Origin of the sequence: Mycobacterium sp. DL440, assembly GCF_011745145.1 — a bacterium.
Taxonomy (GTDB): domain Bacteria; phylum Actinomycetota; class Actinomycetes; order Mycobacteriales; family Mycobacteriaceae; genus Mycobacterium.
On the sequence record NZ_CP050191.1, the window covers coordinates 2,782,455 to 2,838,195 of the forward strand.

Genomic DNA, 55,741 nt, shown 5'->3' on the forward strand with positions numbered 1-55,741 from the left:
AGCATCGTGGCCAGCCCCAACACCAACAGCCCCGAGGCCGACGGACCGTCACCGCCCAGCGCCACCCCGACCAGATGGGTGCCCAGGTAGCCCGCCCAGATGCCGGCGACGATCGCCACGCCGCCCATCGACGGCGTCCCGCGCTTCTTGGCGTGGCTGGCCGGGCCGTCCTCACGGATCTCGTGCCCCAGCCCGCGCTTGGTGAACAGCCGGACCAGTGCCGGGGTGAGCAGGATCGAGACCGTCAGTGCGATACCGACGGCGATGAGAATGAGCTTCATCGGTCGGCGTTCCCCATTTCCGCAACCAGCGCATCGGCCAGCGCACCCAACCCCACCGAGTTGGATGCCTTCACCAGCACCACATCCCCGGGCTCCAGCTCAGCCTGCAGCAGGGCCAGCGCGGCATCGGCGTCTTCGACCATCGTGGACTCAGATCCCCACGAACCCTCCATCACCGCGCCGTGGTGCATGGCGTTCATAGTCCTCCCGGTTCCGACGACGATTAACCGAGACACATCTAAGCGCACCGCGAACCGTCCGATGGCGTCGTGCTCGGTTATCGCGTCGTCACCGAGTTCGGCCATCTCGCCCAACACGGCCCAGCTGCGCCGCTTGCCGTGCAGGTCACCGGTGGGTTCACCGGAGCTCTGGCGGGCCATCCAGGCCAGCGCCTTGAGTCCGGCGCGCATCGAATCGGGGTTGGCGTTGTAGGCGTCATTGATCACCGTCACACCGTCGGCGCGGGTACCGACCTGCATCCGGTGCCGCGAGACGGGGCCTGCGCCCGCCAACGCCGTCGCCACCTGGTCCAGGCCGGCGCCGCACTGCAGCGCGACCGCGGCCGCACACAACGCATTGCCGACCTGGTGATCGCCGTGCACCGCGAGTGCCACCTCTGTTTCCCGACCGGCCGACCCGCTACCCGCGTGCAGGGTGAACCGCGGGCGGGCCAGTTCATCGAGGGCCACCGGGCCGGCCCACACGTCGACCTCGGAACCCGGCTCGCGTGACACCCGCACGACACGGGCGGCGGTCTTACCGGCCATGGCCGAGACCGCGGTGTCGTCGACGTTGAGGATCACCACACCCGAGGCCGGAACAGCTTGCGGCAACTCGGCTTTGGTATTCGCAATCGCCTCGCGCGAGCCGAACTCACCGAGGTGCGCGGTGCCGACGTTGAGCACCACCGCGATCTGCGGCGGGGCGATGGCCGCGAGGGCGGCGATATTCCCGGGATGCCGCGCCGACATCTCCAGGATCAGGTAATCGGTCTCGGGTGTCGCACGCAGCACGGTCCACGGATGACCGAGCTCGTTGTTGAACGAGCCCGGCGGCGCAATCACCTGCCCGAGCGGGTCCAGTACCGCGGCCAGCAGATCTTTGGTCGAGGTCTTGCCCGAGGAACCCGTCACCCCGATGATCGTCAGCCCCTCGGCGACCAGCTCGACGGCCACCGCGGCCGCGAGTTTGGCCAGCGCGGCCAGGACCGCCGCGCCGGAGCCATCAGTGTCGAATTCCAAAGCGCCAGAAGCGGTGTCGGCCGCCCCCGGGTCAGGCGAAACGATGATCGCGGGCACCCCGACTGGGCGCGCGGCCAGCACCACGGCGGCTCCGGATGCCACCGCCGCCGCCGCGAAGTCATGGCCGTCGGATCGGGCGCCCGGCAGCGCCAGGAACAATCCGCCGGGGCCGATCGCGCGGGAGTCGAATTCGACGGTGCCCGTGACGGTCGTGGCGGCCGCGTCTTCGGCGGTGATGTCGGCCAACTCACCGCCGACGATCTCGGCGATCCTGGCGATGGTCATCTCGATCACGTGCCCGGCTCCCCTTCCTTGAGTGCCTCCAACGCCGCCGCCAACTCCTCACGGTCATCGAACGGCCGGGTGTGGCCGCCACCGGTCTGGCCGCTCTCGTGCCCCTTGCCGGCGATCAGCACGATGTCGCCGGGCCCGGCCCAGGCCACCGCATGGTCGATGGCCGCCCGCCGATCGCCGACCTCCACGACCTCGGCGCCCGCCTGCGCTTCGGCGGCCCCGGCCATGATCGCCGCGCGGATCAGTGCGGGGTCCTCGTCGCGGGGATTGTCATCGGTGACGACGACGAGATCAGCCAGTTCGGCCGCGACCCGCCCCATCGGAGCTCGCTTGCCCGTATCCCGGTTGCCGCCCGCCCCGAACACCACCCCGATGCGACCCGGCCCGGAACCCCTCAATGTCTCCAGGACGGCCTGCAGAGCCCCGGGCTTGTGCGCGTAATCGACCAGTGCCAAGAACTGCTGTCCGCGGTCGATCGGCTGCAGCCGCCCCGGCACGGTCGCCGTCCGCAGTCCCGGGGCTGCCTGCTCGGGCGACACCCCGGCCCCGTCCAGCAGTGCGATCGCCAGCGACGCATTGGCGACGTTGTAGGCACCGGTCAGCCCGATCCGAAGCTCGTGGGCCACCCCGGCCGGGTCGACGAGGGTGAACTCCTGGGACCCGACGCCGACCGCCGAGACATTGCGCACCTGCCAGTCCGCCGACGCTCCCGCGGCACTCACGGTCGTCACCTTCTCGGCACGGGCCGCCATCGCCGCGCCCGCATCGTCGTCGACACAGATCACCGCGGCGGCGGCGTGGTTGCGCGACCCGGGATCGAACAGGCGGGCCTTGGCCTCGAAGTAGTCCTGCATCGTCGGATGGAAATCCAGGTGGTCGCGCGACAGGTTGGTGAACCCGCCGAGCGCGAAAACGATCCCGTCGACCCGGCCCAGTGTCAGCGCATGGCTCGACACCTCCATCACCACGGTGTCGACACCCCTTTCGACCATCACGGCCAGCAACGCCTGAAGATCCGGCGCCTCGGGCGTGGTCAGAGCGCTCGGCAGATCGCGTCCGGCGATGCGCACGCCCACGGTGCCGATCAGTCCGGCCACGCGGCCGGCAGCCCGAAGCCCCGCCTCGGCGAGATACGTCGTGGTGGTCTTACCCGAGGTTCCCGTCACCCCGATGACCGTCAACCGCTCCGACGGACGCCCGTACACCTCGGCCGCCACCTCACCGAGCACCGAGCGAGGGTCGGGATGGACCAGGACCGGGACGTCGAGGTCACCCAGATCGGCCGCGCCGGCAGCGTCGGTGAGCACCGCCGCCGCACCGGCGGCCACCGCGTCGGCCGCATAGCGCGCGCCGTGCACCGCCGATCCCGGCAGCGCGGCAAACAGGTCCCCGGACCGGGCATCCTGGCCGCGCAGCGTCACTCCTGTCACCCGAAGTTCCGGCAGGGGATTTCCGGTGGCGGATACCGCTTGGACCTGTTCGGCGAGCGGCACGAGGTATTGGCCGGCGGGACGGTTGGGACGCAGCTTCATGGCCATGCCACAGTACCCATCTGCGGTCCACCGGCCGCACCACCCACAACTATCGCGGTCAGGTCGCCTGCAGGGTCAAGCGCGGCCCCGGATCGGCCGACAACGGGACGTTGTGACGTTGCAGCAGCCACGAGGCGATGTTGTGGAACAGCGGCGCCGCCGAAGATCCCGGTGAGCCGTCCGCGGCGCGGTGCGGCGCGTCCATCATGATGCCGACGACATAGCGCGGATCATCGGCAGGCGCCATGCCGGCGAAGGTGATCCAGTAGACGTCGTCGTAGTAGCAGCCGCACGCCGGATTGATCTGCTGCGCCGTACCGGTCTTGCCGGCGATCTGGTAGCCCTCGACCGCGGCCTGCGGGCCAGTACCCTGCTGCGCACCCATGGGATCACGCTGCACGATGGCGCGGAACATGTTGCGTACCGTGCGGGCGGTCTCCGGTGTCACCACCCGAACCCCTTCCGGCCGCGGCTCATCGGTCCGGGTGCCATCGGGCGCAATCGTGGACTTGATGATCCGCGGCGGCATGCGGACCCCGTCGTTGGCGATCGTCTGATACATCCCGGTCATCTGCAGCAGAGTCATCGAAAGACCCTGTCCGATAGGGAGGTTGGAGAACGAGCTACCCGACCACTGATCGATGGGCGGAACCAGACCCGAACTCTCACCCGGTAGCCCGACGCCGGTGCGCTGACCGAGCCCGAACCGGCGGACCATGTCGTAGAACCGATCCGGACCCACACGCTGGGCCAACATCAGGGTACCGACGTTGGACGACTTCCCGAACACACCGGTCGTCGTGTACGGCATCACGCCGTGGTTCCACGCGTCGCGGACCGTGACGCCGCCCATGTCGATCGAGCCGGGCACCTGCAGCACCTCGTCGGGATTGGCCAGACCGTACTCGATCGCGGCCGACGCCGTGATGATCTTGTTCACCGAGCCGGGCTCGAACGGTGAGGACACCGGTAGGTTGCCCATCTGCCGGCTGTCCTGCCGACCGAGGTCCTGGCTCGGGTCGAACGTGTTGTCGTTCGACATCGCCAGTACCTCACCGGATTTCGCGTCGAGCACCACCGCCGAGACATTCTTGGCACCCGAGGCGTCCTTGGCCTGCTGCACCTGCTGCTGAACGTAGTACTGGATGTCGTCATCGAGGGTCAGCTGCACATTGGAGCCGTTGACCGCGTCGTGCCGGTTGCGGTAGCTGCCCGGGATCACCACACCGTCCGAACCCCGGTCGTAGGTGACCGAACCGTCGGAGCCGGCCAACACCGCGTCGAGAGAATCCTCAAGTCCCAGCAAGCCGTGACCGTCCCAGTCGATGCCGCCGACGATGTTCGCGGCCAGCGATCCTCCCGGGTACTGACGCAGGTCCTGGCGCTCGGAACCGACTTCGGGGAACTTGTCCATGATGGCGCTGGCGATCGCGGGATCCACCGCGCGGGCCAGATAGACGAAAGTCTCGTTGCTTCGGAGCTTCTTGAGCACCGTCTTGGCGTCCGGCCGGTTGTCCAGCCGGGTGGCGATCTCCTTGGCAATGTCCGAGAGCCGGCGATCCGGATCCGGCGCCTCGCTGGATTTGGCCTTGGCCTCGGCGAGCTGTTTGCGGACCCGGACCGGCTGGAATGTCAGCGCTTTGGCCTCGATGGTGAACGCCAGCTTGTCGTCATTGCGGTCGACGATGCTGCCTCGCATGGCCGGGTTCACGTCGGTGACCTTGAGCTGGCTGGCCGCCTCGGCGCGCAGCCCCGCGGCCCTGGGCACCTGGAGCGTGAACAGCTGCACTGCCGCGATCACCAACACTGCGAGCATGACCAGGTTCCCGGTGCGATGCCGGAACACGAAAGATGAGCTGCGCAAACCTGTTTCGGTGGCGGCCACCCTGGTTCGGCGGTCCCGGGCCTCATGTCCGGGCCCCGGCGAGGCCTTCTTGGCCCGCTGCGGCTTGGGCGACTGACCCTGACGGCCCGGGCGGCGGCTCATACGGCCGGCGCCTGCGCGTTGACGCCGGCAGCCGGAACATGTGCCGCGGGGGCCGCCGGTGGGCTGAATTGCTCCAGCGGAACGACGGGGCCCGGGGCGGGGGCGGCCAGCGCCTGCGCCTGCGCGGCCGGTCCCGGAGCGGCCGGTCCCGGCAGGACCGGTCCGGGCGCGGTCGGCACACCGGCGGTGGGCACGTGCGTCGGATCAGTGACCTGTTGTGGTGCGAGTTGAGCGGGATCAACCGGCGCGGGCGGCGCCAAGGGGACCGGAGCCGGAGCCGCGAGCACGTTCGGTGCCGGCGCGGGTCCCGGCAGGACCGGCCCGGGCACCGGCGGTACGGCTCCCGGCACGCCATGGGGTGCGTCGGCCTGCGGGACCGGGATGCCCGGAACGGCAGGAGAACCCGGGCGCGGCGCCCGCACCGTCAGCTCCCGCGGATCGACCACCCGCGGGGCCGGGGGCTGTCGATTATACACATCTCCGAGCCCACGACACTAAGCAGGACATCGTATGCCGTCGTCTGCTTGAAAAAACAAAAGAGAAACAAGCGACCGAGCCATCGGTGTTCAACGGGGGCGGCGGCACCCCTTCGGCCGGCTTGGGGGTCCCGACGACAGTCCAGTTGCCCGCTGCGTCCTGCACCAGGTGTGCGGTATCGCGCGACGGGATCATTCCCAGATTGCGGGCAGACTCGGCCAGCGCCGGTGCGGCCTGCGCCTCGAGCACATCGCGCTCCAGCGCCTCTTTCTGTTGCAACAGACCCTGATTGACCTGGCGGGCATGGCCCAACTGGTAGGACCGCTCGGCCGAACCGGTCGACAGCCACAGCGTGACCGCAAGTCCCAGACCCAGTGCCGCGATCACCAACACAACGAACGGCACACGGGAGACCAGGACGCGGGGGTTCAGCTCGATCGAGGCCAGCCGGACCAGCAGACGTTCCCGGAGCCGAACGCGCAGTGGCGGACGGACAACCTTGGGAGCCTTGGCTTTACGAGCCTTCGCCCGCGCTTTTGCCTGGCTGGCACTCTTGGGCCGGGCCGGCCGGGTACCCGGCCGCTGAATCGGCCCGGCACTCGGTGCCGTACGCGCGGGTCGCTGCTCGGAACCCGGCCGGCGCTTGCGCGGCGGGGCCTGATCGGTGCGCCGCCCACCACCTCGGGCCGGTTGACGCACCGGACGCCTGCGGTCTGCCTCGCGCAGCTGTTCGGGTCGCTTGACCTTCATGAGTTGCCCCCTTCCCCAACCTTTTCCAGTGCCCGCAGCCGCACCGGAGCGCTACGCGGATTGCGATCGATCTCACTTTGGCGGGCCTTCTCGGCGCCGCGGGTCAACGTGACGAATTCGGGTTCATGGCCGGGCAGTTCGATGGGTAGGCCGGGCGGGGTCCGCGATGCCGTGGCAGCAGCGAACGCCTGCTTGACGATCCGGTCCTCGAGTGACTGATACGACATCACCACGATCCGTCCGCCGTCGGTCAGCGCGGCGAGCGCGGCAGGCAACGCGGCGCGCAGCGAATCCAGTTCGCCGTTGACCGCGACCCGCAGCGCCTGGAAGGTGCGCTTACCCGGATGCCCCCCGGTACGGCGGGCCGGTGCCGGGATCGCCTCGTAGAGCAGTTCCACCAGTTCACCGGTGGTGGAAAACGGTTGCTGCGCACGCCGTTTGACGACCTTGTCGGCTATCCGGCCGGCGAAGCGCTCGTCGCCGAAATCGCGCAGAATCCGCGCGATCGACTTGGTGTCGTAGGTGTTGAGGATGTCCGCGGCCGTCAGCGGTGCATCGGGATCCATCCTCATGTCCAGCGGCGCGTCGGTGGAGTAGGAGAAGCCGCGCTCGGTCTGATCGAGCTGCATCGAGGACACCCCGAGGTCGAACAGCACACCGTCGATCTGGGTGAAGCCGGATTCCGCTATCGCCCCGGCGATTCCGTCATAACGGGTCCGCACCGGTCGCATCCGGTCGCCGAACGGCGCCAGGCGGGCACCGGCGATGCCGAGCGCATTGGGGTCACGGTCCAGGCCGATCACCCGCAGACCGGGAAACTCGGTCAGGAAGCGTTCGGAATGGCCGCCCGCGCCGAGCGTGGCGTCCACCAGCACTGCGTCGGTGCCGTCCTGGTGGTGACGGGTGAGCGCGGGGGCCAGCAGCTCGACACAGCGGTCGAGCAGAACCGGGATGTGACCGTGGCCCTGGGAGTCGGACCGATCTGGGGAATCTGGCACCGCTGAAACACCTCCGCTCGGAATGGCCCCTGCACCGGGGTCTCTGTCCGAATTAACGGACCTGGCGTTGGGGAAGTACGCCAGGGCCAATTCGGGCAGAGGCCTCGCTGCACGGGCTAAGTCCAGGCCGGCCGCCGGTTGACGGGCCGTATCAGGGGCACCATCAGAGAACGTCGCGAGTCTCATCAGTGGCCGCGGAGAAGTTTTCTTCGTGGGTCTGCTGGTACTCCTGCCACGCGTCGGCATCCCAGATCTCCAGGTAGTCGACCGACCCGATAACCACACATTCCTTGGACAGGTTTGCGTAGCGACGGTGATCCGCCGACAAGGTGATCCGACCCTGGGTGTCCGGACGCTGTTCGTCTGCGGCCGCGGCGAACACCCGCAACTGCGCACGACGTTCCGGATGCGCCTTGGCCTCTTCCACCGCTTTGCGTGCGCGTTCCTCGAACTCGTCCCGCGGGTACACGGCCAGGCTGTGATCTTGACTCTTCGTGACCATCAACCCTCCTGCCAGTACGTCGCGGAACTTGGCGGGCAGCGTGAGCCGCCCTTTGTCGTCGAGCTTGGGCGTGTAGGTACCCAGAAACATCTGGACACCTCCCGCCACCGGAGTTCGGATCCCGAGTCGCTTGTGAGATCCAGGCCAGGCCTTCTGCCCTCCGAACGGGGTTCCGTTTTCCCCGTTGGCCGCCACTTTACCCCACGATCCCCCACTTTGCTCCATTTAGTCCGCCAAGTTTGGGCGTTCTCCCCACCCAAGCCCCCCAGAACAGACCCCTCAGCGCGTCTTCGCACCCAAACCCGGGCCATAGAAACGGAGAAACCGCAGGTAGACACCTGCGGTGAAAGAGTGGGGGGTTGTGGGGTGAAATTCCCTGAGAATCTGCTGCGCTCCCCCACACAGCCCCACGGCCCCACCCGGAGACCTGATCCGGCGTGTCGCTGGACATGCCCCCGACACCCGACCCGGGCACACGACAACGCACAAAAAAAGGGGCAACCCGTTACGGGCTGCCCCCTGAATCCGTCTGACGGCTCAGTCGTCGAACCGGCGTCGGAATCGGTCTTCCATCCGAGTGGTGAAAGACCCGCCGCGCTGGCGACGCTGTCGCGGTGCATTGCCGGAACCCTGGGCCGCACGCCCCGGTCCACCGGTCACGCGCGGGCCCGTGATCGCGAACACCACGCCACCGAACATCACCACGAATCCCACCACCGACAGGATCGGGAACCCGCCGAGCATGGTGGCCTTCACGGCCACACCGATGACCAGCAGGGCCAGACCCACGATGAACAGCAACGCGCCCTGAAGCCGGCGCCGAGCCGATGGCGCGCGCAAGGTCCCACCACGAACGCTCGAGGCGAACTTGGGGTCCTCGGCATAGAGCGCGCTCTCGATCTGGTCGAGCATGCGCTGCTCATGATCGGAGAGTGGCATTCGTCCCTCCTTGCCGACGCCGCCGTCGCTTTTCAAGATTTCACGTGCCCGCAATCACGGGCACCTAACCCTAATGATACGAGGTCGATCCGAGCCGTACCACCTTGTTCGCCGTCGATTGTAGGTCGTCGCGAGATAGCTCGGGTCGACGGGACCGACCGTCTCGCAGCCGGATAATGCTGAAGATAATGAGTTAGGCAGGACACCGGGCGGGCGAAAGGCGAAGGCATTGGCGACGTATCTCATCGATCTGTCGCCGGACGACATGAAGCGCCGGCTTCCCGACGCACTGCGCGTGTACGTCGACGCCATGCATTACCCACGCGGAACCGAGGAGCAACGCGCGGCCCTGTGGCTCGAACACACCCGGCGCACGGACTGGAAATGCGTGGCCGCGGTCGAGGCGCCCGATGCCGATGCGGAATCAGGCGCGGGCCCGAACCGGGCAGATCTGGTCGACGCACCGCTGAACGGAATCGCATACGGCTACAGCGGCGCGCCGGATCAATGGTGGCAGCAGCAGGTCATCTCCGGCCTGCAGCGGATGGGCGCCAACCCGGGACAGATCGCCGACCTGATGGGCAGCTACTTCGAACTCACCGAGCTGCACATCGCGCCCCGCGCCCAGGGCCAGGGCCTCGGCGAGGCTCTGACCAGGCGACTGTTGGACGGACGGGATGAATCTCACGTGCTGTTGTCGACCCCTGAGATCAACGGCGAGGCCAATCGGGCGTGGCGGTTGTACCGGCGGCTGGGCTTCACCGACGTCATCCGCGGGTACCACTTCGCCGGGGACCCCCGGCCGTTCGCCATCCTCGGTCGCCCACTGCCGTTGTGAGATCTGGCACGATGACCAGCGTGCACGTCCGACCACCGAGCCGCCTTCCCAGACGTAGCCGACGGACCCGCCTGCTCACGTTGGTGATGTTGTTGCTGATCCTGCCCATGGCGGTGGGCTGCGTCCGGGTCCGCACTTCGATCACGGTCTCCCCCGACGACAGGGTGTCCGGTCAGATCATCGCCGCAGCCAAGCCGCGGGACGCCGATGACAGGGGCCCGCAACTGCTGAACAACCTCCCGTTCGCCACGAAGGTCTCCGTCTCGGAGTACAGCCGCGACGACTTCGTCGGTTCCCAGGCGGTGTTCTCCGACCTCACGTTCGCCGAACTGCCCCAGCTGGCCGGCATGAGCCGAGATGCCGCCGGAGTCGACATCTCCCTGCGCCGCGCCGGTGACCTGGTGATCCTGGAAGGCCGGGTGGACCTCACCTCGCTCAACGATCCGCAGGCCGACGTTCTGCTCACGGTGTCGTTCCCCGGCGAAGTGACCTCGACCAACGGCGATCAGGTCAGTTCCTCGATCGTGGAATGGAAACTGCGGCCGGGCATCGTCAGCACCATGAGCGCCCAGGCCCGCTACACCGATCCCAGTGCCCGGTCCTTCACCACCGCGACCATCTGGCTCGTCGTGGGCGCATTCCTGGTGGCCGGCGTGATCGGTGCCCTGGCCTGGATGAGCCGGGACACCTCCCCGAAACCGGGTGACCCGGTCGCCGGCAGCGACTGACCGCGCAGCCGTCCCCGACGGGCACATTGCGACACCGCCCTCACTTGGTACAAAGCGCGTGGCACGCTCTACGCTGAATGCACTCTCGGGGACATACCGTTGACGACAAGAAAGGGGCGGGCGCTGAGCGTGCAGACATCGGCTCCGTCAACCGTCGAGCTGGCCGGAGCCGTCACCGACCAATTGCGCGACTACCTGCGTGAGCGCCGCCGCGACTCCGAGTACATCGGAACCGACTACGCCGAGCTGACCGGGGCCCTCGAAGAATTCGTGCTGCGCGGCGGCAAGCGGATGCGCCCGGCTTTCGCCTACTGGGGCTGGCGCGCGGTGATCGACCCGGCCGACCGCCCCGCTGGTCCCGATGTGTTGAGGTTGTTCGCCGCGCTGGAATTGCTGCAGGCCTGTGCCCTGGTGCACGACGACGTCATCGACGATTCGGCCACCCGCCGTGGCTTGCCCACCGTGCACCGGGTCTTCGCCGACCGGCACCGCGACCGCAACTGGCACGGCTCGTCCAAGCAATTCGGCCTGTCGGCAGCCATCCTGGCCGGCGATCTGGCCCTTTCCTGGGCCGACGACGTCGTGTCCTCCGCCGACATCCCCGTCGACGCTCAGCAACGCGTCCAGCAGGTCTGGCGCCACATCCGCACCGAAGTGCTCGGCGGCCAGTACCTCGACATCGTCGCCGAGTCCAGCGGTGCCGAATCGGTGGCCTCGGCGATGAACGTCAACACCTACAAGACCGCGTCATACACCGTGGCCCGGCCGCTGCAACTGGGCGCGGCTGCGGCCGCCGACCGGCCCGACGTGCAGCAGATCTTCCACCAGGTCGGCAACGACCTGGGCGTCGCCTTTCAGCTCCGCGATGACGTGCTCGGAGTGTTCGGCGACCCGGCGGTGACCGGAAAGCCCTCCGGTGACGACCTGCGATCCGGCAAGCGAACGGTGCTGCTCGCCGAGGCACTCGAGCTCGCCGACAAATCCGACCCGGCCGCCGCAGAACTGCTGCGCACCTCGGTGGGCACCGAGCTGTCCGACACACAGGTGGGCGACCTGTGCCGGGCCATCGAATCAGTAGGCGCCCTGGCCGCGGTCGAGGCACACATCGAACTGCTGACCAACCGTGCCCTGGACACGCTGGCAGCCGCCCCCATTCACGCCCAGGCAAAGACCGGCCTGGCCGAGATCGCCCGTTTCGCGGCGAACCGGTCGGCGTAGGAGATGCCGACCGACACCCCGGGCACCGGGGTCTCGCAACACATCTCACGCCTGGCCGCATTCGCGGTGTCCGCCGATGCCCGCCCGGCCCGGCTGGGTTTCCTGGGCGCGGCCCTGCTCACCATCGGCGGGCTCGGCGCGGGCAGCACCCGATTGCACGACCCGCTCCTGGAGTCACTGCACCTGTCCTGGCTGCGATTCGGGCACGGCCTGGTGCTGTCCTCGATCCTGCTGTGGGTCGGCATCGCGGTGATGCTGATCGCCTGGCTGTGGCTGGGCCGGCGCGTGATCGACCGCACCGCAACCGAATACACCATGGTGGCCACGACAGGTTTCTGGCTCGCGCCTCTGCTGCTGAGCGTTCCGCTGTTCAGCCGGGACACCTACTCCTACCTCGCCCAGGGCGCGCTGCTGCGCGACGGCTTCGACCCCTACGTGGTGGGGCCGGTGGAGAATCCGAACGTCCTGCTGGACAACGTGAGCCCGATCTGGACGACGACCACCGCGCCCTACGGACCGGCGTTCATCCTGGTCGCGAAGTTCGTCACGTTGCTGGTGCGCGACGACGTCGTGGCCGGCACCATGTTGCTGCGGCTCTGCATGCTGCCGGGCCTGGTATTGCTGATCTGGGCGACGCAGCGCGTCGCCCGCCACATCGGCGCGAGTCCGGCCACTGCGCTGTGGGTCTGCGTGCTCAACCCGCTGGTGATCATCCACCTGATGGGCGGCGTACACAACGAGATGCTGATGGTCGGGCTCATGATGGCCGGCATCGCACTGACGTTCCGACAGCACCCCGTCTGGGGTGTCGGCCTGATCGCCATGGCCGTCGCAGTCAAAGCGACCGCGGGACTGGCACTTCCGTTCGTCGTCTGGGTGTGGACGCGGCAGCTGCGCGACCGCCACGACCACCCACCGGTACGGGCATTCGTCCTGGCGACCGCCGCTTCCATGGCGATCCTCGCCGCGGTGTTCGCGCTGATGTCATGGCTGGCCGGCGTCGGCCTCGGTTGGCTGTCCGCCCTCGCGGCGGGAAACGTGAAGATCATCAACTGGCTGACCGTGCCCACGGCCGCCGCCAACCTGATCAACGCCATCGGCGGCCTGATCTTCCCGGTCAACTTCTACGCCGTGCTCGAGGTCACCCGCGTCATCGGCATCCTCACCATCGTGATCGCCCTACCGCTGTTGTGGTGGCGCTACCGGCACACCGACCGCGAAGCCCTCACCGGCACCGCCCTGGCCATGGCGGTGGTCGTGTTGTTCGTTCCCGCTGCGCTGCCCTGGTACTACACGTGGCCGCTGGCCGTCGCGGCCGCCCTGATCCAGACCCGGCCCGCCATCGCGGTGGTGGCCGGGCTCTCCACCTGGATCATGGTGATGTGGAAACCCGATGGGGCACACGGCATGTACTCGTGGGCGCACGTGCTGCTGACCACGGCATGCGCGGTGGCGGCGTGGTACTCGCTGTACCGTGCACCCTCGAGCCCCGCGCCTGAGCCGGCGGCCGAGAACCAGCCGTCAGTAACCTAGCGCCTGCGCGCGGCGCAGCACCTCACGTGCCTGGTGGGAATGCAGGGCGTCGACCGGGCGGGCATTGGCCACCTGCTCGGTGCGGCCGTCGGCGGTGATCGTCAGCGACTCGTCCGGGGTGAACAGCCAGCGCACGATCTCGGTGTCGCGGTACCCGCCGTCGCGCAGCACGACCAGCAGGCCAGGCAGGTGCTTGACCACATGCCCGTCGCCATCGAAGAAGATCTTCGGCACCACCATGACGCGGTCGCGGCGCACGGCGATCAACTGACCGTCGCGCAACTGTTGATGGACCTTGGTGACCGGAATGCCGAGCAAACCCGACACCGTCGGTAGGTCGTACACGGGCTCGTCGGGGTCCAAGACGTCATCGGCGACCGGAATGCTGCTCACCGCACTGATTCTAAGACCACGGCCGCAACTCGTAACATGTGTCCGGTGGAGCAGCAATCGGATCCACTCGTCGGCACCATGCTCGACGGGCGCTATCGCGTTGACACCGTCATCGCCACCGGCGGCATGTCCACGGTCTATCGCGGGCTCGATGTCCGCCTGGACCGTCCCGTCGCGCTGAAGGTGATGGACTCCCGCTACAGCGGCGACAACCACTTCCTGACCAGGTTCGGGCGCGAGGCCAAGGCGGTGGCCCGGTTGAAGGATCCCGGGTTGGTCGCCGTCTACGACCAGGGGATCGACCACCAACACCCGTTCCTCGTGATGGAGCTGATCGAGGGCGGCACACTCCGCGAACTGCTGGCCGAACGCGGCCCGATGCCCCCGCACGCGGTCGCCGCGGTGCTGGCTCCGGTACTCGGTGGGCTCGCGGTGGCACACCGCGCCGGCCTGGTGCACCGCGACATCAAGCCCGAGAACGTCCTGATCTCCGACGACGGCGAGGTCAAGATCGCCGACTTCGGCCTGGTGCGCGCCGTCGCCGAGGCCAAGATCACCTCGACCAGCGTGATCCTGGGCACCGCGGCCTACCTGTCCCCCGAGCAGGTGAGCACCGGCGACGCCGACCCGCGCAGCGACGTGTACGCCGTCGGCATCCTCACCTACGAACTGCTCACGGGCGTCACGCCATTCACCGGAGACTCGGCGCTCACCGTGGCCTATCAGCGCATGGACAACGATGTGCCCGCACCGAGCGGGATAATCGCCGGGGTGCCAAAGCAATTCGACCAGTTCGTGCGCCGCGCCACCGCACGCGATCCGGGACAACGCTTCGCCGACGCCGACGACATGCGGGCCGAACTGGCCGAGATCGTCGACGACCTCGGCCTGCCGGCGTTCCGCGTACCCGCACCGCGGCATTCGGCGCAGCACCTGGCCGCCACCCGTGTGCACGACCTCGGCGCCCCCGACGACCGCCATGCAGAGACGACCGTCGTAACTGCCGCGCCGCCGTCCCCGCCGGTGGCGCCCCCGGTTGCTCCCGCACCGCGGCAGCCCACCCGCGAGATCACCCGCGACCAGCACGACTGGGCACCGATCCCGGCCGATCCCCAAGCGGCCGAATACTCGCTCGGGGCAGGGCAATTCGCCGGTATCGAAATGAGCGAGTTCCACTGGGCCCGCCAACGCGCCCAACGGGCGCTGGCGTTCTGGGTGATCGCGGTACTCACCCTGACGGGCCTGGTCGCCGCCGCAGCGTGGACGCTGGGCAGCAACATCGGCGCGTTGCTCTAGCCGACAGTCTTAGCCGCGCAGCATCTCGGCGACCAGGAAGGCCAACTCCAGGCTCTGCTGGGTGTTGAGCCGCGGATCGCATGCAGTCTCGTAGCGGCCGCCCAGATCCGAATCCGAGATGTCCTGCGCCCCACCGAGACATTCGGTGACGTTCTCTCCGGTGATCTCGACGTGGATGCCGCCGGGGTGGGTTCCCAGGGTGTTGTGCACCTCGAAGAACCCCTGCACCTCGTCGACGATGCGGTCGAAATGGCGGGTCTTGTAGCCGGTTGACGACTCGTGGGTGTTGCCGTGCATCGGATCGCACTGCCAGATCACCTGGTGTCCGGTCGCCTGGACCTTCTCGATGAGCGGCGGCAGCAGATCACGCACCTTGTTGTTGCCCATCCGCGTCACCAGCGTCAGCCGGCCGGGCTCGTTGTTCGCATCCAACCGCTCGACGTATTCGACGGCCATCTCCGGCGTCGTGGTCGGCCCCAGCTTGATCCCGATCGGGTTGGCGATCACCTCGGCCAGCGCCACATGGGCCCCGTCGAGCTGACGCGTACGCTCACCGATCCACAGGTAGTGCGCGGACTGGTTGTACAGCTTGCGCGGCCCGTCCGGGTTCTCGGCAGGGTCGGCCAGCCGCAACATCGCGCGCTCGTAGTCGATCACCAGCGCCTCGTGGCTGGCGAAGATATCGGCGGTCTGCAGGTTACGGTCGGCCACCCCGCAGGCGGACATGAACTTCAGGCCCCGGTCGATCTCCCCGGCCAACGCCTCGTACCGGGCGCCTGCGGGCGAAGTCCGGACGAACTCGCGGTTCCAGTTGTGCACCAGGTCCAACGACGCCAGTCCCGACGAGGTGAGCGCGCGCACCAGGTTCATCGCGGCGCTGGCATTGGCGTAGGCCCGCACCAACCGCGACGGATCGTGCTCACGCACTGCGGCATCCGGGGCGAAGCCGTTGACCATGTCACCGCGATAGGACCTCAGGCCCAGCGCATCCAGATCAGCCGAGCGCGGCTTGGCGTACTGACCCGCGATGCGGGCCACCTTCACCACCGGCATGCTGGCGCCATAGGTCAGCACCACAGCCATCTGCAGCAGGGTGCGGATGTTGGCCCGGATGTGCGGCTCGGTGTTGTCGACGAACGTCTCGGCGCAGTCGCCGCCCTGGAGCAGGAAGGCCTCGCCACGGGCGACGTCGGCCAGCAGACCCTTGAGCTTCTCGATCTCCGACGGCACGGTGACCGGCGGCACGCTCTCCAGCACGGTACGCATGGCCTTCGCCGCGTCGGGGTCCCAGCTGGGCTGCTGCACGGCCGGCTTGGCCAGCGCCGCATCAAGCCGTTGACGCAGCTCGTCGGTCAGCGGAGGCAGCGGTGGCAGCTGGTCGATGGGGATGTCGACGGTCCAGTTCACCCGTTCATGGTAGCCGCCGGTGAATGGCTGTTTTCAGGGTTGTGTGGTGCCGGATTCCCGCGCCGGGGTGAGCCCGATCCCCGTCATCAACTGGAACCGGTGCAGATTGTGCCTGGCATCGACGAGTGCGTCGTGCGCATCGGTCGGTCGCGCGGGCATTCGCGGTGATCCACGGTCCTCCCAGAACTGGCGCAGTTCGCGGGTGAACCGCGGCATCGCCGGAGGCAGATCGGTCATCGGGCCCCACAGCTGGCACAACACCACGTGGTCATAGGCACCCACCCACGCCCACAACTCGATCGGTTCGTCACCGTCGACGTTGAAGAAATCCTCCAGCTCCGACCGGATCTGCCGCCGTGACCGCCACAGCTTCGACGCCGGGGACGGCAGCTTGGGCAGCACATGCTTGCGCACCCACCGGCCGGCCCGGTCCGGATTGAATTCCGTCGAGATCGCGTAGTACTCGCGGCCGTCCTCGGCGGCGACGCCGATCGAGATCAGCTCGATGGTGCGACCGTCGTCGATGAACTCGGTGTCATAGAAGTAGCGCATCACCCGATCCGTCCGGTCCGCTCGGCGGAGGCTCCCGGTGACTGCGCCGGGGCGGGGGCCGCGTGGATCTCACGATCCAGCTGCGCGTCGACGGTGGCGTCGTCGGGGAACTTCGGCATGCCGGTGATCGCGTCCTGCAACCACAACTTGGCCTGCACCACAGGCCGGCGCAGCCAGCGCTCTCGCTCCAGAGCGCGGTGCATCTTGCCTGGATGGCCGGTGTAGCGCCAACGCGCCCACGGCGCATGCGGCCGCGACAGCCGAACTGCCCCGACGAACAACAACGGGGTTATGAACATGCCCACCAATCCAGTCCACACCTTGCCTTTGAGCAGCACCACCACCGCCAGGAGCAGGGTCAGTACCGCAACTATGACCACGAGCGCCCGCATGGCCGCCGACTGGTCCTCGCGCCAGATACCGATATCAAAGAATGACAGCGGATTGAAACCCAGGATCAACAACCCCGCCACCGCCACTGCGGCGAACACCGCATCCACCGAGGTACGGCCGTCCTCGGCCCAGTACACGTCCGACAGATGCAGGATCAGTGCGAACTCGTCGAGCACCAGGGCCGCGCCGATGCCGAAGAACACCGCGGCCACCGTGAACTCCGGTACACCGCCGTTGACCGCGAGCGTCACCATCGTCACACCCGAAGCCATCACCAGCACGACGCCGATCACCATGTGATGGATGTGCACGGATCCGTGCCCCATGTTGCGAGGCTGCCACCACTTCGGCGGCCGTTCGCGGCCGGCATTCCTGCGGATGTAACGCACCACGAGACGCGTCACGAAGAACGTGAGAATGAACGCCACCAGGCAGCACAGCAACGGCAGGCGATCGCGGGTGAGGAAATCGAGGTGAACGGTCGCATGCACGCACAGAACTTACGCCGACCTGCGCGCGTCGCGAGTGCGGATGCGCCGTCGGAGTGTGGCCCCCGATAGTCTGTTGAGGACATGAGTAAGCGGCAGTCGCCCGGCGGGGCTGGTTGGGCACCGACGATCGGGTGGCGGCTTTTTCAGTTGCTCACAGCGGCCGGGTTGATCCTGGTCGGCTGGAGGCTTCTGGGGCACGTGCCCTATCGCATCGACATCGACGTGTATCGGATGGGCGGGCGGGCGTGGCTGGACAACCAGTCGCTGTACGCCGACGGCGCCATCTTCCACACCCAGGGCGGCCTGGACCTGCCGTTCACCTATCCCCCGCTCGCGGCGATCATGTTCGCCCCGTTTGCCTGGCTCTCGTTGCCTGCGGCCAGTCTGGCGATCACCGCCACCACGCTGGTGCTGCTGATCGTCTCCATGGTGATCGTGCTGACCCGGCTGAACGTTTGGCCGGACACCGCGATCAGCTCCGAGCCCGCCTGGCTGCGGCGCTGCTGGCTGGCCACCGCGCTGGTGGCACCCGCGGTCATCTGGCTGGAGCCGATCCGGTCGAACTTCGAGTTCGGGCAGATCAACGTGGTGCTGATGATGCTGGTGGTCGCCGACTGCGTTCCGCGCCGCACGCCGTGGCCGCGCGGTGTGTTGTTGGGTGTGGCGATCGCGCTCAAGCTGACCCCCGCGGTATTCCTGCTGTACTTCCTGCTGCGCCGCGATGTACGCACCCTGCTGCGGACCGCCGCGGCCGCAGTGGCAGCGACGCTGGCCGGGTTCGTCCTGGCCTGGACGGACTCGATCGAGTACTGGACCGAGACGGTGCGCAACACCGACCGGATCGGTACGGCCACGCTCAATACCAACCAGAACATTGCGGGCACTCTGGCCCGGCTCGGCCTGTCCGAGGGTCCGCGGTTCGCCTTGTGGGTCGTCGCCTGCTTCGCGGTGTTGGCGCTGACGGTGTGGGCGGCAAGGCGCGTCCTGCGCACCGGCGCCGATGAGGCCCCGGTGGTCACCCTGATCTGTGTGGCGATGTTCGGCCTGGTGGTCTCACCGGTGTCGTGGTCGCATCACTGGGTGTGGTCACTACCCACCTTGTTGGTGACCGGCGTGCTCGCCTACCGGATGCGCCAGTTCCATCTGTCCGCGCTGGCCCTGGCCCTGGTGACCCTGATCGGGTTCGCCTTGATGGTGTGGACGCCTATCGCGTTGTTGACCCCGCACCACGAAACTGCGGCATCGGTGATGCGGCAGCTGGCCGGTGACGCCTACCTGTGGTGGGCGCTCGCGGTCATCGCCGTCATCGGACTCGTGTCCACATCCAGGACGGGCCAGACCACCGCCGTCCCCGCCACCCCGCTGGTCCAACTCAGCGGGGGCGAAGCGGCCTAACCGGCCGCGGCGTGCGGCAGGCGCGACGCGGGCTTGGTCGTATCGACCGGCTGACCGTTGGTCTGCTGCGCGCTCTCCTTGATGGCAGCGGCGTAGAGGTCGACGTATTCCTGACCGGAAAGGTCCATGAGGTCGTACATCACCTCGTCGATCACCGCGCGCTCGATGAAGCGGTTGCCGGCCAGACCGTCGAACCGGCTGAAGTCCATGGGCTTGCCGAATCTGACCTCGACCCGGCCGAACCGCAGCCCCTTCGTCCCGGGCGGATTGACCACGTCGGTACCGACCATGGCCACCGGAATCACCGGAACCCCGGTCTCCAGCGCCAACCGGGCCAGTCCGGTCTTGCCCTTGTAGAGGCGCCCATCGGGCGAACGGGTGCCCTCGGGATACATGCCGAGCAGCTTGCCCTCGCCGAGGATCCGGGTGGCGGTGACCAGAGCTGCCTGCGCCGAGTCCGCGTCGGTGCGGTCGATCGGAACCTGGCCGGCCACCGTGTAGAACCACGCCAGGATCCGGCCCTTGATTCCCGTGCCGGTGAAGTACTCCTGCTTGGCCAGGAACGTGATGCGGCGGTTGACCACCAGCGGCAGGTAGAAGCTGTCCATCACCGCCAGGTGGTTACTGGCCAGGATGGCCGGACCATCACTCGGGACATGTTCCAGCCCAGTGATTTTCGGCCGGCCGAGGACGGCCAGTAAGGGGCCCAACAGGACGTACTTGAACAGCCAATACCACATGGACCCTCCACCTTGGGCGCACCGCACAATGCTCTGCGACAACTGTACCCAGGCCATGTTGTGGCTACCACATCAAGTCCTGGATGCCTGCTGAGTCTCAGCGGCAGCTCAATCCGCTGGGCCCTCCACGGTGACCGGGATGTGCTGGTAGCGGCCAGGAGGCGGCGGGGGCGGGTAATCGTCGGGCGGAGACCCCTCCGGCCCGCCGTCGGGGTCCGGGCTATCTCCGCCGGGACCGGTACCGCCACTGCCGGATCCACCGCCGGCGGACTCATCGACCCCCTCATCAAGGACCGCGCGGATCACCGTCAGCAAGGCCACGCTGTGCTCGGCGATGACCGACAGCAGCGGATGCTGCTCGCCGTTGGCCACCGCTGCCAGCGCACACACCGGGCACCACACCTGCTGACACTTGCCGGGTGTGCTGTCGGCCGACGCCGCGAAGTTGGCCGCCGCCAACCGCACCGCCGGATCCAGCCGGTCCAGGATGTCCTGTGCCAATTGCCGCAGCTCCGAACCCAGCTCGGGATGAGACCCCGTCATGCCGGCCACACCTCCGGGTTCGGACGAAAACGTACCGTCAGCTCGCCACCTCGCAATTGGGCATCCGTCACAATGCACCGACGCAGGACGGAGGCCAACCGCACGCGGCGACGCATCCCTGCGACGCCGATGATCAAGTCGTCATCGACGCGACCCAGCGTGAGGCCGGCCGAATCGATCTGCGGCAACTCTAGCCGCAACCGGTACACCGCTTCGAGTCCAGACCCCGACTCACGGTCGACGATGGGCCGCAGCGGGCCCGGCGGCGGCGACCCGTCGCGCCGTCGAGCGCCGTCGATCAGCTCCCCCAGCGCCTTGGCACCGATCGGTTCCCCCGGGACGTGCGGAACCAGCACCAGCTGCACGTCACCGATCGTGGTGTCGAGGTCGTCGAGCACGGTCCGCTGCTCGGCGATCCGCTCGGTGTACCAGTCGAATGCGGGATGCGCCGGCAGGTTCTGGTATTCGAACGAATCATCCTGCACCAAAATCTGATTGACGATGATCTCGGCCACCTCGACGCCCATCAGGGCAAGCGATCCCAGGGTCCGTGAGGCCTCCGCGGCCACCACCCGCTCCGGGGTGAGCACCAGATGTGCGCTCACCCGGGACCCGTCGGTGAGCAGGGTGCCGAGCCGGCGGATACCGGCATCCACGCGTTCGATCAGGGCGACGATCGCCGCACTGACCTCATCGGGTGAGCCCGAGAGTCGGCGGTGCCGCGGCCAGGCCCGCTCCAGATAGAGGCCGAAGGTGTCCGGCAGCGTCAGCATCCGCAGTGCATCGGCAGTCGAGGCGCAGTCCACCACCACGTGATCCCAGCGCCCGGAATCGGCGAGCTCACCCACCTCGTGCAGCCCGAGGACTTCCTGGATTCCGGGAAGTGCCGAAAGTTCTTCAGGGGCAACGTCTCCCAGATCGGACTCGGGGAACCGGGCCGCCAGCGGGCCGGCCGTCTCGGCCCAGCGCGCCCCCAGCAGCGCCAGCGTGTCGAGGGCCAGGGCGTCCAGGACACCGCCTTCGTCGGTCAGGCCGGTGTCCAGATCGCTGAGCACGCGGGTGGGGGCCCGCTGCCCCGTAGGGGCGAGCGCGATCCCGAGGACGTCTCCGGTGGAATGCGCCTGATCGGTGGACACGATCAGCACCCGCTCACCGGACGCGGCGTCCCGGACCGCGGTGGCGGTCGCCAGCGTCGACTTACCTACCCCGCCCTTGCCGACGAACAGGCTTATCCTGGCGGGGGTCGAGGGTGTCACTCAGCCTCTGCTCGTTTCTTGAGGTCTTTGAGCGCGGTATCGGTGAGCCGCCGCTCGGCCTTGCGCTTGAGCAGCCCGATCATCGGGATGACCAGATCGACCGAGAGCTCATAGGTCACCTCGGTGCCGGAACCCTTGGGCGCCAAGCGATATGCACCGTCCAGAGCGCGCAGCAACGAACTGGACACCAGCGACCACGTCACCGAGGTGCGGTCGGCAGGCCACACGTAGGCCAGCACCATGGTGTCCTTGAGTACCGCGGCATCGAGCACCAGCCTGGCGGTCTGGGGATTGCCCTGGGCGTCGGTCTCGAGGACCTCGGCCTCCTTGTATTCGGCCACCCACTGCGGGTATGAGCCGATATCGGCGATGACATCCATCACCGTCACCGGATCAGCGTCGATGTAGATGGTCTGTGTCGTCTTGTCGGCCACCGCCACACCCTTCTCCCCGCCCCGCGGGGGCCCATTGTCCCCCACCCCGCGGGGGCGCCTGGCTCTCGCCGAGAAATCTACCCTCCCGTAGAGCGACGCGGACGACACCGGTCAGGCCAGTCGGGACACTCCGACCGGGCGTGCCGACTCCAACCGCCGCTTGATCCCGAAGGCCATCGTCTTGCCCGCCACGCGGCGTTGGTGGTTCGCCTTTGCCAGATCCATGCCGGCCAAGTCCTTTGCCGTGGCGCCGGACGGTTCGGCGTGCAGGAAGTAATGCAGCACCACCCCGTCCATCACCTGCTCCAGCCAGACCTCCATGGTGCCGGTCAGCGCACCGGTTACATTCCAGCGGTGGCCCTTTTCGGCGCGATCCTCGACGACCTTGAGCACCAGGTCGGGCCACCACCGCCGCCAACTGGCGGGATCGGCGACCGCGGCGCCCACGGCGACCGGATCGGCGCAGACGAACGTCTCGTCGGCGATCTGAATGCTGTTCATCGCGGACTAGCTTCACACATGCGCGATCACCTGCCTACCGCGGCCGACTAGGCTGACCCGCAAAGCCGGTATCACAAGCCTGGAGGGCAAGATCGTGCCTGAGTCAATGCGGGAGTACAGCGTGCCCGCGTCTTTTGCCGTCGGCGAGCACGACAGCATCGTCAGCTCGGTATCCGCACACGCGGCCGACAGCCCCGACCACGTCATCTTCCGGCGCCTGGTCAACGGCGCTTGGACCGACGTGACCTGTGCCGAGGCGGCCGACCAGATCCGTTCGGTCGCCCTGGGCCTGATCGCCGAGGGCATCCAGGCCGGCGATCGCGTGGCGATCATCTCGGCCACCCGCTACGAGTGGCCGATCATCGACTTCGCGATCCTGTCAATCGGCGCGGTCACCGTGCCGATCTACGAGACCTCCTCGGCCGAGCAGGTGCAATTCGTCCTCGACAACTCCGCGGCGAAGATCATCTTCGCCGAGACCGACGCGCACGCCGAGACGGTGGAACAACTGCGCGGCCAGTTACCCGAGTTGCGCAAGGTGCTGCGGATCGACGGCACCGGCACACCTGCGCTGGAGACCATGGCCGCGGCCGGTGAGTCGACCGATGTCGCCGAACTCGACAAGCGGCTGGCCGGAATTCGCTCGGCCGATGCGGCCACCCTGATCTACACCTCCGGAACCACCGGCCAGCCCAAGGGCTGCCAGCTGACCCACTCGAACCTGCTCTACGAGATCAATGGAGCCAAGGCCTGCTTCCCCTCCGAGCTGGCCAAGGGTGAGCGGATGCTGGTGTTCCTGCCGCTGGCCCACGTGCTGGCCCGGGCCATCACCATCGCGGCCTTCGCCAACAAGGTCACCCTCGGCTTCACCAGTGACATCAAGAACCTCGTCCCTACCTTCGGCGTGTTCAAGCCGACCCTGGTGGTCTCGGTGCCCCGGGTGTTCGAGAAGGTCTACAACACCGCCGAGCAGAACGCCCGCAACGACGGCAAGGGCAAGATCTTCGCGATCGCCGCCGACACTGCGATCGAATGGAGTAAGGCCCAGGACACCGGCGGAGCCGGCCTGCTGCTCCGCGCCAAGCATGCGGTGTTCGACCGGCTCGTGTACGGCAAGCTGCGGGCTGCCCTCGGTGGTGAATGCCGGGCGGCGATCTCCGGAGGCGCACCGCTGGGCGCGCGGCTGGGCCACTTCTATCGTGGTGTGGGACTGAGCATCTACGAAGGCTACGGGCTCACCGAGACCAGCGCGGCAATCACCGTGAACCGGGTCAACGACCTCAAGGTCGGCTCGGTCGGCAAGCTGATGCCCGGCAACAGCATGCGCCTCGCCGAAGACGGCGAGCTGCTGGTCAAGGGCGGCGTGGTGTTCAGCGGCTACTGGGGCAACAAGTCCGAGACCAATGCGGTGTTCTCCGACGGCTGGTTCCACACCGGCGATCTGGGCGCCATCGATGACGACGGCTTCCTCACCATCGTCGGGCGCAAGAAGGAGATCATCGTCACCGCCGGCGGCAAGAACGTCGCACCCGCCCTGCTGGAGGACCGGCTGCGCGCCCACCCGTTGATCAGCCAGGCGATGGCAGTGGGCGATCAGCAGCCGTTCATCGCCGCGCTCATCACCATCGACCCGGAGGCGTTCGGAGGGTGGAAGCAGCGCAACAGTAAGGACGGCGACGCCTCGGTCGGCGATCTCGCCGACGACCCGGACCTGCTGGCCGAGATCAACCTGGCGGTCAAGGACGCCAATCAGGCGGTGTCCCATGCCGAATCGATCCGCAAGTTCCGGATCCTGCCCGTCGACTTCACCGAGGACACCGGTGAACTGACCCCCACACTCAAGGTCAAGCGCAAGGTCGTGGCCGAGAAGTTCGCCGCCGACATCGCGGCCCTCTACGGCTGAGCCTGGCTTCAGTCGGACAGCAGCCCGGTCAGCCGGGCACCCTGGGACCGCCACTGCCAGTTGTCGACGGCCCAGTGCCGCCCGGCCACGCCCATCGCGGCGGCGCGTCCCGGATCAGCCAGTAGGTCACCCACCGCCGTCGCCACCGCTGCGACGTCGGTTCCGTCCACGACGCTGCCGGTCTGGCCGTCCAAAACGGTTTCCGGTGCCCCGCCAGAGGTTCCGGCGACCACCGGCACGCCGCACGCCGAGGCCTCCAGGTAGACGATGCCGAGGCCTTCGACGTCCAGGCCCGCCCCGCGGGTACGGCACGGCATCGCGAACACATCGGCCATCGCATGGTGCGCGGGCAGCTCCGCGCCGGGCACCGCACCGGTGAAGATGACGTCGGCGGCCACATCGTGGGTGTGCGCGAGCTGTTGCAGGCTCTGCAGATACGGTCCGCCGCCGACGATGACCAACGCAGCGTCGGGGACGCGGCGGCGGATGGCGGGCCAGGCACGGATGAGCATGTCCTGGCCCTTGCGCGGCACCAGGCGGGACAGGCACACGACTACCGGGCGTTGCCCCAGCCCGTAGCGGGCACGCAACTCGGCCCGGGCCGCCGGGTCGGGTACGAAGCGGTCGGTGTCGACGCCGGGCGACAGCCGTTCCAGCGCCGCCCGGGGACCGAACGCCGATGCGAACCTGGCGCGGGTGTAATCGCTGATGAACGTGACGACGTCGGCATCGTCTCCGATGCGGCGCAGTGCGCCCCGTGCCACCGGCAGCATTGACCAGCCGACCTCATGGCCGTGGGTGCTGGCCACCACACGCCTGGCTCCGGCCCGCCGGGCCAGCGGGCCCAGCAGCGCCAGCGGCGCGGCTGCTCCGAACCACACCGTCTCGATGTCGTTGTCGGCGATCAACCGTTGCATGCGGGTCGCCACCATCGGCTCGGGCACCATCAGGGTGGTCGGGTGCCGCACCACCTGGTATCCGGCCGCGGCGGCCCGGCCATCGAAGTCCGGGCTGCCCTTCCACTTCGGCGCGTACACCGTGAGCTGGTGCGAGCCGTCGCGCACCAACTCGCCGACGAATGCCTCCAGGTAGGACTGGATACCGCCGCGTCGCGGTGGAAAGTCGTTGGTGACCAACAAAACCCGCGTCATCGCGCTATCCCCTGCCATCTGCTCCCCATCGGCGACAGGTTATCCGGTCAGCCAACGACGCCAACGGGCAACCACGGCGCCGAGGTCGGCGCCCAGCGTCTCTCGCACTGCGGAGGTCACATCCGGATGACCGGGTCCACATGCACGCAGATACAGCTCACGCAGCTTCGGAACCCCGTAGGCGTCGGCGACGTACCGGCTGAACCACCACGCCCGGTCGTAGGCCAGGCTGCGGGCCGCGCCGGGGGTGTCGAGATCGGCATCGGTGGGCAGCCGGGCCAGTGCCGCAGCCTGCGCCGGACCGGGTACCGCGGCAGGCGGTCGGCCGACGTAATCAGCCACTCCCTCGGTGAGCCAGCGTGGCGCATCGGCCGCGGTCCGCGACCGAGCCGCGTAATGAAACAGCTCATGGCGCAAAACAATTCGTAACGCAGCCGGGCTCATGCCGGCGGCACCGGGGGCGAACATGACCCGCTGGGCCGTAGTGGTCGCGGCGATGTCGGCGGCTCCGCCGGCCAGCACCCGGAACTGCTGATCGGAACCCGCGACCGCGATCTCGATGTCGCGCGGCCAGTCCCGACCCCAGAACGCCGTAACTGCAGCAGCCGCGTCGGGAAGCTCGGCGGCAAGCCGCTGAAGCAGGGCCGAGGACTGCGGGCCGCCGAGGGCAAGCAGCCGGGCGGTGCGCCCATCGGGCAGCACCATCGAGGTGAGGGGGTCGGGTTGCGGGACGACAGGTGCGACGGCGGTGGTCGACGGCGCGGCCGGAGGCGGGTACGGAGGTAGGGCCGGCGCGGACGTGCGTATCAGCACCACAGCCAGAAGCAGTTCCACGAGCAGCGCGCCGACCAGGACGAGCCTGCGCGCGGTCCGGGTGAAGCCGGCCCAGCTGTCAGCGCGCTCGGTACCGGCAGGCGACTCAGTACCGGCGAACGTTGTAGATCGGCGCATTGTTGACCGGGGCGACCCGAACCGGGGTGCCGTAGGTCGACGCGTGCACCATCATCCCGTCGCCGATGTAAATGCCCACATGGGAGGCATCGGAGTAATAGGTGACCACGTCACCCGGCTGCATCGAGTCAGACGAGACCGCCTGACCGCCGCGGGCCATGGCCTGGCTCGAATGTGGCAGCGAGATCCCGGCGTGCTGGAACGCCCACATCACCAGACCCGAACAGTCGAACGAGCTGGGGCCGGCCGCGCCCCAGGAGTAGGGCGAGCCGATACGGCTCAACGCCGCCTGGATGACGGTGCCGGAATGTCCGTCGCCCCCACCCGGGAGTGCGCCTTCCGGCGCAGCGACGTCGCCGGGCGGGATCCCGTTCGGTGGGTCGGCCAGTACAGCGGGGTCCTGTGGCGGCAACGCCTCGGGTGCAGGCACCGGCGGCGCCGGAGGCAGGGCGGTCATCGCGTCACGCTGGGCCGGGCTCAACGCCTGGTACTGCGATTTGACGATGGCGATCTGCACCTGCAGCTGACTTTGCTTGGATTGCAGGTCGGCGCGCACTGCGGCGGCCTGCTCGGCGGCGGTCTTGGCTTCGGCGGCCGATGTGGCCGACTCCCGCTCGGCCACTGCGGCTTTCTCGCCCACCGAGCGGAAGTTCTTCATCTGCGCCGACATCTCGGTCGCCATCACCCGCTGCACGGCGAGCTGCTCGATCAGCTGCTGCGGAGAGCTGGCGGTCAGAATCGCATCCACTCCGGAGGTGCGGCCACCCATGTACTGGGCCGCAGCTACTTTATTGACTGAAGTCTGAAAGGTTGCCAGCTGCGACTTGGCCTCATCGACCGCCGCGGTGTCATCGGTGTGCTTCTTCTCCGCAATCTCTTGTGCGGACACCTTGTTGTTCAGGTCGAGCTGGGCGGAGTGCATGGCCTCAGTGGTCTGCTCAGCCTGACGGGACAGCTCATTGAGCTTTGCCATAGCATCGTCGGCAGGATCAGCCTGCGAACTCGCGGCCAGGAATCCGGGTATCAAGATCAAGCCCGCTATGACACCTGCAATGGGTCGCTTGACACGACTTGTGGGCCGGTGCGCGCGGTCGTGCCTCAAGTTTTCGTCCTCACAACTGGCGATGGCGAGCCGCCTCGAACTGCTCTTAGGTCTCAGATAGGTTACGAAACGGCATCGGGCTTGTCCAACAGAAGGTGCAAATTTAACAGTCCACCCTGAATATTTTCCTGTGCACGAAACGTTGCGTGTCGTCAGGCGACGCCGGATCTGCCGCTCCGGTGAATTGGAACGAGCCGCAGTCGCGGCGCAAGGCCCACGTCAGCGAGTACTTCCAGCGCCTGACGCTCGTCATCCAGCAAAATTTCCGGGACTCCGAGCAGAACACTGACGACGCAGTCCTGGCATCCGGGCCCGCGTACCGCGCAATCGTCGCAGTCGATGGTCACGCTGCCGGTGTCGGCCTCGCGGAGGTACTGCTCGTCAGCGTAGAACCAGTTGTCCTGGCGTATTCCGCTCATCGTTGACCGTCCTTTCGATCGGTGTTGCGCGCACCGTATCGCCGCGCACCGACAAGGAGCGCAGCGGATTGGAGCGAAGACCCGACATAGTTGGGTCCGCGGATGGGTCCGCGGGCGACACGGGGATGCCTGGCCCCCGCTTGTCGGGGGCTGGACCTACCGTCATCTGCATGGGCCAGCGCAACACCGCCGAAGCCGAGCAGCTGGCCCTGCAATTCGATCCCGGCTCCGGCTTCGACACCGTTGCGCTCGCCGACACCACCTTCGTGGTGGTGGATCTGGAGACCACCGGGGGCCGGGCGACCGCGAAAGCACCCGGGGACGCCTACGACGCCATCACCGAGATCGGCGCGGTCAAGATTCGCGGCGGTGAGGTGCTCGGTGAGCTGGCCACCCTCGTCGATCCCGGCCGCGCCATCCCGCCGCAGATCGTCGAGCTCACCGGGATCACCACGGCGATGGTGCGCGACGCACCGCGCATCGAATCGGTGCTTCCCGCGTTCCTGGAGTTTTCCCGGGGAGCGGTGCTGGTCGCCCACAACGCCGGTTTCGACATCGGTTTCCTGCGCGCCGCGGCGCAACGGGCCGAGCTCGGCTGGCCGCGGCCCCCGGTGCTGTGCACGGTGAAACTCGCCCGCCGCGTCCTGACGCGGGACGAGGCGCCCAGCGTGAAACTGTCGGCCCTGGCCCGGCTGTTCGGTGCGTCAACCACGCCCACCCACCGCGCCCTCGACGACGCCCGCGCCACCGTCGACGTCCTGCACGCCCTGATCGAGCGGGTCGGCAACCAGGGCATCCACACCTTCGCCGACCTCCGGAACTATCTGCCCGACGTCACGCCGGCCCAGCGCCGCAACCGCTCACTGGCCGACCGGCTGCCCAACCGCCCCGGCGTCTACCTTTTTCGCGGCCCCTCCGACGAGGTGCTCTATGTCGGCACCGCGGTCGACTTGCGACGCCGGGTCCGGCAGTACTTCACCGGTGCCGACCCGCGGGCCCGCATGAAGGAGATGGCCTCACTGGCGCGCGTCGTCGACCATGTCGAATGCGCCCACGATCTGGAGGCCGGGGTCCGCGAGCTCCGATTGCTCGCGGCCCACGCGCCGCCGTACAACCGGCGCTCCAAATACCCGCAGCGATGGTGGTGGGTGGCCCTCACCGACGAGGCCTTCCCGAGACTGTCGGCGGTGCGAAACCCTGGGCACCGCACCGCTTTCGGACCGTTCTCGGCCCGGTCCGACGCCGTACAGTCGGCGGCGCTGCTGGCCCGGTTCACCGGGGTGCGCACCTGCACGGCCCGCTTCGGGGCGGCAGCCACGCACCGCTGTCCGGAGGTCGAACTTTCCCCGTGCCCCGCCCCGCAGGACGTCGCGGCCGCGCAGTACGCGGCCGCGGTGCAACGCGCTACCGCACTGATCGACGGCACCGACCACAGTGCGCTGGCGGCCACACTGACCCATATCGGCGAAGTCGCGACGGCCCGGCGGTACGAGACCGCGGCCCGGTTGCGCGACCACGCCGCGGTGGCCATCGAGGCGCTGTGGCGGGGGCAGCGGTTGCGCGCCCTGGCCGATCTGCCCGAACTGGTCGCGGCCCGCGGCGACGGCACCGGTGGTTGGCATTTCGCGGTGATCCGCCACGGCCAACTGGCCGGGGCGGGGACCGCCGGGCGCGGGGTTTCGCCGATGCCGGTGGTCGACGCGATCTGCGCGGCAGCGCAGGTGATCCTGCCCACCGCAACGCCTTTGGGCGGCGCACTCGTGGAGGAAACCGCGCTTGTCGCGCGCTGGCTGGCCGCGCCCGGGGTCCGCATCGTGCGCACCGACAGCGGCTATGCGACGCCGATCGGGGCCGCGGGCCGCTACGCGGAGTGGGCGGCCACCGCTCGCTCGGCGCGGGTGGCCGCGGCCCAGCAGCAGAACTCAGAACTGCAGGCTGAACCGCACCCAACGCGCGAGCAGCTGTTCGGCCGCACCCGAGTCGATCGCCTCGACGGCCCGCGCCAGACCGGACTCCCACGCCGGCACCCACTTGGCGTCGCTGGCTAGCCCGGCATGGGCGACCATGGCACCCGCAGCGTTGAGCACCACTGCGTCACGCACCGGCCCCTTGGCCCCGCCCAGCACGGCTCGCGCCTCCGCAGCGTTGGCCGTGGCGTCACCGCCGACCAACTCACTGATGTCGGCACGCTTGAAGCCGAAGGCCGCGGGGTCGAACTTCAACCGGTCCACCGTTCCCGCCTGTACGCGCCAGATGGTGCTGGTGGTCGTGGTGGTGAGCTCGTCGAGACCGTCGTCGCCGTGCACCACCAGCACGCTGGAACCACGGGCCGCGTACACCCCGGCCATCACCTCGGCCAGGTCGTCGAATGCGCAGCCGATCAACCCGGCCCGCGGCGCGGCCGGATTGGTGAGTGGTCCAAGCAGATTGAAGACCGTGGGCACCCCGATCTCGCGGCGCACCACCGACGCGTGCCGATACGACGGGTGGAACTGCGGGGCGAAGGCGAACCCGATACCGACCTGGGCGACACTGCGCGCCACCTCGTCCGGGCCCAGGTCGATCCGCACCCCGAGAGCCTCCAGGGTGTCGGCGCCTCCCGACAGCGAGGACGCCGCCCGATTGCCGTGTTTGATCACCGGAACGCCGCAGGCCGCCACCACGATGGCCGCCATGGTCGACAAGTTGACCGTGTTGGCCCCGTCGCCACCGGTACCGACGATGTCGACGGTCTCGTGACCGATCTGATCCGTCGGCACCCGACGTGCGTGCGACAGCATGATGTCGGCCAGTTCACCGACCTCGGCCGAGGTCGGTCGCTTCATCTTCATCGCCACCGCGAAGCCGGCGATCTGCGCCGGGGTCGCCACGCCGGTCATGATCTGGTCCATCGCCCATCCCGCATAACCGTTGGGCAGGCTCTGGTCAGTGGTCAGGCGCCCGAGAATGAGCGGCCACGACGGCGCCGCCGGGGAACGTGGGGAGGACAGGTCCGCCGGCGGGAACTGAGATGAAGATGCAGGAGCCACCGCCGAATGCTATCGCTGCGCGGGTGTGCGCCCCGAGCCCTGCCGGCCCAAAGGCGACACGTTTGAGATCAATTGCTCGACCCGGGTGGAGTTCGACAACTACAAAGCGTCATACTTGCGGATGTGACGAGCGCTGTAGGTACCTCGGGAACGGCAATAACGTCGCGCGTTCATTCGCTGAACAGACCGAACATGGTCAGTGTCGGCACCATCGTGTGGCTTTCCAGCGAACTCATGTTCTTTGCTGGACTCTTCGCGATGTACTTCACGGCGCGCGCGCAAGCCGGTGGCAACTGGCCGCCCGAGCCGACCGAACTCAATTTGGCCCTTGCCGTTCCGGTGACGCTGGTTCTGATCGCGTCATCCTTTACCTGCCAGATGGGCGTGTTCGCCGCCGAGCGCGGCGACGTGTTCGGGCTGCGCCGGTGGTATGTGATCACGTTCCTGATGGGCCTGTTCTTCGTACTGGGCCAGGGATACGAGTACATCCACCTGGTCGAGCACGGCACCACCATCCCGGGCAGCGCCTACGGTTCGGTCTTCTATCTCGCGACCGGTTTCCACGGCCTGCACGTCATCGGCGGACTGGTTGCGTTCATCTTGCTGCTGGCCCGCACCAAGATGAGTAAATTCACGCCTGCACAGGCCACCGCGGCGATCGTCGTCTCGTACTACTGGCACTTCGTCGACATCGTCTGGATTGCGCTGTTCGCCACCATCTACTTCGTCCGCTGATCGGCCGGCCGATGTTCGATTCGATGAGAAGGGGTTCGATGACCAGCAAGTCGCGCCGACGACTGCGCCGACGACTGTCAGCAGGTCTCCTGCTGTTGGTCGGCCTGTCAGTCGCAGGTGGTGTTGCGGCCACGCTGACACCCACACCGCAGGTCGCAGTCGCCGACGAATCTCAGTCGGCGCTGCTGCGCACGGGTAAGCAACTGTTCGACACGTCGTGCGTTTCATGCCACGGCGCCAACCTGCAGGGTGTGCCCGATCGCGGGCCCAGCCTGATCGGCACCGGCGAGGCCGCCGTGTACTTCCAGGTGTCGACCGGTCGCATGCCCGCGATGCGCGGTGAGGCCCAGGCACCGTCCAAGCCCGAGCACTTCGACGAGAACCAGATCGACGCCCTCGGCGCCTTCGTTCAGGCCAACGGTGGCGGCCCCACCGTGATCCGCAATGAGCACGGCGGCGTGGCCCAGGAATCGCTGATCGGGTCCAACGTGGCCCGCGGCGGCGACCTGTTCCGGCTGAACTGCGCGTCCTGCCACAACTTCACCGGCAAGGGCGGCGCGCTGTCCTCCGGTAAGTACGCTCCCGACCTCAGTGATACCGAGCCGTCACAGATCTACACCGCGATGCTGACCGGGCCGCAGAACATGCCCAAGTTCTCTGACCGGCAGCTGTCGCCGGAAGAGAAGCGCGACATCGTCGCCTACGTCCGCGAGTCGGCTCAGACCCCGAGCTACGGCGGCTACGGACTCGGTGGCTTCGGGCCCGGGCCCGAAGGCATGGCGATGTGGATTATCGGAATGGTCGCCGCTATCGGCATCGCAATGTGGATCGGGGCACGAGCATGACCGACAACACCCCGAAGATCCCCAGCGATGACGAGCTGGCCTCGATGTCGCGTGACGAGCTCGTCGAGCTCGGCGGCAAGATCGATGGCGTCGAGACCATCTTCAAGGAGCCGCGCTGGCCGGTCCCCGGGACCAAGGCCGAGAAGCGCACCGAGCGCCTCGTCGCGTACTGGCTTCTGCTCGGCGGGCTTTCGGGTCTGGCGCTGTTGGTGATCTTCCTGTTCTGGCCGTGGGAGTACCAGCCTTTCGGTTCGGAGGGTGAGTTCCTCTACTCGCTGGCCACCCCGCTGTACGGCCTCACCTTCGGCCTGTCGATCCTGGCGATCGGTATCGGCGCGGTGCTGTTCCAGAAGAAGTTCATCCCCGAGGAGATCTCGGTCCAGGACCGCCACGACGGGCGCTCCCCCGAGTTGCACCGCAAGACCATCGCGGCCAACCTGACCGACGCCCTGGAAGGCTCGACGGTCAAGCGCCGCAAGCTGATCGGTTTGTCGCTGGGCATCGGCCTCGGCGCATTCGGGGCCGGCACGCTGGTGGCCTTCATCGGCGGGTTGATCAAGAACCCGTGGAAGCCCGTGGTGCCCACTGCCGATGGCAAGAAGGCCGTGTTGTGGACCTCGGGGTGGACGCCCCGATTCCACGGCGAGACCATCTACCTGGCTCGCGCGACCGGGCGTCCCGGTTCGTCTCCGTTCGTCAAGATGCGGCCCGAGGATCTCGACGCCGGTGGCATGGAGACGGTCTTCCCCTGGCGCGCGTCTGACGGCGACGGCACCACCGTCGAGTCCGAGCACCACCTCACCGAGATCTCGATGGGTGTGCGCAACCCGGTCATGTTGATCCGCATCAAGCCGGCCGACATGCCCCGCGTGGTCAAGCGAAAGGGCCAGGAGAGCTTCAACTTTGGTGAGCTGTTCGCCTACACCAAGGTCTGCTCGCACCTGGGCTGCCCCTCGTCGCTGTACGAGCAGCAGACCTACCGCATCCTGTGCCCGTGCCACCAGTCGCAGTTCGACGCGTTGCACTTCGCCAAGCCCATATTCGGTCCGGCTGCGCGCGCGTTGGCGCAGCTGCCCATCACCATCGACAAAGACGGCTACCTGGTCGCCAACGGCGACTTCGTCGAACCCGTCGGACCGGCATTCTGGGAGCGCAAATCATGAGCCCTGACCTTGCCAAGATCGCTGGCGCACAAGGCGATGCGATCGATTCCCGTTATCATCCTTCGGCGGCGGTGCGCCGGCAGCTGAACAAGGTGTTCCCCACCCACTGGTCCTTCCTGCTGGGTGAGATCGCGTTGTACAGCTTCATCGTGCTGCTGATCACCGGTGTCTGGCTGACGCTGTTCTTCGATCCGTCGATGGCGCACGTCACCTACGACGGTGTGTATCAACCACTTCGCGGTGTCCAGATGTCGCGGGCCTACGAGTCCGCACTCGAGATCAGCTTCGAGGTGCGCGGCGGGTTGTTCGTCCGCCAGATCCACCACTGGGCCGCGCTGATGTTCGCCGCGTCGATCATGGTGCACATGGCGCGCATCTTCTTCACCGGTGCGTTCCGCCGCCCGCGTGAGGCCAACTGGGTGATCGGCTCGCTGCTGCTCATCCTCGCGATGTTCGAGGGTTACTTCGGTTACTCGCTGCCCGACGACCTGCTGTCCGGCATCGGTCTGCGCGCCGCGCTGTCCTCGATCACCCTGGGCATGCCCATCATCGGAACGTGGCTGCACTGGGCGCTGTTCGGCGGGGACTTCCCCGGCGAGATCCTGATCCCGCGCCTGTACGCACTGCACATCCTGCTGATCCCGGGCATCATCCTGGCCCTCATCGGCGCGCACATGGCGCTGGTGTGGTTCCAGAAGCACACCCAGTTCCCCGGCCCCGGCCGCACCGAGCACAACGTGGTCGGCGTGCGCGTGATGCCGGTGTTCGCGGTGAAGTCGGGCGCGTTCTTCGCCCTGATCACGGGCGTGCTGGGCCTGATGGGCGGCCTGCTGACGATCAACCCGATCTGGCAATTGGGTCCGTACAAGCCGTCGCAGATCTCGGCGGGTAGCCAGCCCGACTTCTACATGATGTGGACCGAAGGCCTGGCGCGTATCTGGCCGGCCTGGGAGTTCTACCCGTTCGGCCACACCATCCCCGCGGTGGTCTGGGTCGCGTTGATCATGGGCGGTGTCTTCGGCCTGCTGATCGCCTACCCGTTCATCGAGCGGAAGGTCACCGGCGACGACGCACACCACAACCTGCTGCAGCGTCCGCGCGATGTACCGGTGCGTACCGCGATCGGTTCCATGGCAATCGCGTTCTACATGGTGCTGACCCTGGCCGCGATGAACGACATCATCGCGTTCAAGTTCCACATCTCGCTGAACGCGACCACGTGGATCGGCCGTATCGGCATGGTGGTGCTGCCGGCCATCGTGTACTTCATCGCCTACCGCTGGGCCATCTCGTTGCAGCGCAGCGACCGTGCGGTGCTGGAGCACGGCATCGAGACCGGCATCATCAAGCGTCTGCCGCACGGTGCCTACGTGGAGCTGCACCAGCCGCTGGGACCGGTCGACGATCACGGTCACCCGATCCCGCTGGAGTACCAGGGTGCTGCGCTGCCGAAACGGATGAACAAGCTCGGTTCGGCCGGCTCGCCGGGCACCGGCAGCTTCCTGTTCGCCGATCCGGCGGTCGAGCACGACGCGCTCACCGAGGCCGAACACGCCTCCGAGCACAAGGCACTGACCGCTCTGCGCGAACAGCAGGAGCGAAACGGCAACGGGGACACCAACGGTCATCACTGACCACTCCCCTACCCCAAACAATCGCCGCAACCTCTTCGGGAGGTTGCGGCGATTGTTTTATGTGGGTGGTCTTGGGCTGAACTCGTCGCCCTCGGGGGCCCAACTTCCCCTTCACGTGTGTAGCGCTGTGGCGGAAAAGTGGTCGAGAAATCGCCGCAGCGCTACACACGTGAGCGATCAGTCCCGCAGTTGAGGCTGAAGTGACCCGGCAAGCGCAAGCGGCAGAGTCATGCGCGCCCGCAGCGCGCGCTCGCGTCCGCGGCGCCCGCCTGCGCCGGCAGAACTCGTCGCCCTCGTGGGGCCCTACCCCGACTTCGCGTGTGTAGCGCTGTGGCGGAAAAGTGGTCGAGAAATCGCCGCAGCGCTACATACGTGAGCGGTATGGTCCCGCAAAAGTTCAGAAGCGGCGATTCAGGCCGACAGGACGTCAAGCTGACGCATCGCCACAATCGGCAGTGCGATGATGCCCGCGGTGACCACACCCGCCAGGCCGTAGAGGCACCAGGCCGCCACGTCACTGCCTGTCGCCATCAGATAGGTGGCCAGCCCGATGGCCGCTGTCCCAAGTCCGATAGCGCCGACGGTCGCCAGGATGAACCGGAGCCACACCGCCTCGGCCACCGCGGTGGCGGCACCGTTGCCTGCGGTGTAGCGGCTCATCGCGACCGGTGCAGCCCGGTAGCTGCCCCCGATCGGCCGTGGTGAGCGCGCCGGCGGCTGGGGCCGCCGTCCGGGCTGCCGGCTGCCGGCCTGGGCTCGGGCGCGCAGCAGCAGCGGCACCGCACCGGCGATCACCAGCACAGACAGGCCGATCACGGTGTACAGCACCCAGGGAATGTCAGCACTCTCGGAGCCCTGCGGATGGCTTCGGCCCAGGTCCACCAGGGCCACGACGGCCGCCACCCCGGCACCCAGAGCGGCGAGCCACACCGCGGCGCACGCGCCCAGCAAAACCCGGTCGGTGTTGTCGAGTTCGCTGATGCGCCCGGACATCAGCAGGCAGTCTGTGCGGAGTTGTTGGCGTTGGACGAGAGCACCGTGCCGTCGCTGGCCGTGATCGAGCAGTTCAGCCTGCTGACCAGGAACAGGCTGGACGCCTCGACCGAGCCGACATCAGAGTTGGAGATCGGGGTCATCGTGAAGGTCCACGGGATGTAGACGTTGCGCAGGGTGCGCCGGTTTCCGTTCCCGTCGACGTAGGTGATCGTGATGATGTCACCCGGCGCCTTGGTACCCGTCACCGAATAGGTGACCTGACGCGGGCCGGCATGCGTCGTGGTGGTGGTTGGCGGCGCTGACGTACCCGGGGCCGGCGGGGGCGCCTCACCGGTCGGCGCGGGCGCGGGAGGCGGCGGCTCGGTAACCGTCACGGTCTCCGGTGGCGGCGGAGGCGGAAGCTCCTCCGAGGTCGGAGGGGGCGGCGGAGGTGGTGGCGGAGTCGTCGTCGTGATCTCGTCCTGCACCGGCGGCGCCGACGTGGTGGTGCTCGGCTGCGGGGTGGCCAGATTGGCGGTGTCGTCGTCGCGGGTAACCAGAACGGCCACCGATGCCACCAGGGCGACCGCGGCGATGATGGCGGTGACGCCGACCACCCACGGCCAGCGCGGCGGCGGGGAGGTGTCGACGAGTTCGGTCGCGGGGTCGTAGTCGTCGTAGTCGTAGAGCGCCACTTCGGCAGGCACGTAGGGCCCGCTGGTGAACTGCTCCGACTCCGGCGCGGAGTACGCCTGCGAGTAGAACTCTGTCTCGCCGCCATCCGCGTCTGCGCCCGCCCCCTGAGTCAGATCCTCGGGTGCGGAGTGTTTTCCGGGTTGATCCGGCAAATCAGAACCGGAGGCACCGGGTTCCGGGGGATTCGGCCCGCTCATCTACGCCTATCCTTCTCGACAACTTCACTGCCACGCGGAGCGAACGAAACCGTTCGCTGGTGACAGTGCCCCGGCAACATTACCGAACGAGGTGGAGCCGGCGAGTCCGGCGTTGCCGGTGGCGAATGAAGTGACGGCCCGATTGTGACCTTGATCAGGCCACAATCGGCACGTCCGGACGGGTCAGTGCTTCTCAGGACCCCAGTAGTACTCGAAGACCAGGCCGCTGACAGCCGTCAGCACGAAGCAGATGCCTGCCACGATCAGCCAGGGAAGCCACAGGGCTGCGCCCACCGCGGCGACCGAGAAGGACAGTGCGATCAGGATCGGCCACCAGCTGTGGGGTGAGTAAAAGCCCAGTTCCCCTGCACCGTCACTGATCTCGGCATCTTCGTAGTCTTCGGGGCGGGTGTCGAGACGCCGCGCCACGAAGCGGAAGAACGTGCCGGTGATCAGCGTCAGTCCGGTGGTGAGGACGAGCGCGGTCGTACCGGCCCACTCCATGCCGCCGGTGGCGAACATCGCCGTCAATACGCCGTACACCACCGCCGACAGGGCGAAGAACGCCGTGAGGATCTCGAACAGTCGAGCTTCAATATGCATTGCGTGTAGCCCCTACTTGCTCGCCTGCGGTGCCTGCTCACCGCGCCGGGTATCGAACGGGTGAGTTGTGGTGGCCAGCGGCGGCTGGTTGATCGCCGCCAACGCCTCGGCATTGGTCTTGCCGGCGTTGCGTTGGTCGATGTAAGCCTTGAAGTCATTGGGCTCGACGACCCGGACCTCGAAGTTCATCATCGAGTGGTAGGTACCGCACATCTCTGTGCAGCGCCCGACGAACGCGCCGGTCTGCTCGATCTTGCTGACCTGGAAGATGTGGTCCGAGTGGTTGGCCACCGGCTCGGGCATCACGTCACGCTTGAAGAGGAACTCCGGCACCCAGAAACCGTGGATCACGTCCGCGGAGTTGAGCTGGAACTCGACGCGCTTGCCCACCGGGAGCACCAGCACCGGAATCTCGTTGGAGGTACCCAGGGTCTCGATCTTGTCGAAGTTCAGGTAGGTGCGGTCCTCAGGGTTGAGACCGTGCACCGCGCCGACCCGCTCCTTGCCGTGCGCATCCTTGCCCTCCGGCTTCGACGCCATCGCGGCCTTGCGCGCTGCGTCGACGCCGTCGTAGTCGAATGTGCCGTCGGCGTAATCGATCTTCTGGTAGCCGAACTTCCAGTTCCACTGGAAGGCGGTCACGTCGATGACGACCTCAGGGTTCGGGTCCTTGTGCAGCATGCGCTCCTGGACTACCACGGTGAAGTAGAACAGCACCGAGATGATGAGGAACGGGATGACCGTCAGCACCAGCTCCAGCGGCATGTTGTAGCCGAACTGGCGCGGCAGCTCGGTGTCGCCCTTCTTCTTCCGGTGGAATGCACTCGACCAGAAGATCAGCGCCCACACGATGGCGCCCACCACGAAGGAGGCGATCACGGAGCCGATCCACAGCTCTCGGTTGAGTTTGCCCTCCGGGGTGATTCCGGTCGGCCAACCGAGCGCGAGTGCGTCCTGCCAGCTGCAGCCGCTCAGCAAGAGCGCTGAGCCACCCAGGACAATTGTCAACAACGCCGCTCGGGCCACCTTCTTAAGCCCGCGAGGTGTCACGTTGGCGCCTCCTAGATCGGTATTTCGCGACCGCGACCGGTCGTTGTTTTGCGAATACTACGCAGCGTAGACCACGCTGGTCCACGGGAGCGAAGCGACTCGGGAATGGGGTCGCGCCAGGACCGGAGCGTGCGGCACGACAGCCCGGGTGGTGGTCTCGGGGAGCCGCCGGATCAGACATACTGGCGCGGTGTGCGGACTGCTCGCGTTGGTAACTGACCCATCCGATACCTCCCAGGGCGACGCCTCCCCCGACGCCGGATCGCGGCTGGTCGACGCGGTGGCGGGCGCCTCTCACCTGATGCGTCATCGGGGCCCCGACGAGCCCGGCACGTGGGCGGATACGAGTGGCGACGCCACCGTGGTGCTCGGTTTCAACCGGCTGTCGATCATCGACATCGCACACAGCCACCAGCCGTTGCGCTGGGGACCCGCAGACGCGCCCGACCGGTACGCACTCGTCTTCAACGGTGAGATCTACAACTATCTGGAATTGCGTGAGGAGTTGCGCTCGGAGTTCGGTGCGGTATTTCACACCGACGGCGACGGCGAGGCCATCGTCGCGGCGTATCACCACTGGGGCGCCGGCGCTCTGAGTCGACTGCGTGGCATGTTCGCGTTCGCGGTGTGGGACACCGTCGAGCATGAATTGTTCTGCGCCAGGGACCCGTTCGGCATCAAGCCGCTGTTCATGGCCACCGGGCCGGGCGGCACCGCGGTGGGCAGCGAGAAGAAGTGCCTGCTGGACCTGGCCGATCTGCTGGGACTCGATCTGAGCATCGACGATCGGGCCGTTCAGCACTACACCGTGCTGCAGTATGTGCCCGAACCCGAGACGCTGCACCGCGGTATCCGCCGGCTGGAGTCGGGCAGCTACATGCGCCTGAAGCCGGGTGGCCGTCCCGTGGTGACCCGCTACTTCGTCCCGAAATTCAATGCGGTGCCGTTCGTCAAGGGTGCCGAGCAGTCCCGCTACGACGAGATCACCGCCGCCCTGGAAGATTCCGTCGCCAAGCACATGCGCGCCGATGTGACGGTCGGCGCCTTCCTGTCGGGCGGCATCGACTCGACGGCGACCGCGGCGCTGGCGATGCGTCACAATCCCCGGCTGATCACGTTCACCACCGGCTTCGAGCGGGAGGGCTTCTCGGAGGTGGACGTGGCCGTCGCGTCCGCGGAAGCCATCGGCGCCCGGCATGTCACCAAGGTGGTCAGCCAGGCGGAGTTCGTCGAGGCGCTGCCCGAGATCGTCTGGTATCTGGACGAACCGGTGGCCGACCCGGCGCTGGTGCCGCTGTTCTTCATCGCCCGCGAGGCCCGCAAGCACGTGAAGGTGGTGCTGTCCGGCGAGGGTGCCGATGAGTTGTTCGGCGGTTACACGATCTACCGGGAACCGTTGTCGCTCCGGCCTTTCGACTATCTGCCGCGGCCGGTGCGCAAATCGCTGGGCAAGGCGTCCAAGCCGCTGCCGGAGGGCATGCGCGGCAAAAGTCTGCTGCACCGCGGTTCGCTGACACTGGAGGAGCGCTACTACGGCAATGCCCGCAGTTTCTCCGATGAGCAGCTGCGGGCGGTGCTGCCGGGCTTCCGGCCGGAATGGACGCACACCGACGTCACCGCCCCGGTGTACGCCGAATCGCGGGGCTGGGATCCGGTGGCCCGGATGCAGCACATCGACCTGTTCACCTGGCTGCGGGGCGACATCCTGGTCAAGGCCGACAAGATCACCATGGCCAATTCACTGGAACTGCGGGTGCCGTTCCTGGACCCCGAGGTGTTCGCGGTGGCCTCTCGGCTGCCGGTCGATCAGAAGATCACGCGCTCGACGACCAAGTACGCGCTGCGCCGCGCGCTGGAGCCGATCGTCCCGGCTCACGTGCTGAACCGCCCCAAGCTGGGCTTCCCGGTGCCGATCCGGCACTGGCTACGCGCCGGTGAGCTGATGGACTGGGCGTACGCCATGACGGCGTCATCACAGGCCGGGGCCCATGTCGATCTGGTTGCGGTCCGCACCATGCTCGACGAGCACCGCAGCGGCGTCAGCGATCACAGCCGCCGGCTGTGGACCGTGCTGACCTTCATGCTGTGGCACGCCATCTTCGTCGAGCACAGCGTGACCCCGCAGATCAAGGAACCGCACTACCCGGTGCAGCTCTAGGCGGGCTCAGAGCTGCACCGGACTGTCGGCACCGTCAGGCCAGCGCCTTGCCGATCTCGGCACCTGCCTCGGCGCCGTAGGCATCGGTGAGCCGCTGCACTGCCTCGGCCGCGTCCCAGGTCCATTCCTGGGGCCCGGTCGCCTCCAGCACCAGGACCGCGACCAGGGATGCCAGCTGAGCCGAGCGCTCCAGGTTCAATCCGGCACTGCGGCCCGTCAGGAAGCCCGCCCGGAACGCGTCGCCGATACCGGTGGGGTCGGCCTGATGCTTCTCGGGCACGACGCCGACGTGCACGAACGTGCCGTCCGAGCTGACCAAGTCGACGCCCTTGGCGCCGAGTGTGGTGACGCGCATGCCGATCTGGCTCATCACCTGGGCTTCGCTCCACCCCGACTTCTGCAGCAGCAGGTCCCACTCGTAGTCGTTGGTGAACAGGTAGGCGGCGCCGTTGATGAGTTTGCGGATCTCCTCGCCGGAGAGCCGGGCCAGCTGCTGGGACGGGTCGGCGGCGAAGGCCAGGCCGAGCTTGCGGCATTCCTCGGTGTGCAGGAACATCGCCTCGGGGTCGTTGGCGCCGACGATCACCAACTCCGGCTTCCCGACGCGGTCCACCAGATCGGCCAGGGAGATGTTGCGGGCCTCCGACATGGCGCCGGGGTAGAACGAGGCGATCTGGGCCATGTCCTCATCGGTGGTGCAGACGAAGCGGGCGGTGTAGGCGCTCTCGGAGATCAGCACGCTGCCGCAGTCGACGTTGGCGCCCTCGAGCCAGGCCCGGTAGTCACCGAAATCCTGACCTGCGGCGCCGACAAGGGCGACGTCGCCACCGAGGATGCCGATCGCGAAGGCCATGTTGCCCGCGACTCCCCCGCGGTGGATCACCAGATCGTCGACGAGGAAGCTCAGCGACACCTTTTGCAGGTGGTCGGCCAGCAGTTGCTCGGAGAATTTGCCCGGGAACCGCATCAGGTGGTCGGTCGCGATGGATCCGGTAACTGCGATGGTCACGTAGTGTCACCCCTCATTTCGTTAAGTCGGCTACATAACAGTACCCGCGCGGGCCTTTCGGCGATCTGCGCGCACGGTCGCACGTCGCGGGTTGCGCTAACCTGCGTATAACCGTATTCCCGGTCACCGTAGACGGCTGACCCACCTCCAGATCACGCGGGGAGCGTCATTTGATGACTGGTTCCTACCAGTACCCCGAGCACATTCCGCCGCAGCCGTATCCCGAGCCGGTGCCGACCGCACCGTCGGCGTACCCCGGGACTCTGCCGCCGCCGGTGCCCTACCCGACGCGGCGGCGCTGGCCGAAGATTCTGGCGGCCCTGCTGGTGGTGGCGGCGCTGGGAGGTGTGCTGACCGCGGTACTGGTCACCGGCCGCCGCGGGGCGGCGGCACCGGTGGTGGTCTCCGACGAGCGGGCTCAGGCCGCGATCCAGGAATACCTCGACGCGCTGACCGACGGGGATGAAGAAGCGATCGCGCGGCACACCCTGTGCGGGTTGTACGACGGAGTCAAGGATCGCAAGGCCGATCTCGCGGTGGCCGGTCTGGCCAGCGACGCATTCCGCAAGCAGTTCAGCCAGGTCGAGGTGACCCACGTCGACGCGAACGTGCCGTGGTCCACTACGCAGGCTCAGGTGCTCTTCACCATGCGGGTCGCGCCGGCCGCAGGCTCGGCACGCGGACGACGCCCCGCCAGTGACGAGCAGCAGGGCGTGGCACAGCTACTGGTGCAGAAGGACGGGAAGAACGAGCAGGTTCTGGTGTGCTCGTATGTGCTGCGCACCGGCGGCCAGTACTGACCGCCGGCTGCCAGCTGACGTCAGTTGAAGGAGTCGCCGCAGGCGCAGGAGCCGGTGGCGTTCGGGTTGTCGATCGTGAAGCCCTGCTTCTCGATGGAGTCGACGAAGTCGATGGTGGCTCCCTGGATATACGGCGCGCTCATCCGGTCCACGACGAGCTTCACGCCGCCGAACTCGGAGGTGAGGTCACCGTCGAGGGTGCGGTCGTCGAAGAACAGGTTGTAGCGCAGGCCGGCGCAGCCGCCCGGCTGCACCGCGATACGCAGCGCGAGGTCGTCGCGGCCTTCCTGGTCCAGCAGCGCCTTCGCCTTCGTCGCCGCAGCGTCGGACAGGGTTGCACCGTGAGTTTCGGTGGTGGTGGCGTCCTGAACAGTCATAGCTCTCCCTAAGGATCCCGGGGCATCAAGGAAACGCGTGGATGTACCGCGCGTCTACTACCTCAACGGTACCTTGTTCCGACGCTATTCCCGACTTATCCACAGGCTGGGGCATGTGGCCGGGCCACCTGCGGCGGGCAGTAACCTGGCAGTCGTGAAGCTGCTGGGCCGCAAGAAGGACAACGAAGGCGAACCCGCCGGGACCGACCAGGTCACGAGCGTCGACGGGTCGGGCGGATCAACCGCCGCAGGATCGGCGGCGGGCACCGCCCCCAAGGGCAGGCCGACGCCCAAACGCAACGACGCCGCCAAGCGCCGCGGCCCGGTCGCACCCGCGCCGCTGACCTCCGCCGAGGCGCGGCAACGGCGCAAGGAGCTGCGCGGGCCCAAGCTGTCCAAGGAAGAGCGCAAGATCGAGCGGCTCACCCGCCGCGCCGACATGTCCGACCGCCGCGAGAAGATGATGGCCGGCGATGAGTCCTACCTGCTTCCCCGCGACAAGGGTCCGGTGCGCCGCTACGTCCGCGACATCGTCGACTCCCGGCGCAATGTGCTGGGCCTCTTCATGCCCGCCGCCCTGGCGATGATCTTCTTCATGCTCGCGCTGCCGTCGCTGAAGTTCCAGCAGATCCTGTCCTACGCGATGCTGATCCTGGTGGTCATCATGCTGATCGACGGGTTGATCGTCGGCCGCAAGGTGAACCACATGGTGGACGAGAAGTTCCCGGACAACACCGAAAGCGGTTGGAAGCTAGGACTTTACGCGGCCAGCCGAGCGTCGCAGCTGCGCCGCATGCGGGCGCCGCGGCCGGCGGTCAACCGCGGCGACAAGATCTCTTGATGCCACTCCAGGCGGTCTGAGGAGTGCGCACGCTGGTGCTCGGCGGTATCCGCTCGGGTAAATCGCACTGGGCCGAAACGGCGATCGCCCGCACCGCCGGGGATACCGCGCCCGTGCGCTACCTGGCCACCGGGCCCGCCGCCGACAGTGATCCGGCCTGGGCTGACCGCGTGGGCGCACACCAGGCGCGCCGGCCCGCGCATTGGCACACCGTGGAGACCGCCGACCTGGCCGCCGATCTGGTGGACGGCCAGCTTGAGACACCGGGCACCGCAACGCTTGTCGACGACATCGGCGGCTGGCTGACCGCGACCATGGACCGCGTCGGTGCCTGGACCGGAGTACCCGTTGCCCCCGAGGTCGACGTACTTGTGCGGGCGGTGGACGCGTTCACCGCTCCCCTGGTCCTGGTCAGTCCCGAGGTCGGGCTGACCGTGGTGCCCGCCACCGAGGCGGGACGCCGGTTCGCCGACGAACTGGGCACGGTCAACCAACGCCTGGCCGCGGTGTGCGACCGCGTGGTGCTGGTGGTGGCCGGCCAACCGCTCACGGTGAAGGAGCCGTCATGACCGAAACCGATGCGGTCTTCGCCCCGGTCACCGCACCGGATGCCGAGGTCGCCGCGGCGGCGCGGGCCCGTCAGGCCCAGCTCACCAAACCGCCCGGCTCCCTCGGCCGACTGGAAGACCTCGCGGTCTGGGCGGCCTCGTGCCAGGGCACCTGCCCGCCGCGTGCGCTCACCCGGGCACGCGTGGTGGTCTTCGCGGCCGATCACGGGGTTACGGCCGCAGGGGTTTCGGCGTTCCCGCCCGCAGTGACCGGCCAGATGGTGGCCAACTTCGACGCGGGCGGGGCCGCGATCAATGTGCTGGCCGACGTCGCCGGAGCCACGGTGCGCGTCGCCGACATCGCCGTCGACTGTGAGGCGCCGTTGTCTACCGCGATCGGCGCCCACAAGGTCCGCCGCAGCTCGGGCAACATCGCGCTCGAGGACGCGCTCAGCGCCGAAGAGACCGTGGCGGCGGTCTTGGCGGGGCGCCAGATCGCCGACGAGGAGATCGACGCCGGGGCAGACCTGCTCATCGCCGGCGATATGGGAATCGGAAATACCACGGCGGCAACAACTTTGGTGGCAGCACTGACCGGCACCGAACCTGTCGTCGTAGTGGGCCGCGGCACCGGCATCGATGACCTCGGCTGGATGCGCAAGGCCGGCGCGGTACGCGACGCGTTGTACCGGGCCCGCGACGTGACCGGCGATCCGCTGGGCCTCTTGCGGGTGTGCGGCGGTGCCGACCTGGCCGCGATGACCGGGTTCCTGGCACAGGCCGCGGTGCGGCGCACCCCGGTTCTGCTGGATGGCATGGTGGTGACGGCGGCGGCCCTGGTGGCCGAGAACCTGGCACCGGGCGCACGGGCGTGGTGGCAGGCGGGCCATCGGTCGACCGAACCGGCCCACAGTCTGGCGCTGTCCCAGCTGGGACTGGAGCCGATCATCGACCTCGGCATGCGCCTGGGCGAAGGTACCGGCGCCGCGGTGGCCCTGCCGATCGTGCGGGCGGCGATCGCCACGCTGGCCTCGATGGCCACCTTCGCTGAAGCCGCAGTGGCCGGCGCCCCTGAATCGACACCATGATTTCCGCGCTCGGCGGGGCTTTCGCGTTCGGCACGGTGCTACCGGTGAGAACTTCGGCCGGTATCGGCCGCGGGGCGCTCACGGCCCTGCCGCTGGTCGGCCTGATGCTCGGCGCGCTGGCGGCCGCGGTGGTGGCCGGTGGCCAGTGGGCCTTCGGCACCGGCAGCGCACTGTCCGGCCTGCTGGCGGTGGCCGTACTTCTGCTGGCCACTCGCGGGCTGCACATCGACGGATTCTGCGACACCGTCGACGGTCTGGGGTGTTACGGCCCACCGGAGCGAGCCCTGGCTGTCATGCGTGACGGCTCGGCCGGGCCGTTCGGTGTCGCCGCGGTGATCGTGGTGATCGGTTGTCAGGCAATGGCATTCGCTCAACTCAATGCGGTCGCGATCGTCGTCGCCGTCACTGCGGGCCGCGTCGCGGCGGTGCTCGCCTGTCGACGTTCGGTGCCCGCCGCGGCCGGCAGCTCACTGGGCGGCGCCGTGGCGGGCACTCAGCCGGTCGCCGTGGTGGCGGCCTGGGTGATCGCCATCGCTGCGTTGGCCGCATTGGCAGGCCCGCGGATGTGGCAGGGCCCGGTCGCGGTGCTGGTCGCGGTGGGCTGTTCGGCGCTGCTGGTCGCCCACTGCGTGCGACGGTTCGGCGGCATCACCGGCGACGTGCTCGGCGCGGCCGTCGAGATGACGACGACGCTGACCGCGCTCGGGTTGGCGATCGGCTGATCTGCGGGACGCGGCCCGCACCCCCCACGTTCGGCGGCGATTGTCACGCCGGAGTGGCTCTCGGCGGCGAGTGCCACTCTGGCATGACAGCTAGCTCAGCCGGGCCATCCAGCCGTGCGTATCAGCGAAGGTGCCCCGCTGAATCCCGGTCAGGGTGTCCCGCAGGGCCATGGTGATCTCGCCTGGTTGCCCGTCGGCGATGGTGAACTCGCCATCCGCGTACTTGACGTGTGAGACCGGGGTGATCACCGCGGCGGTGCCGCAGGCGAACACCTCGGTGATCTCGCCCGCCGCGGCCTTCTTCTGCCATTCGGCGACGTCGATCTTGCGTTCTTCGACCGTGAAGCCGGCGTCGGTGGCCAACTGCAGCAAGGAATCTCGCGTGATACCCGGCAACAGCGAACCGGACAGCTCAGGTGTGACGAGCCGGGCCGAACCGCCGCTGCCGAAGACGAAGAACAGGTTCATCCCGCCCATCTCTTCGACGTAGCGACGCTCGAGCGCGTCCAGCCACACCACCTGATCGCAGCCGTTGTCGGCGGCCTGCGCCTGCGCGAGCAGCGAGGCCGCATAGTTGCCGCCGAACTTGGCCGCACCGGTGCCGCCCGGTGAGGCCCGGACGTACTCATGCGACAGCCAGACGCTGACCGGCTTGATGCCACCCTTGAAATAGGCACCGGCCGGCGAGCCGATCACCAGGTAGCGGTACTCGTTGGCCGGGCGCACGCCCAGGCCCGGCTCGGTGGCGATCACGAACGGCCGCAGGTACAGCGACTCCTCGCCGCCGGCCGCGGGCACCCACTTCTCGTCGACCGCGATGAACTGGCGAAGCGACTCGATGAACGCGTCCTCGGGTAGCTCCGGAATGGCCAGCCGCCGCGACGAGGCGCGCAACCGCGCCGCGTTGGACTCCGGCCGGAACGACACGATCGAACCGTCCGCCCAGCGGTACGCCTTGAGCCCTTCGAACACTTCCTGCGCGTAGTGCAGGACGATGGCCGAGGGATCGAGTTCGATCGGCCCGTACGGGACCACCTGCGGGTCGTGCCAGCCCTGCCCGGCGGTGTAGTCGATGGCCACCATGTGGTCGGTGTGGAACCTGCCGAAGCCGGGGTTGGCCAGAATGGATTCGCGTACCTCATCGGTCGCCGGATTCGCGTTGGCTGAAACCGTGAACTCGAGATGGCCGCTAGTCATGCAGCGATTGTATCGCCCGAGCGCTAACGTATTGCCCCGCGGGAGCGGGGCCTCAGCGGGTGTGCGGGGCCACGAACGGTGGCTTGACCACTTCGCATTCGACGGCACGGCCACGTACGTCCACGCTCACCCGCTGCCCGTCGGCTACGTCGTTGGCGGCGTCGATGAGTGCCAGCGCGATACCGACTTTCAGTGACGGCGAGAACGTCCCCGACGTCGTGATGCCGATCCGGGTGTCTCCGTCGAGCACCGCGAGATCGGCGCGCAGCACCCCGCGGCCGACGGCTTTGAGGCCACGCAGCACCCGGGCCGGGCCGGCCTCCTTCTCGGCCAGCAGCGCGTCACGCCCCCAGAACGCGTCCTTCTTCCACCCGATCGCCCAGCCGCAGCGGGCCTGCAACGGCGAGATGTCCAGCGACAACTCGTGGCCGTGCAGCGGGTAGCCCATCTCGGTGCGCAGGGTGTCGCGGGCGCCGAGTCCCGCAGGCTCTCCCCCTGCCGCACGCACGGCCGCGACCAGGGCGTCGAACACCACGCCGGCGCGGTCCCAAGCCGGCAGTAGTTCGTAGCCGTGCTCGCCGGTGTATCCGGTGCGGCACACCCGCACGAACACGCCGTCGTACTCGGCATCGGCGTACCCCATGTAGTCCATCTCCGTGGGCAGCCCCAGCGCATCGAGCACTTCGGCGGACTTCGGCCCCTGCACGGCCAACACGGCATAGGAGCGGTGCTCATCGGTGATGGTCAGCCCGTCGGGGGCGTTCTTGCGCAATTCGGCGACCACGGCCGCGGTGTTCGCGGCGTTGGGCACCAGGAAGATCTCGTCGTCGGAGACGTAGTAGGCGATCAGGTCGTCAATCACGCCACCCGACTCGGTGCAGCACAGGGTGTACTGGGCCTTGCCCGGTCCGATCCGATTCAGGTCGTTGGTGAGGGCTGAGTTGACGTATGCGGCCGCACCCGGTCCTTTGACCAGTGCCTTGCCGAGGTGGCTGACGTCGAAGAGGCCGACGGTGTCACGTGTGGCGTTGTGCTCGGAGACGGTCCCGGCGTAGGACACCGGCATCAGCCATCCGCCGAATTCGGCGAAACTGGCCCCCAGGTCGCGATGGCGGTCTTCCAGCGGTCCGTGCAGCAGGTCGTCACTCACGGGTTCACCCTAATCTCTAGGCCTAATCGGACCACCGAACTGCCACACTGACTTGGTGGTCGATTTCGATGCACTGGAATCCGCCGGGATCGCCGATGCACGCCGACGCGCCCCACTCATCGAGTACCTGGATCAGCTCGGCTTCACCGCCGAGCAGATGGTCGAGGCCGAGTCCCGCGGCCGCCTGTTCGGCCTGGCCGGTGATGTCCTGCAATGGTCGGGGCCACCGGAATACTGCCTTGCCGATGTCGCCGCGATGATCGGGGTACCGCTGACCGATGTCGAACGTGCGTGGGCAGCGCTGGGCCTGACCGTCGCCGGATGCGATGTCAAGACGCTGAGCCAGGCCGACGTGGAGGCGCTGCGCACCTGGGCCGAGATGCGGGTGCTGGTGGGTGATGTCGAGGCCACCGGGCTGCTCCGCGTGGTGGGTTCGGGGATGGCCCGGTTGTCCGAGGCCATCTCGTCGATGAGCCGGGCCGGTACCCCCGACATCCAGCTCGGGCATTCTCGTGACGAGCTCACCACCGCCAAGGCCTACCGGACCGCAGCCGGATTCATCCCCCGCATCGGCTCCATGATCGACGCCGTCCACCGTCACCACCTGATGAGCACGAGGCGTTACTTCGAGCACGTTCTGCAAGAGGGATCATCAGGGGTGTTGTGCGGCATCGGATTTGCCGATCTTTCCGGTTTCACCGCCCTCACCCAGATGCTGACCACCACCGAACTGTCGGCCCTGCTCAACGAGTTCAGCTCGACGAGTTCCGATATCGTCCACGCCCGCGGCTGCCGGGTGGTGAAGTTCATCGGCGACGCCGTCATGTGGGTGGGGTACGAACCCGAGCAGCTCACCCAGGTGGCCGTCGATCTGGTCACCCACCCACGGGCGCGTGCGACGAACCTCAGCGTGCGTGCGGGTCTGGACTTCGGCGCCGCGCTGGCGATCGGTGGCGACTACTTCGGCAACACCGTCAACCGGGCGGCGCGGTTGGTGGGCATCGCCCCACCCAGCCAGATCCTGGTATCGGAGCCCCTGCACGATCTGCTGCCGCAGCAGCAGTTCGCCGCTCCGCAGGCGCTGGCCCTGAAAGGGTTCGACGCACCGGTCACGGCGTATCCGCTCGCCGGACTCTAGGGTGAACGGGGTGAGCAGCGCACCCGGCTACCAGGCCGCCACCGTCACCGTCAGCTCGTCGTTGCCCCGCAAGGGGGCCGACGAGGCCGTCCTCGTCATCGGCGTAGTCAGCGACGATGCCGGCCCGAAGGTCCTGGCCGCAGGGCCCTACCTCGACGACGACGCAGTGGCCGCGATCGAATCCGGCCTGCAGGCAGTGGGGGCCACCGGGGGCGAGGGGCAAACGCACCGACTGGTCGTCGCGTCGCTGCCGGTCGCCAGCGTGCTGACTGTCGGCCTGGGGAAGCCTCGAGACGAGTGGCCCGCCGATACGATCCGCCGGGCCGCCGGTACCGCGGCGCGGGCGTTGGACAAGGTCGCCACGGTCGTGACCTCGCTTTCGGCGATCAACCTGGAGGCCGCCGTCGAGGGGTTGATCCTGGGCGCCTACCGATTCAGCGACTTCCGCAGCGCCAAGACCGCGCCCACCGATGCCGGGTTGACCGCGATCACCGCGCTGGCCGCCGATACCAAAGCGGCAACCAAGGCAGAAGCTCAGCGCGCGGTGGACATCGCCTCCGCCGTGGCCACTGCCCGCGACTTTGTGAACACCCCGCCCAGCCACCTGTTTCCCGACGAATTCGCCAAGCGGGCAAAGGTTTTGGGCGACGCGGTAGGACTTGAGGTCGAGGTGCTCGACGACAAGTCGCTGGCCGAGGCCGGTTACGGCGGCATCGTGGGTGTCGGCAAGGGGTCGTCGCGCCCGCCCCGCCTGGTGCGGTTGATCCATCGGGGTACCTCGAAGAACGCCAAGCGCGTGGCTCTGGTCGGCAAGGGCATCACGTTCGACACCGGCGGCATCTCGATCAAGCCGGCCGCCAACATGCATCACATGACCTCAGATATGGGCGGGGCCGCCGCGGTGATCGCGACCGTGGTGCTGGCAGCCAAGCAGAATCTGCCGATCGAGGTCATCGCGACGGTGCCGATGGCCGAGAACATGCCGTCGGCGACCGCGCAGCGCCCGGGCGATGTCCTGACCCAGTACGGCGGCATCACCGTCGAGGTCCTCAACACCGACGCCGAGGGCCGCCTGATCCTGGCCGATGCGATCGTGCGGGCCTGCGAGGACGATCCGGACTACCTGATCGAGACGTCGACCCTGACGGGCGCGCAGACCGTGGCCCTGGGTGCTCGCACGCCGGGCGTGATGGGCAGCGACGAGTTCCGCGACCGGGTGGCGGCGGTGTCGCAGTCTGTCGGCGAGAACGGCTGGGCCATGCCGCTGCCCGAGGAACTCAAGGACGACCTCAAGTCCTCGGTGGCCGACCTGGCCAACGTCAGCGGGTCGCGCTACGCCGGGATGCTGGTGGCAGGCACTTACTTGCGCGAGTTCGTCGCCGACGGGGTCCAGTGGTCGCACATCGACGTCGCCGCACCGGCATACAACACCGGAGGCCCGTGGGGTTACACCCCCAAGGGCGGCACCGGCGTGCCGACGCGCACGATGTTCGCGGTCCTGGAGGATATCGCCGCGAACGGCTGATCATGCTCCCGCCCAACGTGAACAAGATGGCGAGATTTCTTCACAGCCTCGCGATCTTGTTCACGTTGGGCGCAGTGCTTTCCGGCTGTTCGGGGTCATCGGACACCTCGGGTCTGGGCACCCAGACCACGACACCGCGGCCGCCCACCACCACGCCGGCCTCCCCCGCCGGCAAGCAACCTCGCCTGGCGGCAGACCCGGGTCGGCTGGCCGAGGATCTGATCGCCGACGAGCGTGCCCTGCGCAGTCCGGCGACGCCGGAGCCCGCGCTGACGCAGGCGGCCCGCCGTCAGCAGGTGGCCTACCGGACGATCGGTCGTCACCCCGAATGGGACGGGATGATCCGGCCGCGTATCCCGGCCGAACTCGTCGGGTTCTACGACCGCAATGTCGCCGCGCGGCGCCAACTCGCCGTGCTGGCGCACCCCAAGGACACGCTGCCCGCGTGGCGTATCAACCCGCCGCCATCCATCGATCTGCTTCTGGACGCCTACCGCGAAGCCGAGGCCGCCTCGGGTGTCGGTTGGAACTACCTTGCCGCGATCAACCTGATCGAGACGCACTTCGGCAGCGTCACGGGTGACAGCTCGGCCGGCGCGCAGGGACCGATGCAGTTCATGCCGTCCACGTTTGCGGCCTACGGTCGGGGCGGCGATATCCAGTCGCCCCGGGACAGCATCATGGCAGCCGGGAATTACCTGGCCGCCAACGGTTTTGCCCGCGACCCCGACTACGCCCTGTTCCGGTACAACAACGCCGACGAGTACGTGCGGGCGGTCACCGACTACGCCGCCGCGATGGCCGCCGATCCGGCGGCGTTCGGCGCGTTCTACCGCTGGGATGTGTACTACGTCTCCACCGCAGGTGACGTGCTGCTGCCTATCGGGTATGCCGCCGAGTCGCGGATACCGGTCGGCGAATACCTCACCGCCCACCCGCAGTAGCGGTCTACAGCGACCCCGACCGCGCCACCCGGCGCAGCGCCGAGGGCACCAGCCGTGCCACGCCGTAGGCGGCATAGGCCTCCGGGGTGACGGGGCGGATCGCCTTGTCCTTGCGGACCGCGGCGACGATGGCCTTGGCGACCTTGTCCGGCCCGTAGCGCCGCGCGGCGAAGGCCTTCTTGGTCGCCGCGCGCAACTGCTCCACCTGATCCCGCTTTTCGGCGGGGACGTCGAAGCGGGTGGTGTCGATGATGTTGGTGTCGATCATGCCCGGGCAGATCGTGGTCAAACCGATTCCCGCCGCGTCCAATTCGGCGCGCAGGCAGTCGGAGAACATGAATACCGCGGCCTTGCTGGTCGAGTAGGCGTTCATCGAAGCCGACGGCGAATAGGCGGCCATCGATGCGACGTTGACGATGTGGCCGCCGGTACCGCGGTCGACGAGGCGGCGGGCGAATGACCTGCAGCAGTTGACGACTCCCCCGAGGTTCACATCGAGCACGCGGTCGAACTGCTCGGCCGGGGTGTCGAGGAACTTGCCGCCGTGGCCGATTCCAGCGTTGTTGACCACCACGTCGGGCACCCCGTGGGTGCTGCAGACCTGCCCGACGAAATTCTCCACCGCCTCGGCGTCGGACACGTCGACAGCGTAGGCATGGGCCACGCCCCCGCGCGCCGCGATCTCATTGGCGGTGGCTTTGGCCGACGCCTCGTCGATGTCGCTGATCACGAGTTCGGCGCCCTGCGCGGCGAAGGCCAGCGCCGTGGCACGACCAATGCCGCTGCCCGCGCCGGTCACCGAAACCAGTGTGTCGCCAAAGGATTCGCGTAACCGTCCGAGCTGAGCGCGTCGCAGCGCGCGGGATGCCGGGGCGCCCTCGATGTGCTCGATCAGTTCGGCGGTCGCGTTGGCGATCGCGCGCCAGTGCGAGAACGGGGCCCAGTGACCGGCCTTGAGGTCACGGCGCCACAGCAATGGCACCCAGCTGGATTCCTCGTCGTAGCCGTGTCCGCGCACCACGGGGTCGTGGTCGTTGCAGATCAGCTGCACCGGCACGGTCACGTAGTGATCGTGCCGCAGCGTCGTGAACGATCGAATCGCGTTGGCGCGGTAGATCTTCAGCCCGTTGGCAGCATCGGTGTCCAGGGTCTCGGACTGGAATTTGGGCCCGGCAGTGTCGATGGCCTGCAGCCGGCGCGCCGCACCACGCCGCATCAGCGCGGGTGCGACGACGGGTACCGAGAACGGGATCCAATAGCTGAACCGCGAGGCCAGGTTCACCGCTTTGGCGAACCGGATGGGCCGGTACGGGCGGGCCAGGCGGCCACGTACGAACGACCCGTAGTGGTCGGTGCTGGGCCCCGATACGGACGTAAAGGACGCCACCTTCTCAGAGGCCTCGGGGCGGCTCAGGTACTCCCACACGCCGACGGAACCCCAGTCATGGGCCAACACGTGCACGGGGCGCCCTGGGCTCACGGCGTCGATCACCGCGGACAGGTCATCGGCGAACCGGTCCATCCGGTAGGCCTTGACGGCCTTCGGCACATCCGAGGCGCCGGCTCCGCGGTTGTCGTACCGCACGATGTGGAAGCGGTTTCCGAGTTCCCCCGTGACGCCGTTCCACAGCACATGCGAATCCGGCCAGCCGTGTGCCATCACGAGCGTGGGGCGCTGGCGATCCCCTTGTTCGTAAACCGCGATGCGGGTTCCGTCCGAGCTGTCGACGAAGCGCTGCATAGTCCACCCTCCACGAGGTACCTGTGACGAACAGTATCCAATACCGGAGGTACCGGTTGCTTCGACTCTAACGGTCGTCGAGTTCCCGGTATACGGCGCGCTGACGTTCGATCCGGCGACGCGCGTCGTAGTCGCGCATCCGTTGCGGATATCCCACCTTCTGGACGTCGTACACCGGGATCTGCAGCCGGTCGCTGAGCCGACGCGCGCCTGCCTCGCCACCCGTGCGGCGCCGCGTCCATTCCCCGTCCGCAGCAACGAGCACGACGGTCACCTCGGTGACCGAAGTGCGGGGCTCGACGAATGCCTCGACTCCGACATGCTCAGCCACCCAGCGGTGCAGATACTGCAGGTCCCCGGCCTGGTCGCTGCCGAATCCGCGCGCCGACCGGTCTCGGCGAAACGAATCGAACAGGCCCAATGGACGGATCTCCTCAGCTCTGGGGAAGTTCGACGAACCGCCCTGCAAACCCTCACCCGATAGTGCCAGAGGATCAGCAACCCTGAGTGAGTGCGAATGGTGCTGCAGTGACAGGATGGTTCCGACAATCCACCTAGGTGCCGTACCCGGTGCACCTAGCTGTGGTAAGCCAGAGTTCGAGTCGTCACAAGTGACCGTCCGAGGAGTCAATACATGGCCATCTCCGTCCAGATGCCCGCGCTAGGTGAGAGTGTCACCGAGGGCACCGTCACCCGCTGGCTTAAACAGGAGGGCGACACCGTCGAGGTCGACGAGCCGCTGCTGGAGGTGTCCACAGACAAGGTCGACACCGAGATCCCGTCACCCGCCGCGGGTGTGCTGACGAAGATCGTCGCCCAGGAGGACGACACCGTCGAGATCGGCGGCGAGCTTGCGGTCATCGGCGAGGCCGGCGAACAAGCCTCGGCGGCGCCGGCCTCGGAGCCGGAAGCCAAGCCGGAACCCGAGCCCGAGCCCCAGGCCACCGAGCCGTCGGCCGCCCCGGCCGAGACTGCCGCTCCCGAGCCCGCAGCCCCGGCACAGCCGGTCCCGTCCGCCCCGGCCGCCGCCGCGTCCGACTCGGCCACCAGCATCGTGATGCCCGAACTGGGCGAGTCGGTCACCGAGGGCACCGTCACCCGGTGGCTCAAGAAGGTTGGCGACACCGTGGGTGTCGACGAGCCGCTCGTCGAGGTATCCACGGACAAGGTCGACACCGAGATCCCGTCCCCCGTGGCCGGCACCCTGCTGTCGATCACTGCCGAGGAGGACGACGTCGTCGCCGTCGGTGGAGAGCTGGCCAAGATCGGCGACGCCGCCGCCGCGCCGGCACCTGCCGCCCCTCCGGCTGCCCCCGCTCCTGCCCCGGCAG

Annotated in this window: 52 protein-coding genes and 2 pseudogenes (1 of these 54 running past the window's edge); 22 read left to right on the forward strand and 32 right to left on the reverse strand. The window is 67.9% G+C overall.

Annotated elements, in window-relative coordinates; translation table 11 throughout:
- The 8 genes and pseudogenes from mraY to HBE63_RS13515 form a co-directional block, all read right to left on the reverse strand.
- Window positions 1–281 carry the 5' end (the start) of a phospho-N-acetylmuramoyl-pentapeptide-transferase gene (mraY, locus tag HBE63_RS13475; RefSeq protein ID WP_166905190.1) on the reverse strand. The gene continues 799 nt to the left of window position 1, outside the view, so the window shows 281 of its 1,080 coding nt (coding positions 1–281); it begins with the start codon at window positions 279–281; the stop codon falls past the left edge of the window.
- Window positions 278–1,816, reverse strand: a complete 1,539-nt coding sequence (murF, locus tag HBE63_RS13480; RefSeq protein WP_166905191.1) for a UDP-N-acetylmuramoyl-tripeptide--D-alanyl-D-alanine ligase — start codon at window positions 1,814–1,816, stop codon at window positions 278–280. The genes mraY and murF overlap by 4 nt, the downstream gene beginning before the upstream one ends.
- On the reverse strand, window positions 1,813–3,354 hold the full coding sequence (locus tag HBE63_RS13485; protein ID WP_166905192.1) for a UDP-N-acetylmuramoyl-L-alanyl-D-glutamate--2,6-diaminopimelate ligase: 1,542 nt from the start codon (window positions 3,352–3,354) through the stop codon (window positions 1,813–1,815). Before HBE63_RS13485 ends, murF begins: the two co-directional genes overlap by 4 nt.
- A 52-nt stretch (window positions 3,355–3,406) precedes the next feature.
- On the reverse strand, window positions 3,407–5,335 hold the full coding sequence (locus HBE63_RS13490; protein WP_166905193.1) for a penicillin-binding protein 2: 1,929 nt from the start codon (window positions 5,333–5,335) through the stop codon (window positions 3,407–3,409).
- Window positions 5,332–6,562 (reverse strand): annotated as a pseudogene (locus HBE63_RS31405) (hypothetical protein). The gene HBE63_RS13490 and the pseudogene HBE63_RS31405 overlap by 4 nt, the downstream one beginning before the upstream one ends.
- Window positions 6,559–7,749 (reverse strand): 16S rRNA (cytosine(1402)-N(4))-methyltransferase RsmH, encoded by a 1,191-nt coding sequence (gene rsmH, locus HBE63_RS13505; RefSeq protein WP_371815028.1) that lies wholly within the window; start codon window positions 7,747–7,749, stop codon window positions 6,559–6,561. The pseudogene HBE63_RS31405 and the gene rsmH overlap by 4 nt, the downstream one beginning before the upstream one ends.
- Window positions 7,724–8,152, reverse strand: a complete 429-nt coding sequence (gene mraZ / locus HBE63_RS13510; RefSeq protein ID WP_166905196.1) for a division/cell wall cluster transcriptional repressor MraZ — start codon at window positions 8,150–8,152, stop codon at window positions 7,724–7,726. Before mraZ ends, rsmH begins: the two co-directional genes overlap by 26 nt.
- 447 nt (window positions 8,153–8,599) lie before the next feature.
- A complete protein-coding gene (locus HBE63_RS13515) occupies window positions 8,600–9,001 on the reverse strand; it encodes a DUF3040 domain-containing protein (RefSeq protein ID WP_166905197.1) in 402 nt (133 codons plus the stop codon).
- Window positions 9,002–9,230: 229 nt separating this feature from the next.
- Between HBE63_RS13515 and HBE63_RS13520 the strand changes: the two genes are divergently transcribed.
- From HBE63_RS13520 to HBE63_RS13535, 4 genes are all read left to right on the forward strand, one after another.
- Entirely contained in the window at window positions 9,231–9,839 is a 609-nt protein-coding gene (locus tag HBE63_RS13520) for an N-acetyltransferase (RefSeq protein ID WP_166905198.1), read from the forward strand.
- 11 nt (window positions 9,840–9,850) lie between these two features.
- Window positions 9,851–10,567 carry a DUF3153 domain-containing protein gene (locus HBE63_RS13525; protein WP_166905199.1) on the forward strand — a complete coding sequence of 239 codons (717 nt, stop codon included), beginning with the start codon at window positions 9,851–9,853 and terminating at the stop codon, window positions 10,565–10,567.
- 129 nt (window positions 10,568–10,696) lie between these two features.
- Window positions 10,697–11,785 carry a bifunctional (2E,6E)-farnesyl/geranyl diphosphate synthase gene (idsA2, locus tag HBE63_RS13530; RefSeq protein ID WP_166909761.1) on the forward strand — a complete coding sequence of 363 codons (1,089 nt, stop codon included), beginning with the start codon at window positions 10,697–10,699 and terminating at the stop codon, window positions 11,783–11,785.
- 3 nt (window positions 11,786–11,788) lie between these two features.
- Window positions 11,789–13,318 carry an alpha-(1->6)-mannopyranosyltransferase A gene (locus tag HBE63_RS13535; RefSeq protein ID WP_166905200.1) on the forward strand — a complete coding sequence of 510 codons (1,530 nt, stop codon included), beginning with the start codon at window positions 11,789–11,791 and terminating at the stop codon, window positions 13,316–13,318.
- Here the strand turns inward: HBE63_RS13535 and HBE63_RS13540 are convergent.
- Window positions 13,307–13,711 (reverse strand): Rv2175c family DNA-binding protein, encoded by a 405-nt coding sequence (locus HBE63_RS13540; protein WP_166905201.1) that lies wholly within the window; start codon window positions 13,709–13,711, stop codon window positions 13,307–13,309. The two genes, HBE63_RS13535 and HBE63_RS13540, sit on opposite strands and share 12 nt — an antisense overlap.
- Window positions 13,712–13,747: 36 nt before the next feature.
- Between HBE63_RS13540 and HBE63_RS13545 the strand changes: the two genes are divergently transcribed.
- Window positions 13,748–15,007 carry a protein kinase gene (locus HBE63_RS13545; protein ID WP_166905202.1) on the forward strand — a complete coding sequence of 420 codons (1,260 nt, stop codon included), beginning with the start codon at window positions 13,748–13,750 and terminating at the stop codon, window positions 15,005–15,007.
- A gap of 9 nt (window positions 15,008–15,016) precedes the next feature.
- On the opposite strand, the gene HBE63_RS13550 is transcribed toward HBE63_RS13545, so the two are convergent.
- The 3 genes from HBE63_RS13550 to HBE63_RS13560 are packed head-to-tail and all read right to left on the reverse strand — an operon-like array spanning window position 15,017 to window position 17,850.
- Complete coding sequence (locus HBE63_RS13550) at window positions 15,017–16,414, reverse strand: class II 3-deoxy-7-phosphoheptulonate synthase (protein WP_064932658.1); 1,398 nt, start codon at window positions 16,412–16,414, stop codon at window positions 15,017–15,019.
- A gap of 33 nt (window positions 16,415–16,447) precedes the next feature.
- Window positions 16,448–16,966: a polyadenylate-specific 3'-exoribonuclease AS gene (locus HBE63_RS13555; protein WP_166905203.1), complete on the reverse strand. Its 519-nt coding sequence runs from the start codon at window positions 16,964–16,966 to the stop codon at window positions 16,448–16,450.
- Window positions 16,966–17,850: a hypothetical protein gene (locus tag HBE63_RS13560; RefSeq protein WP_166905204.1), complete on the reverse strand. Its 885-nt coding sequence runs from the start codon at window positions 17,848–17,850 to the stop codon at window positions 16,966–16,968. Before HBE63_RS13560 ends, HBE63_RS13555 begins: the two co-directional genes overlap by 1 nt.
- A gap of 81 nt (window positions 17,851–17,931) precedes the next feature.
- Here HBE63_RS13560 and HBE63_RS13565 point away from each other — a divergent pair, with 81 nt between their 5' ends.
- Window positions 17,932–19,245, forward strand: coding sequence for a glycosyltransferase 87 family protein (locus tag HBE63_RS13565; RefSeq protein WP_166905205.1), 1,314 nt, complete (start codon window positions 17,932–17,934; stop codon window positions 19,243–19,245).
- Here HBE63_RS13565 and HBE63_RS13570 read toward each other — a convergent pair.
- The 5 genes from HBE63_RS13570 to HBE63_RS13590 all read right to left on the reverse strand — a co-directional run bounded on the left by HBE63_RS13570 (window position 19,242) and on the right by HBE63_RS13590 (window position 22,719).
- Window positions 19,242–19,985, reverse strand: a complete 744-nt coding sequence (locus HBE63_RS13570) for a 1-acyl-sn-glycerol-3-phosphate acyltransferase (RefSeq protein WP_166905206.1) — start codon at window positions 19,983–19,985, stop codon at window positions 19,242–19,244. The genes HBE63_RS13565 and HBE63_RS13570 overlap by 4 nt on opposite strands.
- Before the next feature lie 108 nt (window positions 19,986–20,093).
- Window positions 20,094–20,528, reverse strand: coding sequence for a hypothetical protein (locus HBE63_RS13575; RefSeq protein WP_166905207.1), 435 nt, complete (start codon window positions 20,526–20,528; stop codon window positions 20,094–20,096).
- Window positions 20,525–21,784 carry an ArsA family ATPase gene (locus HBE63_RS13580; protein WP_166905208.1) on the reverse strand — a complete coding sequence of 420 codons (1,260 nt, stop codon included), beginning with the start codon at window positions 21,782–21,784 and terminating at the stop codon, window positions 20,525–20,527. The genes HBE63_RS13575 and HBE63_RS13580 overlap by 4 nt, the downstream gene beginning before the upstream one ends.
- A complete protein-coding gene (locus tag HBE63_RS13585) occupies window positions 21,781–22,218 on the reverse strand; it encodes an SRPBCC family protein (protein WP_166905209.1) in 438 nt (145 codons plus the stop codon). The genes HBE63_RS13580 and HBE63_RS13585 overlap by 4 nt, the downstream gene beginning before the upstream one ends.
- Window positions 22,219–22,329: 111 nt before the next feature.
- Entirely contained in the window at window positions 22,330–22,719 is a 390-nt protein-coding gene (locus HBE63_RS13590; RefSeq protein WP_166905210.1) for a polyketide cyclase / dehydrase and lipid transport, read from the reverse strand.
- Window positions 22,720–22,825: 106 nt separating this feature from the next.
- Between HBE63_RS13590 and HBE63_RS13595 the strand changes: the two genes are divergently transcribed.
- Window positions 22,826–24,622: a long-chain fatty acid--CoA ligase gene (locus HBE63_RS13595; protein WP_166909763.1), complete on the forward strand. Its 1,797-nt coding sequence runs from the start codon at window positions 22,826–22,828 to the stop codon at window positions 24,620–24,622.
- Window positions 24,623–24,630: 8 nt separating this feature from the next.
- Here the strand turns inward: HBE63_RS13595 and pimB are convergent, their stop codons facing one another.
- The 4 genes from pimB to HBE63_RS13615 all read right to left on the reverse strand — a co-directional run bounded on the left by pimB (window position 24,631) and on the right by HBE63_RS13615 (window position 28,245).
- Entirely contained in the window at window positions 24,631–25,773 is a 1,143-nt protein-coding gene (gene pimB / locus HBE63_RS13600; RefSeq protein ID WP_166905211.1) for a GDP-mannose-dependent alpha-(1-6)-phosphatidylinositol monomannoside mannosyltransferase, read from the reverse strand.
- Between the two features lie 39 nt (window positions 25,774–25,812).
- A complete protein-coding gene (locus HBE63_RS13605) occupies window positions 25,813–26,724 on the reverse strand; it encodes a peptidase (protein ID WP_166905212.1) in 912 nt (303 codons plus the stop codon).
- Window positions 26,693–27,826: a peptidoglycan hydrolase RipC gene (gene ripC, locus HBE63_RS13610; protein WP_166905213.1), complete on the reverse strand. Its 1,134-nt coding sequence runs from the start codon at window positions 27,824–27,826 to the stop codon at window positions 26,693–26,695. Before ripC ends, HBE63_RS13605 begins: the two co-directional genes overlap by 32 nt.
- A 152-nt stretch (window positions 27,827–27,978) precedes the next feature.
- Window positions 27,979–28,245: a hypothetical protein gene (locus HBE63_RS13615; RefSeq protein WP_208301364.1), complete on the reverse strand. Its 267-nt coding sequence runs from the start codon at window positions 28,243–28,245 to the stop codon at window positions 27,979–27,981.
- Between the two features lie 170 nt (window positions 28,246–28,415).
- Here HBE63_RS13615 and HBE63_RS13620 point away from each other — a divergent pair.
- Window positions 28,416–30,230, forward strand: a pseudogene (locus HBE63_RS13620) (DEDD exonuclease domain-containing protein); the annotation flags it as partial.
- Here HBE63_RS13620 and trpD read toward each other — a convergent pair.
- Window positions 30,168–31,235, reverse strand: coding sequence for an anthranilate phosphoribosyltransferase (gene trpD, locus HBE63_RS13625; protein WP_243858722.1), 1,068 nt, complete (start codon window positions 31,233–31,235; stop codon window positions 30,168–30,170). The pseudogene HBE63_RS13620 and the gene trpD overlap by 63 nt on opposite strands.
- Window positions 31,236–31,397: 162 nt before the next feature.
- Here trpD and HBE63_RS13630 point away from each other — a divergent pair, with 162 nt between their 5' ends.
- Genes HBE63_RS13630 through HBE63_RS13645 form a run of 4 tightly spaced genes read left to right on the forward strand, consistent with a single transcriptional unit; the run spans window position 31,398 to window position 35,651 of the window.
- Window positions 31,398–32,009, forward strand: a complete 612-nt coding sequence (locus tag HBE63_RS13630) for a heme-copper oxidase subunit III (protein ID WP_082940089.1) — start codon at window positions 31,398–31,400, stop codon at window positions 32,007–32,009.
- An 11-nt stretch (window positions 32,010–32,020) separates the two neighbouring features.
- On the forward strand, window positions 32,021–32,854 hold the full coding sequence (locus HBE63_RS13635; protein ID WP_208301365.1) for a c-type cytochrome: 834 nt from the start codon (window positions 32,021–32,023) through the stop codon (window positions 32,852–32,854).
- Window positions 32,851–34,017, forward strand: a complete 1,167-nt coding sequence (locus HBE63_RS13640) for a ubiquinol-cytochrome c reductase iron-sulfur subunit (protein WP_166905216.1) — start codon at window positions 32,851–32,853, stop codon at window positions 34,015–34,017. The genes HBE63_RS13635 and HBE63_RS13640 overlap by 4 nt, the downstream gene beginning before the upstream one ends.
- The gene (locus tag HBE63_RS13645; RefSeq protein ID WP_166905217.1) at window positions 34,014–35,651 is read left to right on the forward strand and encodes a cytochrome bc complex cytochrome b subunit; all 1,638 of its coding nucleotides are present in this window, start codon (window positions 34,014–34,016) and stop codon (window positions 35,649–35,651) included. The genes HBE63_RS13640 and HBE63_RS13645 overlap by 4 nt, the downstream gene beginning before the upstream one ends.
- Before the next feature lie 411 nt (window positions 35,652–36,062).
- On the opposite strand, the gene HBE63_RS13650 is transcribed toward HBE63_RS13645, so the two are convergent.
- From HBE63_RS13650 to HBE63_RS13665, 4 genes are all read right to left on the reverse strand, one after another.
- Window positions 36,063–36,644: a DUF2561 family protein gene (locus HBE63_RS13650; RefSeq protein ID WP_166905218.1), complete on the reverse strand. Its 582-nt coding sequence runs from the start codon at window positions 36,642–36,644 to the stop codon at window positions 36,063–36,065.
- Entirely contained in the window at window positions 36,644–37,519 is an 876-nt protein-coding gene (locus HBE63_RS13655; RefSeq protein WP_166905219.1) for an MmpS family transport accessory protein, read from the reverse strand. Before HBE63_RS13655 ends, HBE63_RS13650 begins: the two co-directional genes overlap by 1 nt.
- A 183-nt stretch (window positions 37,520–37,702) precedes the next feature.
- Window positions 37,703–38,122 (reverse strand): cytochrome c oxidase subunit 4, encoded by a 420-nt coding sequence (locus HBE63_RS13660; RefSeq protein ID WP_166905220.1) that lies wholly within the window; start codon window positions 38,120–38,122, stop codon window positions 37,703–37,705.
- A 12-nt stretch (window positions 38,123–38,134) separates the two neighbouring features.
- Window positions 38,135–39,172, reverse strand: a complete 1,038-nt coding sequence (locus HBE63_RS13665) for a cytochrome c oxidase subunit II (protein ID WP_166905221.1) — start codon at window positions 39,170–39,172, stop codon at window positions 38,135–38,137.
- A gap of 190 nt (window positions 39,173–39,362) precedes the next feature.
- Between HBE63_RS13665 and asnB the strand changes: the two genes are divergently transcribed.
- Window positions 39,363–41,330 (forward strand): asparagine synthase (glutamine-hydrolyzing), encoded by a 1,968-nt coding sequence (gene asnB, locus HBE63_RS13670; protein WP_166905222.1) that lies wholly within the window; start codon window positions 39,363–39,365, stop codon window positions 41,328–41,330.
- 34 nt (window positions 41,331–41,364) lie between these two features.
- Here asnB and HBE63_RS13675 read toward each other — a convergent pair whose 3' ends face one another.
- Window positions 41,365–42,339, reverse strand: a complete 975-nt coding sequence (locus HBE63_RS13675) for a carbohydrate kinase family protein (RefSeq protein ID WP_166905223.1) — start codon at window positions 42,337–42,339, stop codon at window positions 41,365–41,367.
- Window positions 42,340–42,512: 173 nt separating this feature from the next.
- Between HBE63_RS13675 and HBE63_RS13680 the strand changes: the two genes are divergently transcribed.
- Complete coding sequence (locus tag HBE63_RS13680) at window positions 42,513–43,139, forward strand: hypothetical protein (RefSeq protein WP_166905224.1); 627 nt, start codon at window positions 42,513–42,515, stop codon at window positions 43,137–43,139.
- Window positions 43,140–43,159: 20 nt separating this feature from the next.
- Here HBE63_RS13680 and HBE63_RS13685 read toward each other — a convergent pair whose 3' ends face one another.
- Window positions 43,160–43,516 (reverse strand): iron-sulfur cluster assembly accessory protein, encoded by a 357-nt coding sequence (locus HBE63_RS13685; protein ID WP_166905225.1) that lies wholly within the window; start codon window positions 43,514–43,516, stop codon window positions 43,160–43,162.
- Between the two features lie 154 nt (window positions 43,517–43,670).
- Here HBE63_RS13685 and HBE63_RS13690 point away from each other — a divergent pair, with 154 nt between their 5' ends.
- The 4 genes from HBE63_RS13690 to HBE63_RS13705 are packed head-to-tail and all read left to right on the forward strand — an operon-like array spanning window position 43,671 to window position 46,715.
- Entirely contained in the window at window positions 43,671–44,357 is a 687-nt protein-coding gene (locus HBE63_RS13690) for a DUF3043 domain-containing protein (protein ID WP_166905226.1), read from the forward strand.
- Window positions 44,358–44,380: 23 nt separating this feature from the next.
- Entirely contained in the window at window positions 44,381–44,926 is a 546-nt protein-coding gene (locus tag HBE63_RS13695; RefSeq protein WP_166905227.1) for a bifunctional adenosylcobinamide kinase/adenosylcobinamide-phosphate guanylyltransferase, read from the forward strand.
- The gene (gene cobT, locus HBE63_RS13700; protein WP_166905228.1) at window positions 44,923–45,993 is read left to right on the forward strand and encodes a nicotinate-nucleotide--dimethylbenzimidazole phosphoribosyltransferase; all 1,071 of its coding nucleotides are present in this window, start codon (window positions 44,923–44,925) and stop codon (window positions 45,991–45,993) included. Before HBE63_RS13695 ends, cobT begins: the two co-directional genes overlap by 4 nt.
- Window positions 45,990–46,715: an adenosylcobinamide-GDP ribazoletransferase gene (locus HBE63_RS13705; protein ID WP_166905229.1), complete on the forward strand. Its 726-nt coding sequence runs from the start codon at window positions 45,990–45,992 to the stop codon at window positions 46,713–46,715. Before cobT ends, HBE63_RS13705 begins: the two co-directional genes overlap by 4 nt.
- A 90-nt stretch (window positions 46,716–46,805) precedes the next feature.
- Here the strand turns inward: HBE63_RS13705 and HBE63_RS13710 are convergent, their stop codons facing one another.
- Window positions 46,806–47,912: a branched-chain amino acid aminotransferase gene (locus tag HBE63_RS13710; protein ID WP_166905230.1), complete on the reverse strand. Its 1,107-nt coding sequence runs from the start codon at window positions 47,910–47,912 to the stop codon at window positions 46,806–46,808.
- A gap of 52 nt (window positions 47,913–47,964) precedes the next feature.
- Window positions 47,965–49,062, reverse strand: a complete 1,098-nt coding sequence (gene gcvT, locus HBE63_RS13715; RefSeq protein ID WP_166905231.1) for a glycine cleavage system aminomethyltransferase GcvT — start codon at window positions 49,060–49,062, stop codon at window positions 47,965–47,967.
- Window positions 49,063–49,117: 55 nt separating this feature from the next.
- Between gcvT and HBE63_RS13720 the strand changes: the two genes are divergently transcribed.
- Genes HBE63_RS13720 through HBE63_RS13730 form a run of 3 tightly spaced genes read left to right on the forward strand, consistent with a single transcriptional unit; the run spans window position 49,118 to window position 52,669 of the window.
- Window positions 49,118–50,200, forward strand: a complete 1,083-nt coding sequence (locus HBE63_RS13720) for an adenylate/guanylate cyclase domain-containing protein (protein WP_166905232.1) — start codon at window positions 49,118–49,120, stop codon at window positions 50,198–50,200.
- 10 nt (window positions 50,201–50,210) lie between these two features.
- Window positions 50,211–51,725 (forward strand): leucyl aminopeptidase, encoded by a 1,515-nt coding sequence (locus HBE63_RS13725; protein ID WP_208301366.1) that lies wholly within the window; start codon window positions 50,211–50,213, stop codon window positions 51,723–51,725.
- Window positions 51,726–51,751: 26 nt separating this feature from the next.
- Complete coding sequence (locus tag HBE63_RS13730) at window positions 51,752–52,669, forward strand: lytic transglycosylase domain-containing protein (RefSeq protein ID WP_166905234.1); 918 nt, start codon at window positions 51,752–51,754, stop codon at window positions 52,667–52,669.
- Between the two features lie 4 nt (window positions 52,670–52,673).
- Here the strand turns inward: HBE63_RS13730 and HBE63_RS13735 are convergent, their stop codons facing one another.
- Both HBE63_RS13735 and HBE63_RS13740 read right to left on the reverse strand, forming a co-directional pair.
- The gene (locus HBE63_RS13735; protein ID WP_166905235.1) at window positions 52,674–54,410 is read right to left on the reverse strand and encodes an SDR family oxidoreductase; all 1,737 of its coding nucleotides are present in this window, start codon (window positions 54,408–54,410) and stop codon (window positions 52,674–52,676) included.
- 67 nt (window positions 54,411–54,477) lie between these two features.
- On the reverse strand, window positions 54,478–54,831 hold the full coding sequence (locus HBE63_RS13740; RefSeq protein WP_166905236.1) for an oxidoreductase: 354 nt from the start codon (window positions 54,829–54,831) through the stop codon (window positions 54,478–54,480).
- A 213-nt stretch (window positions 54,832–55,044) separates the two neighbouring features.
- On the opposite strand from HBE63_RS13740, the gene HBE63_RS13745 reads away from it, so the two are divergent.
- On the forward strand, window positions 55,045–55,741 hold a 697-nt coding region (locus tag HBE63_RS13745; RefSeq protein ID WP_305848717.1), incomplete at its 3' end, for a biotin/lipoyl-containing protein.

Coding starts and splice junctions, on each gene's coding strand:
- HBE63_RS13485 (WP_166905192.1), bottom strand. CDS start 3,354: ATGGCCATGAAGCTGCGTCCCAACCGTCCCGCCGGCCAATACCTCGTG.
- HBE63_RS13555 (WP_166905203.1), bottom strand. CDS start 16,966: ATGCGCTACTTCTATGACACCGAGTTCATCGACGACGGTCGCACCATC.
- HBE63_RS13655 (WP_166905219.1), bottom strand. CDS start 37,519: ATGAGCGGGCCGAATCCCCCGGAACCCGGTGCCTCCGGTTCTGATTTG.
- HBE63_RS13730 (WP_166905234.1), top strand. CDS start 51,752: ATGGCGAGATTTCTTCACAGCCTCGCGATCTTGTTCACGTTGGGCGCA.
- HBE63_RS13645 (WP_166905217.1), top strand. CDS start 34,014: ATGAGCCCTGACCTTGCCAAGATCGCTGGCGCACAAGGCGATGCGATC.
- HBE63_RS13605 (WP_166905212.1), bottom strand. CDS start 26,724: ATGCGCCGATCTACAACGTTCGCCGGTACTGAGTCGCCTGCCGGTACC.
- HBE63_RS13545 (WP_166905202.1), top strand. CDS start 13,748: ATGTGTCCGGTGGAGCAGCAATCGGATCCACTCGTCGGCACCATGCTC.
- HBE63_RS13570 (WP_166905206.1), bottom strand. CDS start 19,985: ATGTGGTATTGGCTGTTCAAGTACGTCCTGTTGGGCCCCTTACTGGCC.
- HBE63_RS13535 (WP_166905200.1), top strand. CDS start 11,789: ATGCCGACCGACACCCCGGGCACCGGGGTCTCGCAACACATCTCACGC.
- HBE63_RS13640 (WP_166905216.1), top strand. CDS start 32,851: ATGACCGACAACACCCCGAAGATCCCCAGCGATGACGAGCTGGCCTCG.
- HBE63_RS13615 (WP_208301364.1), bottom strand. CDS start 28,245: ATGAGCGGAATACGCCAGGACAACTGGTTCTACGCTGACGAGCAGTAC.
- cobT (WP_166905228.1), top strand. CDS start 44,923: ATGACCGAAACCGATGCGGTCTTCGCCCCGGTCACCGCACCGGATGCC.
- mraZ (WP_166905196.1), bottom strand. CDS start 8,152: ATGTTTCTGGGTACCTACACGCCCAAGCTCGACGACAAAGGGCGGCTC.
- HBE63_RS13680 (WP_166905224.1), top strand. CDS start 42,513: ATGACTGGTTCCTACCAGTACCCCGAGCACATTCCGCCGCAGCCGTAT.
- HBE63_RS13525 (WP_166905199.1), top strand. CDS start 9,851: ATGACCAGCGTGCACGTCCGACCACCGAGCCGCCTTCCCAGACGTAGC.
- HBE63_RS13660 (WP_166905220.1), bottom strand. CDS start 38,122: ATGCATATTGAAGCTCGACTGTTCGAGATCCTCACGGCGTTCTTCGCC.
- pimB (WP_166905211.1), bottom strand. CDS start 25,773: ATGACGCGGGTTTTGTTGGTCACCAACGACTTTCCACCGCGACGCGGC.
- HBE63_RS13595 (WP_166909763.1), top strand. CDS start 22,826: ATGCGGGAGTACAGCGTGCCCGCGTCTTTTGCCGTCGGCGAGCACGAC.
- HBE63_RS13565 (WP_166905205.1), top strand. CDS start 17,932: ATGAGTAAGCGGCAGTCGCCCGGCGGGGCTGGTTGGGCACCGACGATC.
- HBE63_RS13650 (WP_166905218.1), bottom strand. CDS start 36,644: ATGTCCGGGCGCATCAGCGAACTCGACAACACCGACCGGGTTTTGCTG.
- HBE63_RS13710 (WP_166905230.1), bottom strand. CDS start 47,912: ATGACTAGCGGCCATCTCGAGTTCACGGTTTCAGCCAACGCGAATCCG.
- HBE63_RS13490 (WP_166905193.1), bottom strand. CDS start 5,335: ATGAGCCGCCGCCCGGGCCGTCAGGGTCAGTCGCCCAAGCCGCAGCGG.
- HBE63_RS13735 (WP_166905235.1), bottom strand. CDS start 54,410: ATGCAGCGCTTCGTCGACAGCTCGGACGGAACCCGCATCGCGGTTTAC.
- HBE63_RS13685 (WP_166905225.1), bottom strand. CDS start 43,516: ATGACTGTTCAGGACGCCACCACCACCGAAACTCACGGTGCAACCCTG.
- HBE63_RS13705 (WP_166905229.1), top strand. CDS start 45,990: ATGATTTCCGCGCTCGGCGGGGCTTTCGCGTTCGGCACGGTGCTACCG.
- HBE63_RS13635 (WP_208301365.1), top strand. CDS start 32,021: ATGTTCGATTCGATGAGAAGGGGTTCGATGACCAGCAAGTCGCGCCGA.
- HBE63_RS13590 (WP_166905210.1), bottom strand. CDS start 22,719: ATGAACAGCATTCAGATCGCCGACGAGACGTTCGTCTGCGCCGATCCG.
- HBE63_RS13575 (WP_166905207.1), bottom strand. CDS start 20,528: ATGACGGGGTCTCATCCCGAGCTGGGTTCGGAGCTGCGGCAATTGGCA.
- HBE63_RS13515 (WP_166905197.1), bottom strand. CDS start 9,001: ATGCCACTCTCCGATCATGAGCAGCGCATGCTCGACCAGATCGAGAGC.